The 57337-nt window shown below is 39.1% G+C and carries 65 protein-coding genes and 2 riboswitches (2 of these 67 cut by a window edge); of the genes, 48 read left to right on the top strand and 17 right to left on the bottom strand.

The window, feature by feature from the left end; all coding sequences use genetic code 11:
- Nucleotides 1-424, top strand: partial view of a DUF72 domain-containing protein gene (locus M3196_RS06530; protein ID WP_251321411.1) — the 3' portion only. 419 nt of this gene lie to the left of the window's left edge; only the last 424 of its 843 coding nucleotides appear in the window; its start codon lies beyond the left edge, outside the window; the stop codon is at nt 422-424.
- A 339-nt stretch (nt 425-763) separates the two neighbouring features.
- Here the strand turns inward: M3196_RS06530 and M3196_RS06525 are convergent, their stop codons facing one another.
- Nucleotides 764-1066 (bottom strand): YunC family protein, encoded by a 303-nt coding sequence (locus tag M3196_RS06525; RefSeq protein ID WP_066292272.1) that lies wholly within the window; start codon nt 1064-1066, stop codon nt 764-766.
- A gap of 397 nt (nt 1067-1463) precedes the next feature.
- Between M3196_RS06525 and M3196_RS06520 the strand changes: the two genes are divergently transcribed.
- From M3196_RS06520 to M3196_RS06495, 6 genes are all read left to right on the top strand, one after another.
- Nucleotides 1464-2258 carry a thymidylate synthase gene (locus M3196_RS06520; RefSeq protein WP_251321410.1) on the top strand — a complete coding sequence of 265 codons (795 nt, stop codon included), beginning with the start codon at nt 1464-1466 and terminating at the stop codon, nt 2256-2258.
- On the top strand, nt 2255-2737 hold the full coding sequence (locus M3196_RS06515; RefSeq protein WP_251321409.1) for a dihydrofolate reductase: 483 nt from the start codon (nt 2255-2257) through the stop codon (nt 2735-2737). The genes M3196_RS06520 and M3196_RS06515 overlap by 4 nt, the downstream gene beginning before the upstream one ends.
- Nucleotides 2738-2794: 57 nt before the next feature.
- Nucleotides 2795-3649, top strand: coding sequence for a sporulation protein YunB (gene yunB / locus M3196_RS06510; protein ID WP_251321408.1), 855 nt, complete (start codon nt 2795-2797; stop codon nt 3647-3649).
- Between the two features lie 100 nt (nt 3650-3749).
- Nucleotides 3750-3931: riboswitch (Lysine riboswitch) on the top strand.
- A 141-nt stretch (nt 3932-4072) separates the two neighbouring features.
- Complete coding sequence (locus M3196_RS06505; RefSeq protein ID WP_251321407.1) at nt 4073-5662, top strand: Na+/H+ antiporter NhaC family protein; 1590 nt, start codon at nt 4073-4075, stop codon at nt 5660-5662.
- Between the two features lie 188 nt (nt 5663-5850).
- On the top strand, nt 5851-7353 hold the full coding sequence (locus M3196_RS06500) for a sodium-dependent transporter (protein ID WP_251321406.1): 1503 nt from the start codon (nt 5851-5853) through the stop codon (nt 7351-7353).
- Nucleotide 7354: 1 nt separating this feature from the next.
- On the top strand, nt 7355-7459 hold the full coding sequence (locus M3196_RS06495) for a methionine/alanine import family NSS transporter small subunit (RefSeq protein ID WP_251321405.1): 105 nt from the start codon (nt 7355-7357) through the stop codon (nt 7457-7459).
- 149 nt (nt 7460-7608) lie between these two features.
- Here the strand turns inward: M3196_RS06495 and M3196_RS06490 are convergent, their stop codons facing one another.
- Complete coding sequence (locus tag M3196_RS06490) at nt 7609-8607, bottom strand: M23 family metallopeptidase (protein WP_251321404.1); 999 nt, start codon at nt 8605-8607, stop codon at nt 7609-7611.
- 192 nt (nt 8608-8799) lie between these two features.
- Here M3196_RS06490 and lipA point away from each other — a divergent pair, with 192 nt between their 5' ends.
- Entirely contained in the window at nt 8800-9684 is an 885-nt protein-coding gene (lipA, locus tag M3196_RS06485) for a lipoyl synthase (RefSeq protein WP_251321402.1), read from the top strand.
- Nucleotides 9685-9823: 139 nt separating this feature from the next.
- On the opposite strand, the gene M3196_RS06480 is transcribed toward lipA, so the two are convergent.
- The gene (locus tag M3196_RS06480; protein WP_251321401.1) at nt 9824-10438 is read right to left on the bottom strand and encodes a YhcN/YlaJ family sporulation lipoprotein; all 615 of its coding nucleotides are present in this window, start codon (nt 10436-10438) and stop codon (nt 9824-9826) included.
- A gap of 122 nt (nt 10439-10560) precedes the next feature.
- Between M3196_RS06480 and M3196_RS06475 the strand changes: the two genes are divergently transcribed.
- Entirely contained in the window at nt 10561-10836 is a 276-nt protein-coding gene (locus tag M3196_RS06475) for a YutD family protein (protein WP_077359566.1), read from the top strand.
- Nucleotides 10837-10859: 23 nt separating this feature from the next.
- On the opposite strand, the gene M3196_RS06470 is transcribed toward M3196_RS06475, so the two are convergent.
- Together M3196_RS06470 and M3196_RS06465 are read right to left on the bottom strand one after the other, a co-directional pair.
- Nucleotides 10860-11156 (bottom strand): hypothetical protein, encoded by a 297-nt coding sequence (locus tag M3196_RS06470; RefSeq protein ID WP_251321400.1) that lies wholly within the window; start codon nt 11154-11156, stop codon nt 10860-10862.
- A 394-nt stretch (nt 11157-11550) separates the two neighbouring features.
- On the bottom strand, nt 11551-11820 hold the full coding sequence (locus M3196_RS06465; RefSeq protein WP_251321399.1) for a DUF3055 domain-containing protein: 270 nt from the start codon (nt 11818-11820) through the stop codon (nt 11551-11553).
- 111 nt (nt 11821-11931) lie between these two features.
- On the opposite strand from M3196_RS06465, the gene M3196_RS06460 reads away from it, so the two are divergent.
- The 3 genes from M3196_RS06460 (at nt 11932) to M3196_RS06450 (ending at nt 14062) form a co-directional block, all read left to right on the top strand.
- Complete coding sequence (locus tag M3196_RS06460) at nt 11932-12372, top strand: DUF86 domain-containing protein (protein ID WP_251321398.1); 441 nt, start codon at nt 11932-11934, stop codon at nt 12370-12372.
- An 83-nt stretch (nt 12373-12455) separates the two neighbouring features.
- The gene (locus M3196_RS06455) at nt 12456-13109 is read left to right on the top strand and encodes a helix-turn-helix transcriptional regulator (RefSeq protein WP_251321396.1); all 654 of its coding nucleotides are present in this window, start codon (nt 12456-12458) and stop codon (nt 13107-13109) included.
- A gap of 185 nt (nt 13110-13294) precedes the next feature.
- Complete coding sequence (locus tag M3196_RS06450; RefSeq protein ID WP_251321395.1) at nt 13295-14062, top strand: TIGR01457 family HAD-type hydrolase; 768 nt, start codon at nt 13295-13297, stop codon at nt 14060-14062.
- A gap of 58 nt (nt 14063-14120) precedes the next feature.
- Here the strand turns inward: M3196_RS06450 and M3196_RS06445 are convergent, their stop codons facing one another.
- Nucleotides 14121-14618: a phosphatidylglycerophosphatase A family protein gene (locus M3196_RS06445; RefSeq protein WP_251321394.1), complete on the bottom strand. Its 498-nt coding sequence runs from the start codon at nt 14616-14618 to the stop codon at nt 14121-14123.
- Nucleotides 14619-14683: 65 nt separating this feature from the next.
- Between M3196_RS06445 and M3196_RS21950 the strand changes: the two genes are divergently transcribed.
- The 11 genes from M3196_RS21950 (at nt 14684) to argF (ending at nt 27471) form a co-directional block, all read left to right on the top strand.
- Nucleotides 14684-14809 (top strand): hypothetical protein, encoded by a 126-nt coding sequence (locus M3196_RS21950; protein ID WP_276531250.1) that lies wholly within the window; start codon nt 14684-14686, stop codon nt 14807-14809.
- Nucleotides 14802-15824, top strand: coding sequence for a spore coat putative kinase YutH (yutH, locus tag M3196_RS06440; protein ID WP_251321393.1), 1023 nt, complete (start codon nt 14802-14804; stop codon nt 15822-15824). The genes M3196_RS21950 and yutH overlap by 8 nt, the downstream gene beginning before the upstream one ends.
- Before the next feature lie 81 nt (nt 15825-15905).
- Nucleotides 15906-16871, top strand: a complete 966-nt coding sequence (locus M3196_RS06435; protein ID WP_251321392.1) for a 2-hydroxyacid dehydrogenase — start codon at nt 15906-15908, stop codon at nt 16869-16871.
- A gap of 12 nt (nt 16872-16883) precedes the next feature.
- Nucleotides 16884-17663, top strand: a complete 780-nt coding sequence (locus M3196_RS06430; RefSeq protein ID WP_251321391.1) for an SDR family oxidoreductase — start codon at nt 16884-16886, stop codon at nt 17661-17663.
- A 443-nt stretch (nt 17664-18106) separates the two neighbouring features.
- On the top strand, nt 18107-19141 hold the full coding sequence (gene argC, locus M3196_RS06425; RefSeq protein ID WP_251321390.1) for an N-acetyl-gamma-glutamyl-phosphate reductase: 1035 nt from the start codon (nt 18107-18109) through the stop codon (nt 19139-19141).
- 18 nt (nt 19142-19159) lie between these two features.
- On the top strand, nt 19160-20386 hold the full coding sequence (gene argJ / locus M3196_RS06420) for a bifunctional ornithine acetyltransferase/N-acetylglutamate synthase (protein WP_251321389.1): 1227 nt from the start codon (nt 19160-19162) through the stop codon (nt 20384-20386).
- 15 nt (nt 20387-20401) lie between these two features.
- A complete protein-coding gene (argB, locus tag M3196_RS06415) occupies nt 20402-21145 on the top strand; it encodes an acetylglutamate kinase (protein WP_251321388.1) in 744 nt (247 codons plus the stop codon).
- The gene (locus M3196_RS06410) at nt 21142-22299 is read left to right on the top strand and encodes an acetylornithine transaminase (protein ID WP_276531249.1); all 1158 of its coding nucleotides are present in this window, start codon (nt 21142-21144) and stop codon (nt 22297-22299) included. Before argB ends, M3196_RS06410 begins: the two co-directional genes overlap by 4 nt.
- 87 nt (nt 22300-22386) lie before the next feature.
- Nucleotides 22387-23439: a carbamoyl phosphate synthase small subunit gene (locus tag M3196_RS06405; protein WP_251321387.1), complete on the top strand. Its 1053-nt coding sequence runs from the start codon at nt 22387-22389 to the stop codon at nt 23437-23439.
- On the top strand, nt 23432-26524 hold the full coding sequence (locus tag M3196_RS06400) for a carbamoyl phosphate synthase large subunit (protein WP_251321386.1): 3093 nt from the start codon (nt 23432-23434) through the stop codon (nt 26522-26524). Before M3196_RS06405 ends, M3196_RS06400 begins: the two co-directional genes overlap by 8 nt.
- Entirely contained in the window at nt 26524-27471 is a 948-nt protein-coding gene (gene argF / locus M3196_RS06395) for an ornithine carbamoyltransferase (protein ID WP_251321385.1), read from the top strand. Before M3196_RS06400 ends, argF begins: the two co-directional genes overlap by 1 nt.
- 261 nt (nt 27472-27732) lie before the next feature.
- Here the strand turns inward: argF and M3196_RS06390 are convergent, their stop codons facing one another.
- Entirely contained in the window at nt 27733-27978 is a 246-nt protein-coding gene (locus M3196_RS06390) for a NifU family protein (RefSeq protein ID WP_066238880.1), read from the bottom strand.
- 158 nt (nt 27979-28136) lie between these two features.
- On the opposite strand from M3196_RS06390, the gene M3196_RS06385 reads away from it, so the two are divergent.
- Both M3196_RS06385 and M3196_RS06380 read left to right on the top strand, forming a co-directional pair.
- Complete coding sequence (locus M3196_RS06385) at nt 28137-28460, top strand: YuzD family protein (RefSeq protein ID WP_251321384.1); 324 nt, start codon at nt 28137-28139, stop codon at nt 28458-28460.
- A gap of 88 nt (nt 28461-28548) precedes the next feature.
- Entirely contained in the window at nt 28549-28854 is a 306-nt protein-coding gene (locus tag M3196_RS06380) for an LSM domain-containing protein (RefSeq protein WP_251321383.1), read from the top strand.
- Nucleotides 28855-28893: 39 nt separating this feature from the next.
- Here M3196_RS06380 and M3196_RS06375 read toward each other — a convergent pair whose 3' ends face one another.
- The gene (locus tag M3196_RS06375; RefSeq protein ID WP_251321382.1) at nt 28894-29958 is read right to left on the bottom strand and encodes an NAD(P)/FAD-dependent oxidoreductase; all 1065 of its coding nucleotides are present in this window, start codon (nt 29956-29958) and stop codon (nt 28894-28896) included.
- Between the two features lie 228 nt (nt 29959-30186).
- On the opposite strand from M3196_RS06375, the gene M3196_RS06370 reads away from it, so the two are divergent.
- Nucleotides 30187-30423: a YuzB family protein gene (locus M3196_RS06370; RefSeq protein ID WP_251321381.1), complete on the top strand. Its 237-nt coding sequence runs from the start codon at nt 30187-30189 to the stop codon at nt 30421-30423.
- A gap of 208 nt (nt 30424-30631) precedes the next feature.
- Complete coding sequence (locus M3196_RS06365) at nt 30632-31846, top strand: NupC/NupG family nucleoside CNT transporter (RefSeq protein WP_251321380.1); 1215 nt, start codon at nt 30632-30634, stop codon at nt 31844-31846.
- Between the two features lie 139 nt (nt 31847-31985).
- Here the strand turns inward: M3196_RS06365 and M3196_RS06360 are convergent, their stop codons facing one another.
- A complete protein-coding gene (locus M3196_RS06360) occupies nt 31986-32564 on the bottom strand; it encodes an ECF transporter S component (protein ID WP_251321379.1) in 579 nt (192 codons plus the stop codon).
- Between the two features lie 194 nt (nt 32565-32758).
- Nucleotides 32759-32908: riboswitch (FMN riboswitch) on the bottom strand.
- A 98-nt stretch (nt 32909-33006) separates the two neighbouring features.
- On the opposite strand from M3196_RS06360, the gene M3196_RS06355 reads away from it, so the two are divergent.
- Both M3196_RS06355 and dapF read left to right on the top strand, forming a co-directional pair.
- Nucleotides 33007-33249: a hypothetical protein gene (locus M3196_RS06355; protein ID WP_251321378.1), complete on the top strand. Its 243-nt coding sequence runs from the start codon at nt 33007-33009 to the stop codon at nt 33247-33249.
- 17 nt (nt 33250-33266) lie between these two features.
- On the top strand, nt 33267-34130 hold the full coding sequence (gene dapF, locus M3196_RS06350; RefSeq protein WP_251321376.1) for a diaminopimelate epimerase: 864 nt from the start codon (nt 33267-33269) through the stop codon (nt 34128-34130).
- Between the two features lie 219 nt (nt 34131-34349).
- Here the strand turns inward: dapF and mqnE are convergent, their stop codons facing one another.
- Nucleotides 34350-35447, bottom strand: coding sequence for an aminofutalosine synthase MqnE (gene mqnE, locus M3196_RS06345; RefSeq protein ID WP_251321375.1), 1098 nt, complete (start codon nt 35445-35447; stop codon nt 34350-34352).
- 339 nt (nt 35448-35786) lie between these two features.
- Between mqnE and M3196_RS06340 the strand changes: the two genes are divergently transcribed.
- Entirely contained in the window at nt 35787-35969 is a 183-nt protein-coding gene (locus M3196_RS06340; RefSeq protein WP_251321374.1) for an aspartyl-phosphate phosphatase Spo0E family protein, read from the top strand.
- A gap of 72 nt (nt 35970-36041) precedes the next feature.
- Nucleotides 36042-36398, top strand: coding sequence for a HesB/IscA family protein (locus M3196_RS06335; RefSeq protein ID WP_251321373.1), 357 nt, complete (start codon nt 36042-36044; stop codon nt 36396-36398).
- A 48-nt stretch (nt 36399-36446) separates the two neighbouring features.
- On the opposite strand, the gene M3196_RS06330 is transcribed toward M3196_RS06335, so the two are convergent.
- The 3 genes from M3196_RS06330 to M3196_RS06320 form a co-directional block, all read right to left on the bottom strand.
- The gene (locus tag M3196_RS06330) at nt 36447-36608 is read right to left on the bottom strand and encodes a hypothetical protein (protein ID WP_251321372.1); all 162 of its coding nucleotides are present in this window, start codon (nt 36606-36608) and stop codon (nt 36447-36449) included.
- 139 nt (nt 36609-36747) lie between these two features.
- Entirely contained in the window at nt 36748-36921 is a 174-nt protein-coding gene (locus tag M3196_RS06325) for a hypothetical protein (RefSeq protein WP_251321371.1), read from the bottom strand.
- A 54-nt stretch (nt 36922-36975) separates the two neighbouring features.
- Nucleotides 36976-37956: an NAD(P)/FAD-dependent oxidoreductase gene (locus tag M3196_RS06320; protein ID WP_251321370.1), complete on the bottom strand. Its 981-nt coding sequence runs from the start codon at nt 37954-37956 to the stop codon at nt 36976-36978.
- A 376-nt stretch (nt 37957-38332) separates the two neighbouring features.
- On the opposite strand from M3196_RS06320, the gene M3196_RS06315 reads away from it, so the two are divergent.
- The 5 genes from M3196_RS06315 to M3196_RS06295 all read left to right on the top strand — a co-directional run bounded on the left by M3196_RS06315 (nt 38333) and on the right by M3196_RS06295 (nt 41916).
- The gene (locus M3196_RS06315; RefSeq protein ID WP_251321369.1) at nt 38333-39532 is read left to right on the top strand and encodes an NAD(P)/FAD-dependent oxidoreductase; all 1200 of its coding nucleotides are present in this window, start codon (nt 38333-38335) and stop codon (nt 39530-39532) included.
- Nucleotides 39533-39618: 86 nt separating this feature from the next.
- Nucleotides 39619-40101, top strand: coding sequence for an NUDIX domain-containing protein (locus M3196_RS06310; protein ID WP_251321368.1), 483 nt, complete (start codon nt 39619-39621; stop codon nt 40099-40101).
- Nucleotides 40102-40250: 149 nt separating this feature from the next.
- Complete coding sequence (locus tag M3196_RS06305; RefSeq protein ID WP_251321367.1) at nt 40251-40382, top strand: YuiA family protein; 132 nt, start codon at nt 40251-40253, stop codon at nt 40380-40382.
- Nucleotides 40383-40462: 80 nt separating this feature from the next.
- Nucleotides 40463-40786, top strand: coding sequence for a YuiB family protein (locus M3196_RS06300; protein ID WP_251321366.1), 324 nt, complete (start codon nt 40463-40465; stop codon nt 40784-40786).
- Nucleotides 40787-41232: 446 nt separating this feature from the next.
- The gene (locus tag M3196_RS06295) at nt 41233-41916 is read left to right on the top strand and encodes a 3D domain-containing protein (RefSeq protein WP_276531248.1); all 684 of its coding nucleotides are present in this window, start codon (nt 41233-41235) and stop codon (nt 41914-41916) included.
- A 35-nt stretch (nt 41917-41951) separates the two neighbouring features.
- Here M3196_RS06295 and M3196_RS06290 read toward each other — a convergent pair whose 3' ends face one another.
- The gene (locus tag M3196_RS06290; protein WP_251321364.1) at nt 41952-42782 is read right to left on the bottom strand and encodes a cobalamin-binding protein; all 831 of its coding nucleotides are present in this window, start codon (nt 42780-42782) and stop codon (nt 41952-41954) included.
- 12 nt (nt 42783-42794) lie between these two features.
- Nucleotides 42795-43280 carry a divergent PAP2 family protein gene (locus M3196_RS06285; protein ID WP_251321363.1) on the bottom strand — a complete coding sequence of 162 codons (486 nt, stop codon included), beginning with the start codon at nt 43278-43280 and terminating at the stop codon, nt 42795-42797.
- Nucleotides 43281-43394: 114 nt separating this feature from the next.
- Between M3196_RS06285 and M3196_RS06280 the strand changes: the two genes are divergently transcribed.
- The 4 genes from M3196_RS06280 (at nt 43395) to M3196_RS06265 (ending at nt 47027) form a co-directional block, all read left to right on the top strand.
- Nucleotides 43395-43769, top strand: a complete 375-nt coding sequence (locus M3196_RS06280; RefSeq protein WP_251321362.1) for a DUF309 domain-containing protein — start codon at nt 43395-43397, stop codon at nt 43767-43769.
- Between the two features lie 73 nt (nt 43770-43842).
- Nucleotides 43843-45330, top strand: coding sequence for a leucyl aminopeptidase (locus M3196_RS06275; protein WP_251321361.1), 1488 nt, complete (start codon nt 43843-43845; stop codon nt 45328-45330).
- 147 nt (nt 45331-45477) lie between these two features.
- Entirely contained in the window at nt 45478-46797 is a 1320-nt protein-coding gene (locus M3196_RS06270; protein WP_251321360.1) for a Na+/H+ antiporter family protein, read from the top strand.
- A gap of 80 nt (nt 46798-46877) precedes the next feature.
- Nucleotides 46878-47027: a hypothetical protein gene (locus tag M3196_RS06265; RefSeq protein WP_251321359.1), complete on the top strand. Its 150-nt coding sequence runs from the start codon at nt 46878-46880 to the stop codon at nt 47025-47027.
- A 39-nt stretch (nt 47028-47066) separates the two neighbouring features.
- Here the strand turns inward: M3196_RS06265 and M3196_RS06260 are convergent, their stop codons facing one another.
- Complete coding sequence (locus M3196_RS06260) at nt 47067-48230, bottom strand: CapA family protein (protein ID WP_251321358.1); 1164 nt, start codon at nt 48228-48230, stop codon at nt 47067-47069.
- 111 nt (nt 48231-48341) lie between these two features.
- On the opposite strand from M3196_RS06260, the gene kynU reads away from it, so the two are divergent.
- The 4 genes from kynU to M3196_RS06240 all read left to right on the top strand — a co-directional run bounded on the left by kynU (nt 48342) and on the right by M3196_RS06240 (nt 51800).
- Nucleotides 48342-49613 carry a kynureninase gene (gene kynU, locus M3196_RS06255; protein WP_251321357.1) on the top strand — a complete coding sequence of 424 codons (1272 nt, stop codon included), beginning with the start codon at nt 48342-48344 and terminating at the stop codon, nt 49611-49613.
- 12 nt (nt 49614-49625) lie between these two features.
- On the top strand, nt 49626-50249 hold the full coding sequence (gene kynB, locus M3196_RS06250; RefSeq protein ID WP_338082929.1) for an arylformamidase: 624 nt from the start codon (nt 49626-49628) through the stop codon (nt 50247-50249).
- Nucleotides 50250-50358: 109 nt separating this feature from the next.
- Complete coding sequence (locus M3196_RS06245; protein WP_251321356.1) at nt 50359-50664, top strand: hypothetical protein; 306 nt, start codon at nt 50359-50361, stop codon at nt 50662-50664.
- 8 nt (nt 50665-50672) lie between these two features.
- On the top strand, nt 50673-51800 hold the full coding sequence (locus M3196_RS06240) for a conserved virulence factor C family protein (RefSeq protein WP_251321355.1): 1128 nt from the start codon (nt 50673-50675) through the stop codon (nt 51798-51800).
- Nucleotides 51801-51867: 67 nt separating this feature from the next.
- On the opposite strand, the gene M3196_RS06235 is transcribed toward M3196_RS06240, so the two are convergent.
- Nucleotides 51868-52737: an alpha/beta fold hydrolase gene (locus M3196_RS06235; protein WP_251321354.1), complete on the bottom strand. Its 870-nt coding sequence runs from the start codon at nt 52735-52737 to the stop codon at nt 51868-51870.
- A gap of 208 nt (nt 52738-52945) precedes the next feature.
- Here M3196_RS06235 and M3196_RS06230 point away from each other — a divergent pair, with 208 nt between their 5' ends.
- The 4 genes from M3196_RS06230 to yugI form a co-directional block, all read left to right on the top strand.
- The gene (locus M3196_RS06230) at nt 52946-53101 is read left to right on the top strand and encodes a sporulation protein YjcZ (RefSeq protein ID WP_251321353.1); all 156 of its coding nucleotides are present in this window, start codon (nt 52946-52948) and stop codon (nt 53099-53101) included.
- 550 nt (nt 53102-53651) lie between these two features.
- A complete protein-coding gene (locus M3196_RS06225; protein WP_251321352.1) occupies nt 53652-55034 on the top strand; it encodes a class II fumarate hydratase in 1383 nt (460 codons plus the stop codon).
- Nucleotides 55035-55263: 229 nt separating this feature from the next.
- The gene (asnB, locus tag M3196_RS06220) at nt 55264-57186 is read left to right on the top strand and encodes an asparagine synthase (glutamine-hydrolyzing) (protein WP_251321351.1); all 1923 of its coding nucleotides are present in this window, start codon (nt 55264-55266) and stop codon (nt 57184-57186) included.
- Nucleotides 57187-57252: 66 nt separating this feature from the next.
- Nucleotides 57253-57337: the start of a S1 domain-containing post-transcriptional regulator GSP13 gene (gene yugI, locus M3196_RS06215; RefSeq protein ID WP_251321350.1), read on the top strand. It continues 332 nt past the right edge of the window; only the first 85 of its 417 coding nucleotides appear in the window; its start codon is at nt 57253-57255; the stop codon falls past the right edge of the window.

Raw genomic sequence — 57337 nt, 5'->3', positions numbered from 1 at the left:
AGAGTTCCGTAATCAAACATGGTTTAGGGAAGAAATGAGAGAGAAAACGTTGCGTTTCATTGATGAAGAAGGCTGGATTCACACTGTATGCGACGAACCGCAGGCAGGCAATGGATCCATTCCAATCGTCATGTATACAACTGAAGAAAAGACACTCGTACGTATGCATGGCAGAAACGTTTACGGATGGAATAATTCAGGACAGCCCAACTGGAGAGAAGTCCGCTACCTGTATCGTTATAATCAATCAGAACTATTGGAGTGGAAAGAACGGATTCAGATGTTAGCTGCCCAAACACAAAATCTTACAATCTTGTTTAATAACAATTCTGGTGGAGACGCAGCCGATAACGCAAAGCAAATGATTGACCTCTTAGACATTCAGTATGATTTTCTAGCTCCAAGGCAGTTGGACTTGTTTTAATCTTTTCCTAATATTACAAATTAATTTCAAAAAGTGGTAAACGATTCAATTTCCAAAATAGCCTGATATACTAATAAGGTGAATTTAATAACGTGAGCTGATTGGAGAAAGTGGGGGTCACTTTGGATTTTAAAAAGCTAATTCAGATGATGTACTACTTGCAGATTGCCTTTATCGTCAGTGGCGTTTATTTGCTTTTTGTCTACATATTAACGAATAACTCTAAACGAATCCAATTTCTGACGCTTGTGTTATGTATTAATGCTATATCATTAAAAGTCACCAGAGACCGTTTTAAAGCATAAAGAAAACTGCGCTAAGCTGCGCAGTTTTTTATTATTAAAGCATCTTTAAAAGTGCTTTTCTCCCTTGCATACCAACTTCAATACCTTTTTCTCTTGCCTCAAGTGTAATAGATTCCAAAGGTGCATCCAGCAGCTGTTCGATCGTCCTAACACCAACAGCCCGACCTGCAATAATTTTACGGTCCGCTAACTTTTCGTTCAGTAAGGCTACATCTAAAGCTCCACACATGATATATCCATTCTCGTTAAAAACAGCCATAAAATTTGTTTTTGGCAAACGAAGGGTGACAGCGGTAAATGGATGTCCTTCTATCAAAATCGGGTTCATCTCTAACATGCTTCCACTCCTTTCTCCTTACTATTTTTATGTGTAAAAAAGGAAAAAGTGTCAGGTATTGACGCTAATTTTAAGGCGAAATAATGAACAAAAAAGATATTTCATCTGAAGATTGGACAGGACTGCCGTCTGTGATACGATAATAGGAAAAGGCTTTTTCGAAAAGATGCTGCTTCTGACTTGTTTCTAAGAAAATTCTTCGTTTACAAGTTGATTGGAGTGCAAGGTGCGAGACTCCTACGGGATTAGCGGGACAGGTGAGACCCCGCCAGCGCGAAGCGGTAGGGAGGCTCACCGCACGCCCCGCGGATAGCGAGCATCCTGGAGCGGAAATCAACCACTTCCAAAAGCATCAAAGCTTATGAAAACTTCTAAAAAAATAAGGAGGCGATGAAGGATGAAACAATACTTGGAATTTCTTCAGGATATTTTACATAATGGCACAAAAAAAGAGGACAGGACGGGCACAGGTACAGTTTCAGTTTTTGGCCGTCAGATGAGATTTGATTTAGAAGAAGGTTTTCCACTCGTTACGACTAAAAAGCTTCATCTAAAATCTATTATTCACGAGCTCCTATGGTTCTTAAAAGGTGATACAAACATCGCCTATTTAAAAGAAAACAAGGTGCGAATCTGGGATGAATGGGCAGATGAAGAAGGAAATTTAGGACCTGTATACGGCCATCAATGGCGTTCTTGGTCTGCTCCAAATGGAGAAACAATCGATCAGATTTCTAACGTGATTGAAGATATAAAGAATAATCCTGATTCAAGAAGATTAATTGTGTCGGCATGGAACCCGGCAGATGTACCGAATATGGCATTGCCTCCTTGCCACTTATTGTTTCAATTTTACGTAGCAGAAGGAAAACTCTCGTGTCAGCTTTATCAGCGCTCTGCTGACAGCTTCCTTGGGGTTCCGTTTAACATTGCTTCATATGCGTTATTAACAATGATGGTGGCTCAGGTAACTGGTCTTAAGCCTGGAGAATTTGTTCATACGGTCGGTGATGCTCATATCTACACGAACCACATTGAGCAAGTAGAGCTTCAGCTGACGCGTGACCCTAAACCCCTTCCAAAGATGAAGTTAAATACAAACATAACAAACATCTTTGATTTTACTTATGAAGATTTTGAATTAGAAAACTATGAATCACATCCTCATATTAAAGGTGAGGTGAGTGTATGATTTCATTTGTTGTTGCAATGGATGAAAATCGGGCCATCGGAAAGGATAATGACCTCCCTTGGTATCTTCCTAATGATTTAAAGCATTTTAAGAAAACAACGATGGGAAAACCAATCGTTATGGGAAGAAAAACGTACGAGTCGATCGGAAAACCGCTTCCAGGAAGAGAGAATATCGTCGTTACTAGAGACCAAAACTATCATGCTGAGGGAACGATCACTGTTCATTCTGTAGATGAAGTGCTGAAATGGGAAGCTGAAGAAATCTGTGTGATCGGAGGAACAGAGATTTTTAAATTATTTCTTCCAGTAGCAGACCGATTATATATTACCGAGATTCACCATACGTTTGATGCAGATACTTATTTTCCTGAACTTAGTGATGAAGATTGGGAAGAGGTATCCCGGACAGCAGGTATCGTGGATGAAAAAAATAAATATCCCCACGAATTTGTGGTATACGAAAAAATAAACATGTAAAACTCGAATGAGCCCCCCTCTTGTCTGCATACATTGTAGGTAAAGGGGGGTTACCTTTTGTTAAAACGAAAAAAAATGAGACTGCGAAAAGGGCCGCTTCCGTTTAGATATGTAATTCTAATCTCTTTTACACTCTTTGTTTTTATTACTCTTCAAGGCTTATGGCTTGTTGATAGGGGAATAGAACCTACGCTGATGCATGTAGCCCAAAGAAAAACGGAAGAGATAGCTTCGCTTGCGATCAATGAAGCGATTATCAATAAATTATTTGATTCGATTGATATGAAGGATATTTTAATCTCTAAAGAAGATAAGGATGGGAATATCGTTTATGCCGGTGTAAACCAGCAAATAGTGAATAAAGTGCAAAATCAGTCAGCGATCGTGGTACAAGAGTTTTTAAAAGAAATTGAAGAAGGCCGTATTCCCAAAAGTATTGAGTCGGATGAGATAGGATTAACAAAAAATCATTCTAATGATCCTGGAGTAATTATGTCAATCCCATTAGGGCAAGCTACAGAAAACTCTTTACTGGCTAACCTAGGTCCTAAGATTCCTATTAAATTTACAATCGTTGGGGATGTAAATACAGATATCGAAGAAAAAATTGAAACAGTTGGTATCAACAACACATGGATTTCAATAAATATCATTGTAACTGTTAAAGCAAAGGTAGTTATTCCATTTGCTACTGAAACGGCTACCGTTACGAGACCGATTCAGATCATGGGACAATTTATCCCAGGAGAGGTACCGATTTACTATAATCAATCGGGAGATCCTATTCAGCCAGCTATTCCTATTGATCCCAATATAAAAGATAAAAAAGATGCAAAAAAGAAAAATGAAGCTGATGCTGAAGGAATAGAAGAAAGTGCTGGAGAAGAGGCTATAGATGAATCTGGAGAATAACGAATCCTTAATTTAACAGTGTGTATAGGGTTGACCAATCAGTTATCTTTGTTATAATGAAAAGTAGATTTTAAATTTTATATGTCTTTAAGCCTATCACCGATGGGGTAGAGGAGCGGATTTTAAGAGTACTTTTTCAGAGAGTGACGTCTGTGAAGAAAAAGGAAAGGAACTTCCGCCGAAGCAAAAAGCAACCGTCTGTTCTTTTTTGCTGGGTTTACACTAAATAAGTGTAAAACTGTCACTGCGAGGGTAACTACGCAGTGGAGGACTACTGATCGATGAGGAAAACCATAAATTACTTAAGTGATTGATAGCGGGTTATTTCCTTGTCTATTAGTCGCTTTTTATTTTGTCTTTTTTTCCTCAACGTCCTGTAAAACTCCTCAACATGGATGGCTAAATAGAAGAAGGAGGAACATTATGGAATTTGAGAATTCAATTTATTCATTGATACCGCCAGTTTTAGCCATTTTAATGGTTATCTTAACAAGACAAGTTTTAATTTCACTTGGGGCGGGGATTATCGCAGGAGCACTGCTGCTTCATGACTTTAACATTGGAGCAACATTAAAAGAGATTGGAACGATTGTTAAAGGGCATTTTATTTCAGATGGTGCTCTAAATGAGTGGAACGTCTATATTCTGTTATTTTTATTAATTTTAGGGATGATGACTAGCATTATTTCAATGGCAGGTGGAAGCCGTGCTTTCGGGGAATGGGCAATCTCCCGGGTAAAGACTAGACGAGGTGCACAAATCCTGACAGTGGTGTTTGGGCTAGTTATTTTTATTGATGACTACTTCAACTCATTAGCTGTCGGAAATGTAAGCAGACCAATTACAGACCGTCACAGAATTTCACGTGCTAAGCTTGCTTATTACTTAGATTCAACGGCTGCACCTGTTTGTGTGATCTCTCCTGTATCAAGCTGGGGTGCTTATATTATCGGGATTATAGGAACGATTTTAGCTACTCATGAGATCACAAACATTTCAGCTTTCAGTGCTTTTATTCAAATGATTCCTATGAATTTTTATGCAGTTTTTGCACTTATCCTTGTTTTTGCAGTAGCTTATTTTCAATTGGATTTCGGTCCGATGAAACAGCATGAACAACGTGCTCTAGCCACTGGTGAAGTTGTTGATCCAGAGAAAAAAGGAGCAATTGGCGAAGGCATAAAACTTGAAGAAAGTGATAAAGGAAAAGTTGGTGACCTTGTTTGGCCAATCGTCCTTTTGATAGTTGCAACAGTTGGTTTCATGATCTATACAGGAATTGAAAATGTAAAGGGCTTAGAAGAACCTACAGCTGTTACTCTTTTATCTATTTTTGAAAATACCGACGTGCCAAAATCCCTCCTTTATGGAGGATTAGTAGGATTAGCGGCAGCCATTCTTTTCTTCTTGCCTAAAAAGATGGGTGCATCCGCATTAGGAAGAGGATTAGGAAGAGGCGTTCAATCAATGCTTGGGGCTGTAACAATCCTGCTGTTTGCCTGGACAATTATCTCCATCATCGACAGTCTTGAAACTGGTAAGTATTTAGCTGGATTGGTCGATCAGCATATGAACCTTGCTTATCTGCCACTTGTACTTTTTGTACTTTCAGGTCTTATGGCCTTTGCTACCGGTACATCTTGGGGAACATTTGGCGTAATGCTTCCAATCGCTGCAGAAATAGCTGCTTCAACGAATGTTGAGTTTATGCTTCCTGTTTTAGCGGCAGTACTTGCTGGATCAGTGTTTGGGGACCATTGTTCACCTATTTCTGATACTACGATTCTCTCTTCAACAGGAGCAGGAAGCCATCATATCGATCACGTATTGACACAGCTTCCTTATAGCTTGATCGCAGCTGGAATTTCAGCCTTGGGCTATCTTGCTCTTGGATTTACGGAGAGCGTCTGGATGGGACTATTAGTTTCTGCAGCGGCATTTGCTGTTACCTTACTCCTCATAAAGAAATGGTCTGGAAACCATATTGTAAAAGAAAATACAAGAAGAGCTTAATCTGGGAGTGTCCGGTTTTAAACCGGGCACTTTTTCTCATATTTATACGACTTCCTTCGCTATATTACGACAAAATTACTAAAAATCTTTTGACAGCTCTCATTCATTTGTAATATACTAAACCCAGAATAGTCAGAAAACAGTAATAATTGTAAAATTTTTGACTTTATCAAAAGGGGGAAACATCTATGGAAGATCGGCAACAATGGGGAAGCCGCTACGGATTTATTTTAGCTGCGGTTGGTTCTGCTATCGGGTTGGGCAATATCTGGAGATTTCCAGCAGTTGCTTATGAAAATGGTGGAGGAGCATTCTTTATCCCTTACCTCGTAGCATTATTAACGGCAGGTATTCCCTTATTGATCCTGGAATTTACGCTAGGGCATAAGTACCGTGGATCTGCTCCGTTAACTTATTTCCGTCTTCACAAAAATGCGGAATGGCTTGGATGGTGGCAAGTATTTGTAGCGTTTGTCATCTCAACTTACTATGCAGTAATCATTGCATGGGCACTTAAATATTCGATTTATTCTTTAAATCTTACATGGGGAGACAAGCCTTCTGATTTCTTTTACGGTGAAGTGCTTCAATTAAGTGCTAAGCCAGGTGAAGTTGGTGGTATTGTTCCAGGAGTTGTTATTGCGCTCTTGATCGTGTGGGTAGTAACGTTATTAGTATTATTCAAAGGTGTATCAAAAGGTATTGAAAGATTTAATAAAATCTTTATCCCGGCTTTAGTTATTATGTTTTTATTAATTGTAATCCGTGCAGTGACTCTTGAAGGTGCGGGACAAGGATTAAATTCGTTCTTCACACCAGACTGGAGCATGATCAACAACGGTAAGGTATGGGTAGCAGCTTACGGTCAAATTTTCTTCTCATTATCTATTGCTTTTGCAATCATGGTGACTTATTCAAGCTATCTGCCAAAGAAATCAGATATTAATAACAACGCATTTATCACGGGGTTTGCAAACTCAGGTTTTGAACTTCTTGCTGGTATCGGAGTTTTTGCAGCGTTAGGTTTCATGGCCATGCAGCAAGGGCTGCCTGTTGCTGAAGTTGTTAAAGGCGGAATTGGACTGGCTTTTGAAGTTTTCCCAGCAATCATTAATGAGTTCCCTGGAGGCAATGCCTTCTTTGGAACAATGTTCTTCTTAACACTTGTATTTGCCGGTATGACATCATTAATCTCAATCGTTGAAACATATGTTGCAGCATTACAAGACAAGTTCGGTATCTCTAGAACAAAAGCAGTTCTTATGGGTGGAGGAGTGGCTTCTGTAATCTCTTTACTTTTCGCAACAAAAGGCGGATTGTACATGCTTGATATTACAGACTACTTCATTAACAACTTCGGAATTACATTAGCAGGTTTAGTGGAGGTAGTACTTGTAGCTTGGTTCTTTAAGCAGCTTAAGGGACTTCAAGATCATGCGAATGCTATTTCGGATTTAAGAACAGGACTATGGTGGAAAGTATGTCTTGGTGTTATTACACCGATCCTACTTGGCTACATGATGTTCGATAACATTAAGCAAAATATTGCTGAGAATTATGGAGGATACCCGACTGGATTAGTGGTTACGTACGGCTTAGCCGTTGCAGTTGGTGTTATCGTTCTTGGATTCTTACTAAGCTTAGTGAAATGGAAATCAAACGCGGTTCAAGAAAAAAGGGAGGTCAGCTGATATGACAGGCAGTGCTATAGCAATGATGGTTATCGGCATGGTTATCCTTTGGGGTGGCTTGCTGGCAAGTATTGCGAATGTAGTTCGGGTTTCAAAGAAAAATTAAAAGATAAAAGCTGATCTTCGATTGAAGATCAGCTTTTTCTTTTATTAGATCATAAATGAGCGCACTGCCCGAGATTTATGATCGTCATCCGAGATTTATGATCGCCATCCAGGACTTATCCCGACTAAAAAGAAGCGATTTGCTTCTTTTTATCTTTTTTTGCTATTGATTCTTTCCTGGCGTTCCCATGCTTTTAAATAGGGATATGGATCGAAAGCCCATTCTGTAATGCCATTGTCACGGTACATTCCAAAATGAAGATGGGGCGGAAACTTTCCAGACGTTCCAGGAGGACCATAACCCGTACTTCCGACATAGCCCAGCACTGTACCCGGTTCTACAATCGAACCTTTTTCAATGCTTTTATTAAAACTGCCTAAATGAGCGTAATAATGATACACGTTATTAATGTCACGGACCCCGATTCTCCATCCTCCAAAACGGTTCCATCCTTTAACTTCTACGATGCCATAAGATACAGCTTTTACTGGCACACCATAGTCAGCAAAAATATCTGTTCCTTCATGGATACGAAGTCCGCCAAACCCGCGGCGGTCCCCCCATGTGCTTCGATAGCTATAATTTGATCTTAACGGCACAATAAAGCTATGTTTATCTAAAGAAACAGTACCATATGTCTCATAGATCTTTGCGTTTTCCATGATAATGTCAACGGCTTTGTCTCTTTGATAATAGCTCCATAATCCAATCCGAAAGTTCTCGATATCGTGACCATGTTTTTGAATGATATCTGCAAAGGTAAATAAGATATCTTCGTCATTGTTTCGATCTGCAACTCCATCATTATTCCCATCTTTTCCAATTCCACCAAACATGGCAATCCGCTCAGGGTTTGTATCATCCATTTTAGGATTTATAGGTCCTGACCATTGAATAGGGGAAAAGTATATACCCACTAACCCTTTTCTTGCCGGCAAGTCTCTCCGGGCTTTTCTTACACTTCTTTCATACTGGTCAACACCGGCAAAATAATGCCATGGAATAAGTGTTACGGACTCCATCTTTTTATAGAGGCTTAGCCTGTCAACATCTTCTTTCGTAAATCGCTCGGCGGCCTCGCTGCTTTCCGGAAGAAAGGTTATTAGAAGGGCTGCCAGAGTGAGGAACAGGACTGTGAATTTCCTCATCGTCCCAAACCACTCCTTTCTTTCATTTACCATTAGTTTGTTGAACTTAGTAAAAAACATGAAGGAAAAATGTTGGAAAAAACTCATGTTTGGAGTTTTGGCTGTCATATGGTAGAGTATTGATGGGTGAATAACGTTTTAAACCAAAACAAAATGTAACTTTTCAGACCAAGAAAATTTGGGGTGATGATGATGGCAAAGAAAGAAGAATATGTACGTAAGCCGGAATGGTTGAAAATAAAATTAAACACGAACGAAAACTATAAAGAACTAAAGAAAATGATGCGTGAAAAGAAGCTACATACAGTTTGTGAAGAAGCGAAATGTCCTAACATTCATGAATGCTGGGCTGTTCGTAAAACCGCTACTTTTATGATTCTCGGAGACATCTGTACGCGTGCCTGCCGTTTTTGTGCTGTAAAAACAGGTTTACCTACTGAACTCGATCTTCAAGAACCAGAACGCGTTGCTGAATCTGTTGAACAAATGGGATTAAAACACGTTGTTATTACAGCTGTTGCCCGTGACGATCTAAAAGACGGAGGAGCACACGTTTTTGCAGAAACAGTACGAGCTGTCCGTGCCCGCAATCCTTTCTGTTCAATCGAAGTCTTGCCATCTGATATGCTTGGTGACTTTGATGCATTAAAAACATTGATGGATGCTAAACCGGATATTATGAACCATAATATCGAAACGGTAAAAAGACTTTCTCCAAGAGTCCGTGCACGTGCTACGTACGAAAGAACATTGGAATTCTTGCGCCGTGCAAAAGAAATGAATTCAAATATCCCGACAAAATCCAGTCTTATGATCGGTCTAGGAGAAACATGGGAAGAAATTATCGAAACGATGGATGATCTTCGTACCAACAATGTGGATATTATGACAATCGGACAATATCTGCAGCCTACGAAGAAACATCTAAAGGTTCAGAAGTATTATACTCCTGATGAGTTTAAAGAACTGCGCGATATTGCGTTTAGCAAAGGCTTTAAACATTGTGAATCAGGCCCGCTTGTTCGTTCTTCTTATCATGCCGATGAGCAAGTAAATGCTGCAGCCCAAAATATTTAATATAAAGAAAACTTGGCTGACGTAAAGCCAGCCTTAGTTGCACTTAATTCCTAAACTTGTTTGACTTTCGTCGTTTATCGAACACCATACAAGTTATACTTTAGTACAAAAAGACCAGAAGCAGAGCTGCTTCTGGTTTTTATTTTCCTTCTGTTTCACCGCGCATTGGGTTTGTTTCGCCATTCATTTCGCCGTTTTCATTTTCTCCATAGTTCCATTTCTTTCCCTGCGGAGATTTTTTCATTTCTTCAATCAAACGATCAATAATTCCTTCAATATCTTCTGTATCATTATTTAGTGCTTGATACTGTTCAATTTTATCAATCATGCCTTTTTCATCGCTTACATAAACGTGATAATAACGCGGTACAACTGAGAATGCAGTCATTTTTACTTGGTCTGCAGCTGCGTTTCTGTCTTTGTTTGTTGTTTTATATCCAATCAATACTTCTTCATCTGTAACGAGCGTACCGACATCTTTAATATCTGGTAATTGAAGGACCATATCTGAAATCATATCTGCTAGCTTTTGTCGATTTAAGTAAGGTACAGCATTTCCTGATTTAACTTTATCCCCGGACATATGGCGCATATATCCAAAATCCCCATAATTCTGGTTGTTGCCAATCCGATTTTCATCCTTAACATTGGTTCTTGAAAATTTATATTCCTGACCCATCTTTTTTTGATCATCACCGCCGCAACCTGAAAGTACGATTACGAATACTACTGCTAACATTCCTATTTTTTTCACAGGTGTTTTCACCTCCTTATTCTTTAGAATGACCTGAAAAGTAAATACATTACGAAGAAATTGTTGGCTGTTAAAGGCGAAAACATGGTAAAATAAGTATCAGGAAATGAGGTGAAGCATTTTTGATTACAGTTGGTAATTATTCCTATGAAGTGATTGAAGATGTACGTGAAGCCTTTAATGAGGAGCAATTTAAAGCGCGCTACAGTGAAATTTTACATAAATACGATTATATTGTTGGCGACCTCGGTTACGAACAGCTTCGTTTACGTGGCTTTTTTGAAGATAATCATGAAAAGGCTACCTTTGATACGAAAATCAGTACTTTACCGGAATACATTTATGAATATTGCAATTTCGGATGTCCATATTTTGTGTTAAAAAAAGTAAACCCCTGAGAATTCAGGGGTTTTTTCTTACTTTATGAGCCTCGAGAATCATCGTACGGCTGTTCGGTATAAAGTTCAGGGTCATCATGTGTCGGATGAGCACCTGGATCATGTCTTTCTAGCCCTTCGTGCAAGTTTTTATTTTCGTAGTTAAAGGCACTGTAGTATCGCTGACTTTCTTTCCAAGGCGTTGATTTGCCTAATGCCCGCTTAATAGGCGAACCGTATGGACCTTCAGGCAGATCTTCTGGAAGCACATAGTTGCGACCGGTCTCTACATTCGAAAAATCAGTATACTGCCTTTTTTCCTTTTCGAACAAAAAAACCATCCTCTCAGGGGCCATATTAGGATAAAAAATATCTATCCTTAAATAAAGTGTCTCCCTTTGAAGATGATTCTTTCTTGGTACATTTTGATTGTTGTTTTATTGAAGTGTTTTTATGAATTCCCATCATTGACAAGTTGATTGGAGCGCAAGGTGCGAGACTCCTGCGGGATCAGTGTGCCAGCCACCTGAGAATACTTCTCGCAAGGCATGCGACGAGGAAGTTCACTTCGGTAGGATTTCTTGCGGACGCAGGAGCACACATGCTTCCTTGAATGAGACTCCTAAAGGCGCAAAGCGCGAGGAGGCTCACCGCACGCCCCGCGGAAAGCGAGCATCCTGGAGCGGAAATCAACCATTCTAATTCCAACAAAGATTTCGAAAGCAGCCTTGTTTTTTAAACCACTTCTGCTAAAAATTCACGCAGCTCCATGGCGTCTTCTTCTGTTAAGTTAAAAGCGTGCTCCAAATAGCCTTCTTCGTCTAAATCATCCTGTCCAATTATGGCAAAATGGCTTCCAAGCATATTAAGTACAAGTGATTTTCCATAATGGCGGCTTGTCTTAACGATAGCTAGATCGAACCGTGTATTTTTCCCCATAAAGCTTACAAAGCGTGTTTCCGTTTTCTCCGTATCGTCATATAAGAAAAATCTTTCATCTGACATGTATAATGCCCTCCTTAAATTCCAAAACAATAAATTTTCATACGCTGGGATAAATGAAATCTCTTCTTTTATGTTACACTTTACTTGAGAAACTTACAAAAGGTGATGACTATGTATTTTGTTGACCGTAAAAAAATCAACGAGCATTTAGTGTATATGAATGATTTATTAAGAACTTTTGAAACAATATCTTTCCCGGAAAACCGAATTGAGGTTCTTGCGGCAGAACGTATAGGTCATATGCTGATTGAATCCATGATGGACGTCGGAAATATGATTATTGACGGTTTTATCATGCGTGATCCCGGGAGCTTTGAAGATATTCTTGATATTCTTATTGATGAAAAAGTCATTCCGGAAGAGGAAGCGTTAGCGTTAAAAAACGTAGTAAATTTACGTAAATCTTTAGTTCAAGAATATCCACATTCAGATATTCAAAAAACATACGATACCATACAACAACATTTGCCGGAACTCTCAGGTTTTCCTGTTCACGTTAAACGATATCTTGAAGATGAACTAGGCCCGGTTTCTGCTTTTTTACCTGAATAAATTAAATGTATAGTTTTTAAACATTTTTATTTAAAAATGTACGTTTTCTATAATTTACGGTAAAATGGTAAAAAAGGATGGTGATGACTGTGAAGAATCACACCTCAACACGTGATGAGATCATCTATCTTTTAAAAAGAAACAAACGGATGACCGTTACGGAAATGGCTAAATCTCTTGGCATTACAGAAATGGCAGTAAGACGCCACCTTAATACTTTAGAGCGGGACCACGTGATTGAAACAACACTTGTACGTCAAGCCATGGGAAGACCCATTCATTTTTATCATTTAAGTGCAAGCGGTGATGAACAGTTTCCGCGGAACTATTCAGGTTTGACTGTTGAATTCTTAAAAGATATTGAAGAGCTCAGTGGAACAGAAACGGTAGAAGGGTTGTTTAAACGACGGGAAAATCGTCTGCAGGATAAATATAAAGACCGGATGAACAAGCTTACTCATTTTGAGCAAAAAGTGAACGAACTGGCGAGCATTCAGAATGAAGCGGGATATATGGTTGACTGGCAAAAGGGTGAAGATCCGGGGACCTATGTTTTAACCGAATACAATTGTCCGATCGCTATGGTAGCCAATGAATATCAGCAAGCTTGTTCGTGTGAGCTTTCGTTATTTAAAAGAATGCTCGGCACAGATGAGATTGACCGGAAAACATGTATGGCTAAAGGTGGAGATTACTGCTGTTATGTCATTAAAGAAAGAGCTGCATCTGAAGTATAATCTGCTTCAGGTGTGTTTTTTTTTCACTTTTGGAAAGTGTAACTAGTTAATTGAAAGATAAAACATCGGAGTAAACAAGTTTAGGAATAAAGCAGAAGTGCAAAAGGCTGACGAATAAAGAATGCGTCAGCCAAGTTTTCTTTAGCGATGGGCAGAATGATAAGGTACATAAAGGAGAGAAACATATGAGAGCATATAAAGGGTTTTTGATCGACTTAGATGGAACGATGTATCGAGGAACAGAACGAATACATGAAGCTGTTGAATTTGTTAAAAAGCTGAACGAGAATGATTTGCCTTATTTATTTGTAACGAACAATTCTTCAAAAACAAAGGAACAAGTTGCAGAAGTTTTAAAAGGATTTGATATACCTGCCACATCCGAGCACGTTTTCACAACAAGCATGGCAACAGCAAGATATATTTCCAATCTTAAAGAGGATGCAACTGTTTACTGTATCGGAGAGGACGGACTAAGAGAAGCACTTACGGAAAAGGGCTTAAAGTTTGTGGATGAAAACCCTGACTACGTCGTGATTGGAATCGACCGGTCGATCACTTATGAAAAACTTGCAAAAGCCTGTCTTTCAGTGAGAAACGGTGCCACATTCATCTCTACAAATGGAGATATTGCCCTTCCTACTGAAAGAGGACTTCTGCCTGGAAACGGTTCTTTAACTTCTGTTATAACAGTTTCAACCCAAACAGAGCCTATTTTTATCGGAAAGCCTGAGGCGATTATTATGGAGATGGCACTTGAAACGCTGGGTACAAAAAAGGAAGAAACGCTGATGATCGGGGATAATTACCAGACAGATATTTTAGCGGGAATTCGAACAGGTCTTGATACTCTTCTAGTTCATACAGGGGTAACAACGAAAAAACATTTAGAACATATCGACATTCACCCAACGTATACAGTTGATGGATTAGACGAATGGGAAATTAAATAATGAACGAAGGAAGGCTTAAGTAAAAAGAGATTTGATCTCTTGGTCTTAAGCCTTCCTTTTATTCTTCGTTAGCTGCACGATGTGCTAATCTGCTCGAGGCTGCAGCCGCTATTGCACCTACAATATCGTCTAAAAACGTGTGAACTTTACCAGTGGATTTATCATTTAATTTCTCTAAGATTCCAGGTTTTTGTTTATCAATAAATCCATAGTTCGTAAAACCAATAGAACCATATATATTTACAATAGAAAGTGCTATAACCTCATCGATGCCATACAAACTTTCATCTCTTTCTAATATTTCTTGTAGCGGCTGTTCTAATTTCTTTTCTTCAGCTAATACATCAAGACCAATGCCTGTTAAAATAGCATTTTGAACTTCCCGCTTTGCAATAACTCTTTCAACATTTTCTCTGCACACGTCCATTTTTAGGTCAGGATGATAGGGGACTTGGAGAAAATAAACGAGTTCAGCTATATCGTTTACTGTAACGCCCCGTTCGTTCAGTAGTTTGCGTGCTGTTTCTTCGACATTTTCCACTTTTTTGTTTGGCATCCTTGTACTCCTTTTCTCTGATAGTCTCCTTAGCTTTGTATAGTATATGTTTTCATGATAAAGTTATGAATTTATCAAAAAAAGCTAACACTTCGCCTATTTGGGCATACAATGGTGTATCCATAAATGCGGATGTTAATGATCTTGCAGCCGCAGGAAAGCTGACAGGTGGGGGGATCGCCATTGTTTGAAAGAGATATTTTTCATCATTATCAACTTGTGTGTGAAGACCGGAGATCGGAATCGGGTTACCGTACATTTACCTGCAAGGGAGACCAGTATATTGTTATTCCACAGCAGCAAATGACATATGAAAAATTGCAGGAAATGATATTTATCAGTGACTTTCTGCAACAGCGGGGGGAGAAAAGTCTGCCAGTGCTGCAGCCGACCGTTACGAATATGCCAAGTGCATATGTTGATGGTGAATCCGTTATTATCTTTAAGAAAGCTCATACGAAAGAGGAGCAGAGGAATGTATCTTTAGGGATTGAGCTGGCAGAATTTCATAAAAGGGGTAAAGGCCTGGAACAATTCTATCCGGTCCAGCAGATAGCCTATGGCCAATGGCCTCTTTTATGGATGAATCGTGTGGATGAAATGCATAACACGTATTCTGAAGTTTCAGCCAGAAAACAGAAAAATGACTTTGATCATCTTTTTTTAACAACTTTTCCTTACTACGAGGGACTTGCGGAAAACGCAATTCAGTACATCACGGATTATCAGATGGAAAGAGGACCAAAGGGGATTGGATCGGCAGCAATCTGTTATGACCGGTTCAGTGAACGTTCTTGGATCAGGTCTTCGAATGGTTTTATTAAACTGCCTGTAGGCTGGGTAATCGACAGTCCAATGAGGGATGTTGCAGAAGGCATCCGTGAAAAAATTTATCAGCCGCAGTTCAGAAATGACGAAGTATTAAATTTAATCGATGATTATGAAAAAGTAAAACCGTTATCAAAAGGGGCATGGAGATTATTATACGGCAGACTTCTTTTCCCTTCACAATACTTTGATACTGTTGAAGGCCATTATAAAAACGAAAGAGATATAGGCAAAGAATTGTATGTACGCCGCTTTACTGACTTAATCTCGTATGAAAAACAGAATGAATATTTCCTGAAAAGTTTCTTCAGATCCATTGGTTTGCCTGTGCGTGAATTGAATATTCCGATTGTTGACTGGCTCGTTCCAATGATCTGACGAAAAAGGGCTCTCCCAAAAGAGCTCTTTTTTGTTTTTTCTATACACACATGAGAAAATACATACAAGGAGTGAAAGCGGATGCAAAAACCATATGTTTTTATTACAAGAAAACTACCGGAAGAAACGCTCGTTTCATTAAAAGAAATAGCGGATGTTGGGATGTGGCCGTCCGAAGAAGAAGCGGTTCCTCGTAAGGTTCTTCTTAAAGAAGCCCAAAAAGCTGAAGGGTTATTAACCATGCTTTCAGATAATATTGACAAAGAGCTTTTTGATAACGCCCCATCATTAAAAGTTGTAGCCAATTTAGCTGTGGGATATGACAATATTGATATAGAAGCAGCCAAAATGAAAAATGTAAGGGTATGTAATACACCGGACATATTAACAGATTCAACAGCTGATCTTACTTTTTCATTAATTTTGGCTACAGCCAGACGTATTGTCGAATCTGCAAGCTATGTAAAAGAGGGTAAGTGGAACAGTTGGGGTCCTTTATTGCTTGCTGGTGCTGATGTACATCATAAAACAATTGGAATCGTAGGTATGGGGAGAATTGGTGAAGCAGTAGCAAGACGGGCTAAGGGATTTGATATGAACATCTTGTATCATAACAGGAGCAGGAAGCCTGAAGCAGAGAAGAAATTAGGTGCTGTATATAGGGACTTTTACGATCTTCTTAAAGAGTCCGATTTTGTTGTTTGCCTTGCCCCCTTAACAACTGAAACGAAAGGCATGTTTAACAGGGAAGCATTTCAAGCGATGAAACAAAGTGCAATTTTTATCAATGCCGGCAGAGGAGCATCTGTTGATGAAGAGGCACTGGTAGATGCACTTAAGAACAGTGTGATCGCAGGTGCTGGGTTGGATGTTTATGTAATAGAACCCATTGCTGCTGACCATCCACTATTAACAATGAAACAAGTAGTGGCATTGCCGCACATTGGAAGTGCAAGTGTGGAAACAAGAAAGAAGATGTCTGAGCTTGCTTGCCGGAATATTGCAAAAGTCATAGATGGGAAAAAGGCGGAAACTCCTGTCGTTTAAGGAGGAAAGTATATGATAAATCGTCCTTTAGAAGGGAAAACAGCGATTGTAACTGGAGCTAGCCGCATAAATGGCATTGGTGCAGCAGTCTGTTTGAAGCTTGCTGAAAAAGGTGCCAACATATTTTTTACCACTTGGGGTACATATGACAAAGCGATGCATAAGGGGAATCATCAAAATGATGCGGATTTACTAGTTGGTAAACTGGAGCATTGCGGCATAAGTGCTTCTTATGAAGAAGTTGATCTATCTGATTCTGCTCAAATCACAAATCTTTTGGATCTGGTTGAGGCGCGAATCGGGAAACCGAGTATTCTTGTCAACAACGCATGCTTTTCTCAAAATCATTCGTGGGAGGATACGACGGGTAAATTGCTTGATCAGCATTATGCCATAAATCTTCGTGCAACAACTCTTTTAAGCATCGAATTTGCAAAACGCTTTACTGGGCACAAGGGAAGCATCATTCATTTGACATCAGGGCAGTCAAAGGGTCCGATGACAGGCGAACTGGCATATGCCGCCACAAAAGGTGCTATCGAAGCATTAACGATAACCATGGCTGCCGAATTGGGTTCCAAAGGAATTACAGTCAATGCTGTTAATCCTGGACCCACAGACACAGGCTGGATGACAGAAGACTTGCAAAAAGTACTATTGCCAAAATTTCCGTTAGGCAGAATCGGAAAACCAGAAGATGCCGCAAGATTAATTACGTTTTTGGCTTCTCCGGAATCCGAATGGATCACAGGTCAGATCATCCACTCAGAAGGCGGATTTTTAAGACAATAATATATCCTGCCAAACGCTTACTTGTTAGATGGTTGAATAAACTAGCAAAACAAGTAAGCTTTTTTAATAAAAGGGCATGGGGTAGCAGAGTAGTAAAATTTGTCGAGATGTGTCGATTCGTGGTTATTTTATAAATAACGTGGGATTATTTTAATTAACGTGAGAAAAAATGTACGAACGTGGGATTAATTTGATTTACAACAGGAATTCCTGCTCTAATACCTGGTGTGGTATTAAAAAAGGTCAGTTTCGATTTAATCTGTCACTAGATTCAGCAAAAATAAAAGGATGAGCCCGCAATGGTTGGGTGGCATCCTTTTTTATTTTTCGGGGATAAAAAATGATTGAATTTTAAAAGAAATAAAAAATTAATAAATATACTCTTGAATTAATTTTTATACATCTCTATAATGAACCTTAACTTATTAAAGGAGTGATGTTGTTTGAGAGCTGGAATTATTGGAGTTACCGGATATGGCGGATTAGAATTGTTCCGGCTGTTAACGGCACATCCAGAAATTAATGAAGTGTTACTCTATTCCTCCTCTAGAGAAGGACAATTACTTTCAGAAGAAGCGCCCCATCTATACGGGATTAACATGGATCAACTGCGTTCTTTCGATCAGTTAAACACAGATGAATTAGATGTTTTGTTCTGTTCGGCTCCAAGCGGTGCTTCAACAGAGCTTTTGCCGTCATTTATAGGACGAAAGGCAAAAGTGATCGATTTGGCAGGAGATTATCGATTAAAGGATCCGGATATATACCGAGAGTGGTATGGGAAAGAGCCTCCTGATACTTCAATCGTAAATAAAGCAGTTTATGGTTTATCTGAATGGAACCAGAACGAAATTTCAAAAGCAGGATTGATTGCAAATCCAGGATGTTATCCTACAGCAGTGCTGCTTGGAATGCTGCCATTATTAAAAACGGGATTGATAAACCCTGAAACAATCATTATTGATGCAAAAAGCGGAATTTCAGGAGCTGGTGCTTCACCGCAAAAAGCATCTCATTTCACGAAAGCAAACGATAGTCTGAGTGTTTACAAGATAAACAAACATCAGCATATCCCAGAGATTGAACAAGCGATGAAAACAGTAACGGGTACAGATACAAATATCACCTTTACTACGCATCTTGTTCCTATGACTAGAGGAATAATGGCCACAATGTATGCAGAGTTAGCAGAAGAGATTCAATTTCATTCCGTAACAGAGGTTTTTCAAGAATTTTATCAAGCTAAACCATTTGTCCGGGTTTTTAAAGAAAATACAGAACTATTCACAAAACAGGTGTATGGCTCAAACTATTGTGACTTAACATTTGCTATTGATGAACGGACAAATCGAATCACTGTCATATCAGTTATAGATAACCTGATTAAAGGTGCTGCTGGGCAGGCCGTGCAAAATATGAATATCATGTTTGGTTTGAACGAATTAGAGGGACTGAAACAGTCGCCATTGTTCCCTTAAATAAAGGAGGCAGGATAGATGCAGGCTACAAGACCATCCATACACAAGGTAACAGGAATTAATATCGCAACACCAAAAGGCTTTTATGCAAGCGGGCTGCATTGCGGAGTAAAACATAAGAAGCTGGATTTAGGGCTGCTATACAGTCTGACACCAGCAAACGCAGCCGGGGTTTACACGACAAACCAAGTACAGGCTGCTCCGCTAAAGGTGACGCAGGAGAGCATCAAACAAGAAGGGAAGCTTCAGGCAGTAATTGTTAACTCCGGAAACGCCAATGCATGTACCGGTAAAAAAGGACTCGAGGATGCAAAAAAAATGCAGCTGCAGATTGCGAATAAGCTTGGAATTCCTCCACACCTTGTAGGAGTAGCATCTACCGGGGTAATCGGAGAACACCTGCCGATGGATAAAATAACATCCGGGATTCAAAATCTTGAGCTTGATTCTAATTTAAAGGGATCGATTGATTTTTCGCAAGCGATTTTAACTACCGATACGGTATCTAAAAATACGGCGTACTCTCTAAAAATCAATGACAAAGAAATTACTATAGCAGGAACTGCTAAAGGATCAGGGATGATTCATCCAAATATGGCGACAATGCTTGGTTTTCTTACAACAGATGCAAACATTCATCAAGATGATCTTCACGAGGCGCTGTCATATGCAGTAGAAAGAACTTTCAACTGCATTACGGTTGATGGTGATACGTCAACGAACGATATGGTTCTCATGCTTGCGAACGGTATGGCCGAAAATGAGGAACTGAACAAAAATCATCCCGAGTGGGAGTTATTCTTAGATGCACTTGTTCTAGTTTGTGAAGATTTAGGCAAACTTATCGCAAAAGATGGTGAAGGAGCCAGTAAACTTATCGAAGTGAATGTCCAGGGAGCCAGAACAGAAAAGGAAGCTAGAGTGATAGCGAAAACTGTTGTCGGGTCACCTCTTGTGAAAACGGCTGTCTTTGGATGTGACGCTAACTGGGGAAGGATTCTCGCAGCTGCCGGTTATAGCGGAGTATCTTTTAATCCTGATCAAATAAATATATTGATTGGAGATCATGAAGTGGTGGCAGACGGAGAGCCGGTAGTTTTCTCAGAAGAAGAGATTCGAAACTACTTAAAAGGCCAGGAGATTCATATTACGGTGATTCTATCTGAAGGCATCGGATACGGGCGAGCATGGGGATGCGATCTAACCTATGATTATGTTCAGATTAATGCTAGTTATAGAACGTAGAAGGATGTGAGAAGCTTGTTCTCTATAATAAAAATCGGAGGCAGTACATTAGAGAATTTACAGCCTGCCTTTTTTAAAACCCTGAAAAATAAAATACAAAATGGCGAAAAAGTAGTGATTGTTCATGGAGGCGGACCTGAAATAAACAAAAAATTAAAAGAAGCTGGACTGCCGATTCAGATAAAAGACGGTATCCGTATCACATCAAAGAATGCACTTTCTTGTGTAAAGAAAGCATTAAAAGATATAGCCAATTCCAATCTAGTAGAAAGATTGAACCAGGAAGGCATTAAAGCAGTTGGGCTTTGCGGATCAGAACATATGTTGATTCAATGTGATTATTTAAACGAAGAAAAGTATGGCTATGTCGGCAAAGTAAAAAACGTAAACACGGCCATTTTGGAAAAATTATTGGAATCTGGAAAAGTACCTGTTATCGCTTCTTTAGGCATCACTGATAAAGGAGAAGAAGTTAACATTAATGCAGACACTGCTGCTGGAGAAACGGCATCAGCACTTTTGGCAACCTCTGTTTGTTTTGTTACCGATACTTCAGGTATTCAGATCGAAGGACAGGAAATGGATCATTTAAGCGTGACAGAGTTAAAACAAAGCATTCATGACGGCCATATTTATGGAGGGATGATACCAAAGGTAGAAGCAGTCATAAAATGCCTGGAGCTAAATATTGAGGAAGTGCTGATCACAGATCAATCGTTGTCAGGTACCCGCTGCTATAAAGAGGTGCTGGCATTATGAGTGCTTTATTTCCGACTTATAAAAGAAAAGAATTTCAGCTTCAAAAAGGAAGCGGAACATATGTGTATGATGAAAACAACAAGAGATATTTGGACTTCACCAGCGGAATCGCAGTTACCAGCCTTGGACATTGTCATCCTGAAGTCGTTTCCGCTTTAAAAGAACAAAGTGAGAAAATATGGCATACATCCAATTTGTTTAAAATTGAACAGCAGGAAATCCTTGCTGAGACCCTTGTGAAAGAAACGCCATTAGATTTAGTTTTTTTCTGCAACAGCGGTGCTGAAGCTAATGAAGCTGCTATAAAACTCGCAAAAAAGTATACAGGAAAGAATAAAATCATAACGTTTAAGGATTCTTTTCACGGACGTACATTCGGTTCGATGTCAGCTACAGGCCAGCAAAAGATTAAAGATGGTTACGGCCCGCTCGTTCCAGAATTCGTACACTCTCCATGGAATGAATCAGAACAGCTGAAAAAGAATATGGACGATCAGACGGCTGCTGTTATGCTGGAAATCTTTCAAGGTGAAGGCGGAGTCAGAATGGGTGATGATTCATTCTATAACGAAATTCAAAAGCTCTGCGATGAACATGAAATTCTCTTAATCATTGATGAAGTGCAAACAGGAATCGGAAGAACAGGTAAAAGATATGCATATGAACATTTCGGTTTACATCCAGATATTATTACTCTTGCAAAAGGGCTGGGCAATGGGTTCCCGATTGGCGCAATGCTTGGAAAAGAAAAGCTGAGAGATGCATTTGGACCAGGAAGCCATGGAACAACATTTGGGGGAAGTCCGCTTGCATGTGCTGTAAGCCAGTCGGTCCTTAATGTGATTTTTCAGGAAAATTTCTTAAAAGATGTTGAAAGAAAAGGGAACGACTTTAAAGATATGCTGATTGAATCGTTACAAAGCTGCTCACTCGTGAAAGAAATCAGAGGTAAAGGGCTACTAATCGGGATTGAGTGTGAGAGACCAGTCGGAAGTTTGATAGAAAAGCTTGAAGAACAAGGTCTTCTAACTGTCCCTGCTGGAGAGAACGTGATCCGGCTGCTTCCGCCATTAACCGTTTCTAGTGAAGAATTAAATGCTGCTGCAGGTATCGTGAAACAATTATTTATTCAATTTCAAACAGTATCAAAATAAAAAGGATGAAAAATCCTTATTTTTTATACGCATAAATGAATAAAAATACGAATACTTATATGTTTTATACAAGGAGAGGGTTAACCTATGAAAGGCAGTATTACTTTAGTGAACGGGATTTCGTTTGCCGGGGAATGGCTCGGTGACACTCAATACTGTTCCGGAGAAGTTGTATTTTATACAGGCATGACTGGTTATGAACAAGTGTTGACAGATCCATCTTACCAAGGACAAATTGTTGTATTCTCTTATCCTTTTATCGGAAATTACGGTTTTCATCCCGAAAGTATGGAATCCGCTGAAATTCAGGTGGCCGGTGTCATTATGGCAGAATACTATTCTTTTCCTGTAGATGAAAGCCGTCAATCATTAGCAAATTATCTAAACAGTCACAAAATACCTGCCTTAACCAATGTCGATACAAGGGCACTTATTCAGCAAATTCGGGAAAGAGGCTCAGTTCCAGCTGTTATGCATTCAGGCAGTATACCTTCACACTCCTTTCATATAGAAGTGTGCTGGCCGAAGACAGCTGTTAAGAAGGCAGGAACAGGGGAAACTCATATCGTTCTTATCGATTTTGGATATAAAAAATCTATTGCAGATTCAATAATAAGCCAAGGATGCTCAGTTACGGTTGTTCCATATGACTATGATATTGCTGAAATAGAGAAGTTGAATCCAGATGGATTCGTATTCTCAAATGGTGCTGGAGATCCTATGAGATTTTCAAAGTACTTTCATCGCTATAAAAACCTCGCTGTCCGTTACCCGGTTTTTGGAATTTGTCTTGGCCATCAAATTCTGGCATTGGCGTTTGGCGGAGAGACGATGAAACTAAAATTTGGGCACCGCGGTGCTAATCATCCAGTCATGAACGTGAGAACTGGAAAGGTATCGATGAGTTCACAAAATCATAGTTATGTTGTGAAAAAAGAGAGCCTGGCGTCAACCGGTTTTAACATCTGGTTTGAGAACGTGAACGACAAGAGTGTTGAAGGACTTTGGCACAGCAAGTATAACGTTTCAAGTGTTCAGTTTCACCCTGAAGCTGCACCTGGTCCGCAGGAACATGCAGAAATCTTTCAAGATTTCATCCAGAATGTAAAGCATAAAGAGAAGGTGAGAAGTTATGCCTAAACGATCCGACATCAAGAAAGTTCTAGTGATTGGCTCAGGACCTATAGTTATAGGTCAGGCAGCAGAATTTGATTATTCAGGGACGCAAGCGTGCAAAGCCCTAAAGGAAGAAGGCATTCAAGTCGTTTTGATCAACAATAATCCTGCGACAATTATGACGGATAAAACCTTTGCCGATGAAATTTACTTTGAGCCATTAACGTCTGAGTATGCAGAACAAATTATCCAAAAGGAAAAGCCTGACGGACTTTTAGCAACGGTTGGTGGTCAAACAGGCTTAAACTTGGCAATGGAGCTCAATGAAAAAGGCATCCTTCAAAAATATGGCGTTAAGCTTTTAGGCACTGATATACATTCAATAAAAAAAGCAGAGGACCGTGACGCATTCCGTTCCTTGATGCGGGAGCTTGGTGAGCCTGTGCCAGAAAGTGAGATCGTGTTCTCTGTCGAAGAAGCAATCGGATTTGCAGGGAGAACAGGTTATCCCGTTATTGTACGTCCAGCGTACACTTTAGGCGGTTTTGGAGGAGGAATTGCTAGTTCAAAACAAGACCTGTCAACGCTTGTTAAACAAGGTCTCTCGGCAAGCCCTATCAATCAATGTTTAATTGAAACAAGCATCGCAGGCTTTAAAGAGATTGAGTATGAAGTAATGCGTGATGAGAATGGAACATGTATCACAGTTTGTAATATGGAGAACGTTGATCCAGTTGGCGTACACACTGGTGATTCTGTAGTTGTTGCACCGAGCCAGACGCTGACTGATGATGAGTACCAGTCGTTAAGAAAAGCCTCTCTTACAATCATTAACGCGTTAGAGATCGTAGGCGGATGCAACATTCAATTTGCCCTTGATCCTCATACATCTGAATATTATTTGATCGAGGTGAATCCGCGCGTGAGCCGTTCTTCTGCACTTGCTTCAAAGGCTACAGGCTACCCGATTGCCAAAATCGCAGCCAAACTTGCTCTCGGCTACAATCTTCATGAACTGAAGAATCCTGTAACGGGAACTACATTCGCAAGCTTTGAACCTGCTCTGGATTATGTTGCAGTTAAAATGCCTCGATGGCCCTTTGATAAATTTCATGATGCAGACCGGAAGCTAGGGACACAGATGAAGGCAACAGGAGAAGTAATGGCGCTAGAGAGAAACATGGCAGCTGCCTTTCAAAAGGCAATCCGATCACTGGAGTTAAAAACGGAGGGCATGTTTTTAAAGGAACTGATTTCTATTGAAAAAGAGACACTGTACGATTTAGCAGCCAACGCGGACGACCGGCGCTTTTTTGCAGTTCTTGAACTGCTGCGCCGTGATGTTTCAGCAGATGAAATTCAAAGCATAACAAAGATATCGCCTTACTTTTTATCCGTTTTCAGCCAGATGGTTCACATCGATAAGACACTAAAAGAGGTAAGCTTGGACAAAATTGGTGAATCACACATGCAGACCGCAAAAAAGTTAGGCTTTTCGGATCAATATCTTTCAGCTATTTGGTCTGTATCTGAATTTGACGTACGGAGCAAACGGGAAGAATGGAACATCATTCCTTCCTACAAAATGGTTGATACTTGTGCGGCAGAATTCGAAGCGAAAACCACCTATTTTTATTCTAGCTGGAGTGGAGTAAGTGATAAACAGCCAGAACAGAAGAAGAAAGTTGCGGTTATTGGTTCAGGCCCGATACGAATCGGGCAAGGAGTGGAGTTTGATTATTGCTGTGTCCATAGTGCATTAGCTCTTAACAAACTGGGATATGAGGCTATTCTGATTAATAACAATCCTGAAACAGTCAGTACGGATTATGAAGTATCAGATTCTTTATACTTCGAACCGTTAACGTTTGAGGACATCTATAACGTATTGCAGTTTGAAGGAATTACTGATGTTATTTTACAGTTCGGCGGGCAGACGTCCATAAACTTAGCTGAAAAATTAGAGAAGGCTGGGGTTCACGTTTTAGGTACTCCAGCAGATACGGTAGATCAGATGGAAGACAGAGAACGCTTCTATCAATTTTTAGAGAATATCAGTATCCCTAAATTAGATGGATTCACTGCTCATAATGAAGAAGAAACGAAAAAATTTGCAGAAATACTTGGTTTTCCAGTTCTTGTTCGTCCTTCTTATGTAATCGGGGGAAGCGGAATGAAGGTGTTTTATTCGGCCCTGGAACTAAGTGAATTTTTGTTGAAAGCAGATGTTAGCTACCCGATCTTAATCGATACTTTCCTAATAGGAAAAGAAGCTGAGGTGGATGTGTTAACAGATGGAGCTGACATTTACATTCCGGGGATTTTTGAACATATTGAAGGCACAGGTGTTCATTCTGGTGACAGCTTAACCGTTACCCCGCCTCAGACACTTTCAGATACTGTCCAAGAACGTTTGATTTCTTATTCAAAGAAAATTGCAGAAAGTATGAACTACAAAGGGTTATTCAACATTCAGTTCGCAATTAAAAATGAAGACGTGTATGTGATTGAAGTAAATCCAAGAGCTTCAAGAACTGTACCGATTATGAGTAAGATTACGGATATTAATTTAGTTCAAAAAGCAACAGAGCTGATGCTCGGATCTGCAATAAGCCAATTGAATCTTGAGAAAGAGCATAACGGCCAGCCCTTTGTTACAGTAAAAGCTCCAGTTTTTTCAACGATCAAGCTTTCAGGAGTTTCACCTGTTCTATGTCCAATGATGACATCAACCGGGGAAGTGATCGGTACAGACAAAGATTATCTATCGGCTTTGCTTAAAGCATTGAAAGGTTCGAGCCTCCAATTAAGTGACGTCTGGAGCTTTGAAGGCAGTATGTTTGCAGAAGGAGATTCAGCTAAAACAGAATCTGAAAAATGGAAAGAACTGGGCTTCCAAGTCATAACAGAAGAAGATATGCCTTTTGAAGAGTGGCTTAAAACAGATAAAAAAGCGGCTTATATAAATTTCACAGATGAGACAAATCATTCTTCCGCCAAAAAGGCTGTACTGGAAAGAATACATGTTTTCAGCCGAAAAGAAACAGCACGAGCATATCTGCAAGCGGCAGCTTTATTAATGAATACAAGAAAGGAAGTGCTGATCTGATGTCTATCGTTCATCCTTTACGCACGACGAGAACTAAAAAAGATTTCCTTACATTACTCGACTATTCCACAAATGAAATTATTGATCTCTTAAATCTGGCAAAAGACTTAAAAAAGCAGGGAGCTTCTCCACCACCTTTATTGAAAGGTAAAATTCTCGGGATGATTTTTGAAAAATCATCCACGCGTACCCGTGTTTCATTCGAAGCGGCGATGCTTAAGCTTGGTGGTCACGCTATCCACTTAAGTACTCGCGATATACAAATGGGCAGAGGCGAATCCGTTTCAGATACGGCGAAGGTTCTTTCAGGATACTTGGACGGTTTGATGATACGTACCTTCCACCAGTCGACGGTGGAAGAGTTAGCTCAAAACAGTACCATTCCAGTAATCAATGGTCTGACAGATGATTTTCACCCATGCCAGGCACTCGCTGATCTGCTGACTATTTTGGAGTACAAAGGGTCATTTAAAGGAAAAAAACTAGCCTATATCGGGGATGGCAATAATGTTGCTCATTCTCTTCTGATAGGTGCAGCTAAAGTTGGTATGAATTGCACAATTATTACTCCAAAAAATTATGAACCAAAAAAAGAGATTGTTTCATATGCAAAAGAGATCGCTAATCAGACAGGATCTACTGTGGAAGTTACTAATAATCCAGTAAAAGGCGTTAATAACAGTGATGTCATTTATACGGATGTATGGGCAAGCATGGGGCAGGAAAGTGAAGCCGAAGAGAGAATAGCTCATTTTGAACCTTATCAAGTAAACGAACAGCTTGTGTCACATGCAAAAAAAGATTATATATTCATGCACTGTCTGCCAGCACATCGCGGAGAGGAAGTTACAGCTGATATAATTGATGGACATCATTCTGTTGTTTTTCATGAAGCTGAAAACCGTCTTCACGCACAAAAAGCATTGCTTGTTCATTTAATGTCATAAACTTTGTTGCTTTAGAAGTGGTTGATATTTCGCTCCAGGATGCTCGCTTTCCGCGAGAGGTAAGGTGAGCTCCGTGAAAGATATATGAAGTGCTGCTCCTGCGTCTACAAGAAAATCTGCTGAAGAGAGCTTACACTCCAATCAACATGTCGCTGGAGGCGTATCACAAAAATCCCCCAGAAACAATCTTTTAGAAAAGAGCCTCTAGAAAAGAATAAAAAAAAAGCCGCTCTAATTTCAGAGCGGCTTAATCATTTTAAATTAGAATACTTGTTCTAATTCAACAACGCCAGGAACTTCTTCTAACAGTGCACGTTCAATTCCAGCTTTTAGTGTGATTGTTGAACTTGGGCAGCTTCCGCAAGCACCCATAAGGCGTACTTTAACTACACCCTCTTCAATATCCACTAATTCAACGTCTCCTCCGTCACGAAGAAGGAAAGGGCGTAATTTATCAAGAACTTCTTCTACTTGTTCACGCATCTCTAAGTTTTGAGTTTCAGCCATAACTATCAAGGCTCCTTTCTTAAAAAGAACTTACCTTTAGTATACGGGAAATGGTATAAAAAATCCATGAGCAAGCATCATGATATTTGCTCCTTTTTCTTTCCTCCAAAATACGGTATGATGGAAGCAAATAAGCGCATACATTGAGGTGATTCTTCATGAAAAATTCTTTGCTAATAAAAGTATATGGTGCCGAACAAAAATGTGCGAGCTGCGTACATCTTCCTTCAGCAAAAGAGACAGCTGAATGGCTGGAGGCTGCAATCTCCAGAAAATATCCAAACACCGTATTTCAAGTGCTTTATATAGATATGGAAAAACCGGAAAATGAAACGGATCGCTTATTTTCCGAAAGAATAATAGAAGAAGATTTGTTTTATCCAGTAGTTGTGATCGATAGTGAGGTTGTTGCAGAAGGGAATCCCAACCTTAAAACGATCTATAGCATTATTGAACAGAATGGTTATGGCGCTGTAAGTTAAGCGCCTATTTTTTATGAATTGGGTCTGTACACATACTTTGTCTCTTTTTCCGAATATGATGTTATGGAAAAAAAGGAGGCAAAGCGAATTGTTGAACCCTTTAAGAGGTAAAAAGTATAAAGATGAATCTTCAAACGCTGGCCATTATCACCATCACTATCATGATCTTTGTCGGAAATATATGGGACAGAATGTTACCATCGAACTGAATGATGGCAATGTATATTATGGCAAATTGCATAGTTATGACCAGGATAATATGTATTTGATCATGGCGGGTGAAAGTGAACAGCGTGACAGCCGAATCATTTTTGTAGGACCATTTATTCCAGGCTTTGGATTATTTGGTTTTCCGTTTTTCCGAGTTCGCCGTTTCCGTCCTTATTGGTGGTAATTATTATTGAAAAAACCCTTGCAGAAGCAAGGGCTTTTTTTATACTTGATATTTATATAGCCATAAGATACCTGATTTTAATAACCGAGGTACACGTCCGATTAAAGCGGTACTTCCCATTGTGCCGAATCCGCTCTTTTTGCCGAGAGATCCCATAACACCTTTTAATTTGATCTCGTTCATTTCCGGGAGCGGCTGATTATTCCAGCGAGCTAATAATACCTGCGAAATCTGTTCAGCTTGTTCCTCGGCCAGCTGTGCGCTCGGTGCATAAGGTAGACTTGCACAGTCACCAACTACATATACATGCTCTTCAGAAGGAAGGTGGTGATGTTCGGTTAGTACGACACGACCTTGACTGTCTTTTTTAACATCAAGCTCTCTTACAATATGGCTAGGCTGAATACCCGCTGTCCATACGATTGCGTCACATTCAACCTTTTCATCATGGTTATAAAGCGCGCCTTCTTCTACTTTAGTAACATTAGAGTTATTGATCACTTCTACACCATGCTCTAGAAACCAGTTTTGAACATAGTTGCTTAGTCTTTTTTTGTATCCTGAAAGAATGATATCTCCGCGGTCAAATAACTTAATGGTTAAATCTGGACGGCTCTCACGAAGTTCCGAAGCCAGCTCAACCCCTGAAAGACCGGCTCCGACCACACCAACAACTGCGTTAGCATGCAAGTTGTTAAGTACTTGATATGTGTGACGGGATTTATCGATGGTTTGGATACTTAGTGTGAATTGATCTGCACCTGGCACATTATGATACTTATCTTCACATCCTAGTCCGATAATAAGATCATCATAGGAAACTGCGTCCTGATCTTTTAGAAGTACTTTTTTCTCTTTAATGTCGATTCCTGTTACTTCACCATATTTAATGTTTAGGCGAGGGTGATCAGGAAACGTTACACGTACATGGTGATCGGAAATTGTTCCGGCAGCCAATGCATAATATTCGGTTTTTAAACAATGATATGGTACACGGTCAATGAGTGTAAGCTGAATGTTTTCAGGGAGGTCTGAGGAATTAAGAAGCCTCTTTAACACACGCATATTTCCATATCCTCCGCCAAGTAAAACGAGGTGCTTCATTTGTCATTTCCCCTTTTCTTTCAAGACAATTCTTATCTATGATTATAATAGTGTATAGTATCAATTAACCTTAAATGGCTGAAAGTAAACGATTTCACGTTTTTGACATGTTTAAGTATAGCACTTTGCTATAAATTCACAACTATTTTTGCGGAAAAATCGAAGTGTTTACATTGACTAGCCTTAAATAAACCGTTAGGATGGATTCATTAAGAGGTGAAACGAAAGATGAGACCGATTATTGAGTTTTGTGTAAGCAACTTAGCAAGTGGAGCTCAAAGAGCACTTGAGGAACTTGAAAAGGATTATGATCTGGATGTGATAGAGTACGGCTGTCTTGGTTATTGCGGACAGTGTGCTAAGTCGCTTTTTGCCCTTGTAAATGGAGATATCGTCCATGGGGAAACACCAGAAGAACTCGTAAAAAATATTTACAATCATATAGATGAAAACGGTATGTTTTAAACGGCAGCTTCTCAAATTTTACTGAGGAGCTGTTTTTTTATTGGATACGGTTTAGTATATTGGGAAAAATATCTAAGATTAATTTATGAAAAAGGGATTGCATTTTTGTCGAAATTTGTTACATTATTAAAGGGTCAGTCATTCGATGTCTGACAACTAGCACATTAAAAGAAAGCGTTTTCTTCTAACTAATAAAAGGGGTGTAAATATGGAAATTTTATGGGGAATAGGTGGAATGCTGTTTATTCTTGTAATCGCATTCTTGCTGTCTAAAAATAAGAAAGCGATTAACTGGCGAACAGTACTGGGTGCTCTTGCTATTCAGGTTTCCTTTGCTTTAATCGTTCTAAAGTGGGAAGCGGGTAAAAAAGCATTACAGGGAGTATCCCAAAAAGTTTCAAACGTAGTTGCTTATGCAAATGAAGGGGTAGATTTCTTATTTGGAAGTATGATTCCTGAAGAAGGAAAAGGCTTCATCTTTGCGTTTCAAGTATTAACAGTAATTATTTTCTTCTCATCATTGATCTCAGTTTTATATTATCTTGGAATTATGCAGTGGGTTGTTCGAATTCTAGGTGGAGCTTTATCGAAATTATTAGGAACAAGTAAAGCAGAATCCATGAGTGCTACAGCAAATATTTTCTTAGGACAAACTGAAGCACCTCTTGTAATCCGTCCATATATGAATCGTTTAACACAATCTGAGCTTTTTGCTGTAATGGTTGGGGGACTCGCATCTGTAGCTGGTTCTGTACTGATTGGTTACTACTTGCTAGGTGTACCTCTAGAGTACTTAATCGCAGCGAGCTTTATGTGTGCTCCTGCAGGACTTGCAGTTGCGAAAATTGTTGTTCCTGAAACAGATGAGCCTGAAACAATGGGTGAAATTAAACTTGAGCGTGACAAAGATACAGTAAACGTGATCGATGCAGCGGCAAAAGGGGCTGGTGACGGTCTTCAAATCGCACTAAACGTTGGAGCTATGCTATTAGCGTTCATCGCATTAATTGCTCTAGTAAACGGGATCCTTGGCGGTATCGGCGGATGGTTCGGCTATGATATTACACTTCAGCAAATCCTAGGTTATTTATTTGCACCAATCGCATTTATAATCGGTGTTCCTTGGGAAGAGGCAGTAAAAGCCGGTACTTTTATCGGACAAAAAATTGTATTGAATGAGTTCGTTGCTTATTCTTCATTTGCACCTCAAATTCCTGATCTTATGCCTAAAACGGTTGCGGTTGTCAGCTTTGCACTTTGTGGTTTTGCAAACCTTTCATCTATCGCGATCCTTCTAGGTGGTCTTGGAGCGATGGCGCCAAACCGTCGTTCAGACATCGCAAGACTTGGAATGCGTGCAGTAATCGCTGCAACACTTGCTAACTTACTAAGCGGTGCAATCGCTGGTATGTTTATTCTATAAAATAGGTATAAAAAGATGCTCAAGCGCTTGCTTGGGCATTTTTTGTGGTTCAAATAAAGCAAAACACCGTTTGGATCCCGACAGCCTGCAAATCAGAAAACCGCTGCGTACCTAAATACGCAGCGGTTTTTTCATCTATTTAAGCCTGCTGGCTGATCTGTCTCATCACCCAAGGCTTCATTCTGTTATATATTGCTAAGAATAATAGGGTAATAATCGTACCCTTTATGAGGTTAAAAGGAGTAATCCCTTTTAGGATTAAATCCATCATCACCTGGCTGGACATTGGCTCAGCTCCAAGGAACCAAGTGTATGCCGGCAGAATGATAACATAATTAAGGAATCCCATCATTAATGTCATTAGTGCAGTACCAAGAATTAAACCGAGAGAAAGACGTTTAAATGTGTGCTTTGTTCGGAATAGATAAGATACTGGCAGTATAAAAATTATTCCTGCTATAAAATTGGCTAATTGTCCAACTGGAACACCTGTGAAACTTCCAACAATCCCATAGTGAAGTACGTTTTTTATGGCTTCAACCATAATACCTGCTGCAGGTCCAAAAATAATAGCCGCTAGCAGGGCAGGAACCTCACTGAAATCAATTTTTAGAAATGGTGGAAGTCCTGGGAACGGAAAGTCGAGCATCATGAGCACATACGCGATCGTGCTGAGCATCGATACCACTACCATTTGTTTGATTTTTCCCTTTTGCATTGAAATCTCTCCTCTTTTGTCTTGCGCCATCTAATGATTTCAAATGCAGCACAGCCTGTTTGTCACAAAAAAACCTTAGCCAAAAAACGCTGGGCTAAGGAGATTGAATGAAGAACAGCATGAGAAAGAAGCATTTTATTAAAAAAAATGCGTACTTAAACAAAGGGTTCAATTAAATGATTGAACCGCTGTACCAACATCTTCTCCCATCCAGACTATACTGTCGGCTCTGGAGTTACACCAGATCAGCTGATAAAATGAAAATTTTATCGGCTCACGGGCTGATGAAGAGGGAATCTTCAATTACCGCCGGTCGGGAATTTCACCCTGCCCCGAAGATGGATCGCTATTGTATTTTATTACATCACCCATTATACTTTAAAAAATGTTAGTTGTGAATGAAAATGCAATTAACATACCTTTCAAATAGAGGATGAAACACATGAAATTAACCTTTGAATATACATGGCCGTTTGAAAGAATGATGAATGACATTTATATCGCTGAATGTCCTTTTTGCAACAGTGACAACGTGCTTACAAGTTTTAAAGAAGAGCAGATGGAGCTGGCAAAGGAAGGGGTAAAGCAAAGATTAATCATGCCATGCTGTCATGGGAAACTTACAATTCTTCATGCGGATGATGATTACTTTTATACAGATGAAAAATTACGAGGCAAACGATAAGGAGTTTTAACCAAAACATGAAGACATTGAAATTCACAAAGATGCATGGACTTGGAAACAACTATATCTACGTTAACATGTTTGAGGAAAATATCGCCGAAGCTGATATGCCCAAGCTTGCCGTTAATGTTTCTAACCCGTATACAGGGATTGGGTCTGACGGAATGATCTTAATCTGCCCAAGTGATAAAGCACCGGTAAAAATGAGAATTTTTAACAATGATGGCTCAGAAGCAAAAAACTGCGGGAATGGACTGCGATGTGTAGCAAAATATGCTTTTGAGAATGGTATCGTAAATGAAAAAGAATTCGATATTGAGACACTTGGCGGTCTTGTAACTGCAAAGCTGACAACAGATCAAGAAAATAAAGTCAGATTGGTAACAGTAAATATGGGGAACCCCATGCTTACTCCAGATCAAGTTCCTGTAAAAGGGTTCTCTAATAAAGAAACCATTGTAAATGAGCCTGTTACTTTTAAAGACACTGAACTCAATATGACAGCTGTCTCGATGGGAAATCCGCATGCGGTATTTTTTGTTGAAAACATTGAGGAAGCACCATTGTATACGCTTGGACCCATCATTGAAAAAGATCCTATGTTTCCTGATTGGGTTAATGCAGAATTTGTTGAGATGGTTTCTGAAAGCGAAATGCATTTCCGTGTATGGGAAAGAGGTTCAGGAATTACTCAAGCATGTGGCACAGGGGCTTGTGCAGCTGCCGTTGCAGCAATTCTAAATGGTAAATCTGAAAGAAACACGGATATAACTGTTCATTTAGCAGGCGGGGATCTTATTATTAACTGGCAGAACAATGGAAATGTATTAATGACAGGTCCGGCAGAATTAATTTGTACAGGTGAATACTTTTTAAAATAGGATAATGACAGTCTGAGCGAAAATAAACCTTGTTTGAGCGCAGGATGGATATTTTGAGCGATAATCGGCATCATTTGAGCGAAGATCGTATATTCTGAGCGAAAACCGGCCAAGATTGAGCAAACGTGTAATAAATAAAAGAACACGTACCGTAAATGACAGCTAATGCTAAATAATAAGCCCGACTACATATAAATGTAGTCGGGCTTTCTTCATTAATTAGTATTTTTGAATGATGTTATAGAAGGTATCACGTTCAACAGGCACTTTGTTAGCTGTTTTAATTAAGTGAACGAGTTCTTTACGAGTTATCCCAGCAGATGTTAAAGCACCTACAGCATGGGAGATTCGTTCCTCAATTAGAGTTCCATGAATATCATCTGATCCGAAAGTAAGAGCCATTTGAGTCAGCTGTACGCCGATATTGATCCAATAAGCTTTAATATGATCAAAGTTATCCAGCATTAGACGGCTGATTGCTATGGTTCTCATATCGTCAAATGCAGAAGTTCTTCTCATTAAGCCCATCGACTGTGAACGTGGCTGCATAGCAAGAGGGATGAACACCATAAAGCCATTCGTTACGTCTTGAAGCTGGCGCAGGCGATCCATATGAATGAGTCGTTCTTCTTTTGTCTCAATAGAACCGTAAAGCATTGTAGCATGTGTTTTCAATCCTAAACCATGTGCGATCTCATGGGCTTCAAGCCATTGATCAGTTGATGCTTTGTCAGGACTCATCTTTAAACGATATCTTTCAGTCAGGATTTCAGCGCCTCCGCCTGGCATTGTATCAAGACCTGCTTTGATCAGCTCCTGCAATGCTTCTTTCATTGAGATCCCAGCAATTCTTGAGAAGAACTCAATCTCAGCTCCTGTATAAGCTTTCACTGTTACTTGCGGATATTGTTTTTTTAAAGTACGGATGGTATCTAAATAATAATCAAATGGTACCTCGTTGTTGTGTCCGCCTACGATATGAAACTCCCGGATATTATCGTTCCAGCGCTTTTGAACATACTCTAAGAGCTGTTCATCATTCATCGTATAAGCGCCTTCTTCCCCAGGCTTACGTTTAAATCCGCAGAAACTGCAAGTTGCTTCGCAAACATTTGTTGGATTAATATATAGGTTTTCAATGAAATAAACATGATCCCCGTTTTTTTGACGGTTCACTTCATTTGCGAGAGTCGCAACAGATAATAAATCGTCTGTTTCATATAAATATAATCCGTCTTCGATCGTAAGACGCTCACCATGTTTCACTTTCTCTGCAATTGCTTCCATTCGAGTATCGAATGTTAATATATTTGCCATTTTTTTATCCCCCTAATGTTCTAGCGAAATGTTCGGATGATGTTCACATTTTTGTGAATTTGAATGAGAGACTATGCTCTGCTTTAACCAATATTAAACGAATACTATGTAAAATAAGAAATTAAAAGATAATCCAGACAACAAGTCTTTTAAAGCATTGAGATACTTTTATCATTATAAGCCTAATCCTACATTAGGACAAGGAAGTCACTTTTATAAAAAACTTTCCAATATTTAAAAATGCCCTTATTTTTTATAGGGTTTTATTGTCTATTAATTGAAATAACTGTAAAATAGAAATACATTACTTGTCTTAAAATTAAGAGTGGAGTGACGAAAATGAAGGCCACAACAGCATCTAGACTTGAAAAAATTGAACAATTAGAGAGTTTGCGAAATAAAATGATACAAACCGCAAACACATTTGGAATTCACCATCCTATGGTATTAAAATATAGTAGAAAAATTGATGAGACACATAATAAAATTATGAAATTGCAGCAAAATGAAAAACAAAGGTAAAGCTGAAATGTTGAGCATAAACATCAGAGGAGATATACTAAAGCTATAATCCTTATTAAAGGAGTGATTACAATGATCGTTGAAATTACAGAGAGTGCAGCAAGCAAAATTAAGGAAATGCTGGCTGATGAAGAAGATAAAAATCAATTTCTTCGCGTAGCTGTTAAAGGTGGAGGATGTACAGGTCTTTCGTATGGAATGGGCTTTGACAGTGATTTTAATGAAAAAGATACAGAAGAAATGATTGATGGTATCCGTGTAGTAGTTGATGAAGAAAGTGCAAAAGTATTAAAAGGCACGGTTATTGATTTTAAACAAAACATGATGGGTGGAGGATTTACAATAACAAATCCAAATGCCATCGCTTCCTGCGGCTGCGGATCGTCATTCCGTACAGCAACAAACGCCGGATCGCCGGAAGAATGCTAAGAAACTAATATACCTCCTGAGGCAACGCTCAGGAGGTTTCATTTATGTCTAAATTATGTTAAAAATCAAAAGAACACCCATTATATCTGAAAAAACAGATGCTCCTATAAGTAAAATTTTATTTTGTTTGCTCGTCTGTTTTAAGCCAAGAGGCATTAAGATCGTTCCCATAATAAAGAACAGAATACCCAACATCAAATTCATTTCCATGTTTGTCTTCTCCTCATCTAAAAAAGGGTATAAGAAAACCCGGCGCGCCAACACCGGGTTAAAATACTTTGGTTTCAGCGGCACTTGTCCGCCTCACAAATAATGATAACAAAGATTACACCCATTATCCAGAAGGAATTTATTCCATAGTATACTTTTCCAATTCAATAAGAAGCTCCTTTAAACGGGATAATTGTGACTTCGTATCTTCTAAGAAAGTTTCATCTGTAATATGAAGCTGGCTGATTATTCTTTGCATCTCCTGTAAACAATCAGCAGCATGCATTTCTTCTTCAGTAAATTGCCTGTTCAAAGTGAACACCTCCTGCTCATAACGAACGAAAGTCCGGCACCTTTTTCATCGATATTAAAATAGGCTCGTGCTATGCATGGGCTGAGTCTTTGCATTTGGATCAATATACGTTTTAGCGTTATTAACAGCTGTAGGAGCTTCTCCAAATCCTGAAGCAATCAGCTTAACTTTGCCCTCATACGTACATACATCACCTGCTGCATAGATTCCTTTAATATTCGTTTCCATCTTGGAGTTAACCACGATAGAGTTCTTTTGAATATCAAGACCCCAAGTCTTAATTGGACCAAGTGAAGAAATAAAGCCGTAGTTAACGATTACAGCGTCCACTTCAATGGTTTCTTTAAGGTCTCCGTTTTCTAATACAACTGCCGAGATATTTTCCCCGTCACCAATCAATTCCGTGATTTGATAGGGAGTTTTTACAACGACCTTCGAGTTCATTAATTGTTCGACACTATGCTCATGAGCACGGAACTTATCACGTCTATGAGTCAGTGTAACTTCTGGCGAGATTGGCTCCAGCATTAAAGACCAGTCAAGCGCTGAGTCTCCGCCCCCGCAAACTAAAACTTTTTTGTCTGCAAAAGCTTGAAGGTCATTTACGAAATAGTGCAGGTTTTTCCCTTCATATTGTGAAGCGGAAGCTAACTCCAATCGGCGGGGCTGGAATGCACCAACACCTGCTGTAATCAATACAGCTTTACTATAATGAACGGTCTTATCGGTTGTTAATTCAAAAATCTCTTCATCATTTTTTTCCACGTTCTTTACCGACTCTTCTAAAACAACGGAAGGATTAAACTGCATCGCTTGTTCTTTTAAGTTGTTTACAAGGTCCTGTGCAAGAACTTTAGGAAAACCGGCAACATCATATATGTATTTTTCAGGATATAAAGCAGAAAGCTGACCACCAAGATGTGGCATGCTTTCGATAATTTTTACTTTCATTTGTCGCATGCCGCCGTAGAATGCAGCAAATAAACCTGAAGGACCTCCACCAATAATCGTAATATCGTAAATTTCTTTTGCCATCACTTTCACCTCTTCTGTTTTCTATGACTGATGAACACGCAATATGTTCTGACCAGAACTTCTTTGCTAACTCTCATAAACATTCTTTATGAAGGCAAAAAGTCCTCTTTTTTCGTTTGTATAATTTGGCATAGAGTGACAAATAAATATCAGCAATCCTTATAAGAATTGAATTTATATCATAACGAAAAAAGGGTTGAAAAAACAAGGGAAAAGGAATAAGATGAGTTTGTATGAATAAAAAATGTCGATATTTCGAACATTTTTGCACTTATTTATGTCTTATTACGTGAAATATATCACAATCTATTCCTTTTCTTATATTAATTGAATGAAAAGGTCAAACTAAAAAAAATTAGAACTGGAAGTGAATTCGATGAGTAAGCCAAAAATACTTATTCTAGGCGGCGGTTATGGCGGTATCATGTCAGCTGTTCGTTTACAAAAAGAATTAGGATCTGATGAAGCAGAAGTAACATTAGTAAACAAACATAACTATCATTACCAAACAACATGGCTTCACGAAAATGCAGCTGGTACATTACACCACGATAAAACACGCATCATGATCGACAGCATCATTGATATGAACAAAATCAACTTTGTTCAAGATACAGTTGTTGAACTTAAAAAAGACGAAAAACGTGTTATTCTTGAAAACCAAGAATTGACGTACGACTATTTAGTTATTGCATTAGGATCTGATCCAGAGACTTTTGGTATTCAAGGTCTTAAAGAAAATGCATTCAGTATCCGCAGCATTAACTCTGTTCGTAAAATCCGTGAACATATCGACTATTCTTTCGCACGTTATAACAACGAAGGACAAAAAGATGAGCTTATTACAATCGTAGTGGGTGGAGCTGGTTTCACTGGTATTGAGTTCGTTGGTGAACTAGCTGACCGTGTTCCTGAGCTTTGCCGCGAGTACGATATTCCTCGTGAAAAAGTTCGTATCGTTAATATTGAAGCCGCTCCAACAGTACTTCCTGGATTCGATGAAGAGCTTGTTGAGTATGCAATCAATAATTTAGAACGCCGCGGAATTGAGTTCCTTGTAAACACGCCAATTAAAGAATGTAATACTGATGGTGTAGTGCTTGCTAATGGTGAAGAAATCAAAGCAAACACGATTGTTTGGACAGGTGGAGTCCGCGGTAACCATTTAGTAGAAGAAGCAGGATTCGAAACGATGCGCGGACGCGTTAAAGTTGATAAGGATCTTCGTATGCCAGGTTACGATTATATCTTCGTTGCAGGGGATTGTGCGCTTATTATTGATGAAGAAGCAAACCGTCCATACCCTCCAACTGCACAAATCGCAATTCAGCAAGCTTACACAATCGGCCGCAACATCAAAGCGTTGATGAATGGCGGAAAGCTTGAAGAGTTCAAACCTGACATTAAAGGTACTGTTGCATCACTTGGTAAAGGTGAAGCAATCGGTAAAGTAGGAAACAAGAAATTGTTCGGTGCTACTGCATCAGCAATGAAAAAAGTAATCGACAACCGCTACCTGTTCTTACTTGGCGGCGTACCAATGGTTATTAAAAAAGGTAAATTAAAACTTTTCTAAATCTTATCGTGTAAACTAAGAACAGGAGCTAAAGCTTCTGTTCTTTTTTTACTTTTGAAAAAATGCTGAAAGGGCGGATTAGGCTGATGACTAAAAAAGACAGAGGAAAGATTTGGCTTGCAGCTGCTGGTCTTTTAATAGATGATGATGGAAAATGGCTCGTCGTTAAGAAGAGATACGGAGGGTTAAAAGGGAAATGGTCCATCCCTGCAGGTTTCGTAGATGCGGGAGAAACTGTAGATGAAGCCGCCGTTAGAGAAGTTTTTGAAGAGACAGGTATATTGGGAGAAGTTGTTACGATATTAGGAATACGCTCAGGGGTTATTAAAGAGACGATCAGTGATAATATGATAGTTTTTTTGCTGAAGAAGAGGAAAGGTGCATTAATGTCTGCATCAAGTGAAATTGAATGTGCAGCATTTTTGACTCCAGAAGAACTTCAATCAGATCCTGATACTTCATTAATGGTTCATTATTTTATGAATGAAAAAAATAAAATAGTTGAAGATAAGATTAATCCAGGAGATGTATTTGGGTATACTTCATATAAAATATTTGATTGCAGATAAAAATGTACGAAATATTCTGATAATTTAAGAATGTGCTTAATGTTTACGCTTACATCAGGTTATTTAGCCTTAAAATCGGTTTTCCAATACCCTGAATCCTTGTTATTATTATCTGAAAATTTAAACTAAAAACAAGGGAGTGTTACAACATGAGAAAACATGCGATTCAGAAAAAACATGATCAATGTCCATATTGTGAAGGTAAGGGATATTTCCAGCTGTTGCTTGGAGGTTCTGAAACGTGTGTAGAATGCAGCGGAAGCGGAAAGAAAAGAACTTAACCAGGTAACGCTCTCAATGTAATTGACGTAAATCCCCCTGTTTAGTAAACTAACGTCAGATATATGGGGGTGTCATCATCATGGATTTGCTATTGCCGCAAGTTATTATTTCTATGCTTCTTTTCATGGTTCTCTTTTTTGGAATCGGATTTTTGTTCAATATGCTTCTTCGCGCTACATGGTTTATGGTAATTCTTTATCCATTCGTCGTTATTATGATCGTCGATGATATTAGATTTTTTGAGTACTTTACTAAGCCGGAGTCAAGTTTTCAAAAACTCGGAACGGACTTAGTAAACTTGTCTCCTTCCGATATTACAATATTAACATGTGGACTTATCGGTGCTATTTTAGCAGGTGTTGCAATTAAAATGCTTCGTGTCCGCGGGTATCAGATGTTCTAAAAGGACTCCCTATCAGGGGGTCTTTTTTTGGGTATAGGGTTATCAGGGTGGCGAAAATTGTCAATGCGTGTCGACTCGTGGTTATTTTTTAATTAACGTGGGATTATTTCAAATAACGTGGGATTAATACGATTTACTCTGGGAATTCTTGTTTTAATACCTAGAGGGGTATTGCAAAAAGATTAGTATTGGTCGCCGAACCATACACAAATAAAAGGTTGACCACGTAAATGTTGAGTGGTTAGCCTTATTTTTATTTATTCCTCTATTTATTGCGTTACTTTTCAAGGTTTGTTCTCCACTTGCAATCACTTGGTGCAGCTCTAAGTCTATCTCCCCAAGGTTGCTCCTCGTTACCTCAATCCTTCTCTTCCCCTTCTTACTAAAAAAACGTATACATTTTTTCGAGTATGGGAAGGAATAGAGAGGAGAGGAGTGGACAATTTTTGCTTAAACTAAGAAAAATTGCAAAAAGAACAGCGCTTACTATTCTTTTCGTTGGCGCTATTTTCACCACATTCCGTTCTGTTTCTGGGGTTCAGGCAAACGATCTCGCAAGCTGGATAGATCAAAAAACGTCTAGCAATATTCCAATAGTGGATGCTGCATTAAAAACATTATCACAAACTTTAAAATCAATGCCATCTTTTTATGCGCCAAATATGCTGCTGTCATCAGCAGAAGTAAAAGGTCCGCAAACGATTGAGGATACAATAGATTTTACGAAGTATCCAGCCGTTAGTGTAACCGCTACAGGTTATACGGCAGGGAAAGAAAGTACAGGAAAATCAAAAAATCACCCAGCTTACGGGATTACTAAATCCGGTTTAAAAGTCAAGAGGGATCTCTATTCAACGATTGCTGCAGATACAAAAGTCTTTCCGATCGGCACTGTTCTATGGATACCCGGCTACGGCTACGGTGTTGTCGCGGATACTGGTTCAGCAATTAAAGGGAATAGAATTGATCTTTATTTTAATACAGTGGAAGAAGTATATGATAAGTGGGGCAAGAAAACCATTGATGTATATGTGGTACAACGCGGCGATGGTGAAATTTCCGAAACAGAGCTTAAAGCATGGAACGAAGATAAATCGATGCAAGTGTTCAGACAACAGCTTTTATATTAATAAGAGCTACATAAAAAAAAGGAGCTTCAAGATCATCATGTGATAATCTGAAGCTCTTTTATATAGCCTTCCTCCTGCTGAGGAACAAAGGAAGGGTAATGGTCAGGGTGAAGGGATGCTGCGAGTCGTTTAAGCCCAAATATTAATCGCGGGGAAGGACGGCAGAAAAGTGCTTCCTCCAGCTTTAAAATCTCCGTATGATTAGATTCTAATGCTTTCCAGCCTTCTCTTTTCTTAATATGAGAAGAATGCATCTTATCCGTTCTAACCCCAACCCATACCATTCCGATCATATCCGGTTTGCGCTTTACAACATCTTCCCATGTTGTTTGTACACTGGCGAGGTTTACATCTTCAAAAAGGTTTTGACCACCTGCCAAATAGGCGATTTCCGTCAGCCAGTTTACCTTTCCAGGGGTAAAGACTGGTTTTGGCCACCATTCAAAATAGACGCTTTTGCGTCTTTCAATCGAATGACTAATTTTCTTGTATTCTTTTATTTCTTCCCTCATCCAATTCACGATGTATTCGGCTTCTTTATGTTTATCGATCCTTTGTCCTAAATCGAGAAGATCATTTTGTATGTCATTCAAGGATTGAGGATTATAAATAACGTGAGGAATGTTACGCTTTCTAAGTTCCTCTACATTTTTCTCCATACCAGGCACACTTAAACTTGCTAATACCAGTTCCGGCTCTAAGGATTCTAATTTGTTCATATCTATTGATAAATCCGGTCCTAGACGCGTTAAATCCTGTACCTCCGATGGCCAGTCTGAAAAATCATCAATACCGATCAAATCTGAAGCGGCCCCTAAAAAAAAGAGAAGTTCTGTGTTGCTTGGACAAATTGAGATTAATTTCAAGGAATGTACCCCCTATGCTAAAAAAAGCCACGAAAGAATTAATGTTTGTGTGATACCCAGCAGTCCGCCGAATAATACTTCTTTAGGACTGTGCCCTAGAAGCTCTTTTAATTCTTTTCTTTGCTCTTCCACATTCTTCTGTTCGAATTCTTTGTTTGTCTTCTTAACGTGGTCTCTGAACTCTTCTACTAAATCATTCAATACAGCAGCCTGTTCTCCTGCATGCCAACGGATACCTTTTGCGTCATACATAACAATAATAGCGAACATAGCTGCGACAGCAAAAAGTGAAGAACCGAGTCCATGAAGTGCTCCGACTGCAGTAGCAAGAGAAGTAACGGATGCAGAATGGGAACTTGGCATCCCGCCAGTGCTGATAAACAAATCCCATCTGATTTTTTTGGTTTGATAATAGTGGATAGGGATTTTCAAAAATTGTGCGGAAAAAACACCTAATAATGCTGCGATTAATGGAAAGTTAAAAAATAAATCAGGCATGATTGGCTCCCTCTCTTTTGTGATGGTTTATAGTATGGCTGTTTTAGATAGTTGTTACCCGATTTGAAAGAAGTTCAATCTCTGGTAACATGAATGACGGAGAGGTGATAAAAAGTGGAGATTTATCCGCAAGAGTATTATGAATTTTTTGTTGTGTATAATGACGGCGACTATTACACCGGGCATGATTTGTTAGAAGCTATCTGGCTCACAGACCGCAGCAACTTGTTCATTAAAGGACTCTTGCAGATGACCGTCGCATTGTATCATTACGAATATGGAAATGTAAAAGGCGCGCGAGAAATGCTGAAAGCAGCAAAGTATTATCTTACTCCTTACAAACCTCAATACTGGAACTTGGATTTATTGCCTGTATTAAGTTTTATTGATCAGTGTCAGAACTTAATACCCGTATATACCGATAAAGTACCATTTGCAGAATCGCATGTCTTGCCTCTACTTCCAAAACTTTATCTTAATTTAGAATAATATAAGGTGAATTCGAAATATTCTAAAAGAAAGAGTATAATAGATATGAAAATGAATGAGGGGGAACTTTAACGTGTTTACAATAAAACAACAATGGAATGCAAACGAACAAGAAGAAGTCCTACTGGTCGGTTTATTTCAAGAACCGAAACTTTCAGGAGTAATGGCCGATATAGATGAACACCTTCAAGGAAATATAACCGACCTAATTAAAGACGGAGATCTTTCTAATAAATTCAAAAGCATAAATAAATTAAATACTTTAAATCAGATCGGAACGAAACGCATCTATTTTGCAGGTTTAGGAAAAAAAGATGAACTTACGTATGAAAAAGTTAGAAATACATTTGGCAGAGCGGTTCAAGAAATTTCAAAAGAAAGAAGGACACATTTTTCAATCCTTCTGGACACATTTTACAGTGATCAACTCTCAATGGAAAAGCTTGCACACGCATTTAGTGAAGCAGTTGGGACTTCTGCGTACCAATTTGAGAATTATAAAAAGAAATCAAATGAACCCCAAAAAAGATTAGAACAAATTGCTGTTTATACCGAAAATGAAGAGGCTGAAGCTGGATTAACAAGCGGTTATGCATATGCGAAGGGGATCAACCTGGCACGCGATCTTGTTAACACGCCTGCCAATTTGCTTACACCGACAGATCTTGCTGCAGAAGCTATCGACGTAGCATTGGAATATGGCATGGAATATGAGATTTTAGAAAAAGAAGATATGGAAAAACTAGGCATGGGAGCAATTCTTGCCGTGAGCCAAGGATCTGATCAGCCTCCAAAAATGATTACGGTAAAATACCAGGGACGAAAAACTTGGGATTCAGTGGTAGCATTAGTAGGTAAAGGATTAACTTTTGATGCAGGAGGCTATTCAATTAAACCTGCACTTAACATGCATGAAATGAAAAGTGATATGGGCGGAAGTGCAGCCGTGCTTGGTGCAATGGAAGCTATCGGCCGATTAAAGCCGGAGATTAATGTTATGTTTGTTATTCCTTCATCTGAAAACCTTGTAAATGGGGCTGCCATGAAGCCGGGTGACGTTATTACGTCATTAAGCGGAAAAACAATAGAAGTAAGAAATACGGATGCAGAAGGACGACTAATTCTTGCGGATGCGATTACGTATGCAAAAGAACAAGGTGCTGAATATATTGTAGATGTGGCCACATTAACAGGCGGAGTACTGGTAGCACTAGGTGATTGTACAACAGGTGCTTTAACGAACGATGAAAGCTTCTATGAGCATATTAAACAATCAGCTTCAGATGAAGCAGAGCTCCTCTGGTTGCTTCCTAGTTTTCAGCCATTCAAAGACATGCTGAAAACGAGTGATGTAGCAGACCTTAACAACGCAACAGGACGGCTTGGTCATGCCATAACAGGCGGACTATTTGTTGGAGAATTTGCAGAAAAAACACCATGGGTTCATTTGGATATTGCCGGAACAGCATACTCATCCAGAGCATCAGAACTGGGACCAAAAGGTGCAACTGGAGTAATGGTCCGTACATTGACAACGTTCATTAGAAATTTTAAAGCATAATGTCACGTGAACTGAATCTCAAAAGAGGTTCAGTTTTTTTATTTTATATTTGACACAGTTCCCATTACATGTTAATTTGTTAAAGGTTTAACAAATTAGTGATTTAGCGAAATAAAGCGATAAAGGTTTTTTTAAGGAGGAAAATGAATGAATGCTGTAGTATTAGCGGTAGCTGTAATGCTGGTACTAAGCCTTTTACGTATACATGTAGTTGTTGCTTTACTTGTGGGTGCACTTACAGGCGGTTTTGTTGCCGGGATGGGCCTTACTGAAACGATAACGGTATTTACTGAAGGATTAGGATCGAATGCGGTTATTGCATTAAGTTATGCTTTATTAGGAAGTTTTGCAGTAGCGCTGTCACGTACTGGACTACCTGCATTGATGGTTAATAAAGCCATTAAGCTTGTTGAAAAAGAAGGAGAAACAAGAAAAAAATCATTATCAAAAGTTCTTATTCTATTTGTTATTTTAATGATTTCATCTCTCTCTCAAAACGTTATCCCCGTTCATATTGCGATTATTCCCATTTTTATACCGCCGCTTCTGCATATATTAAATGAATTACAGCTTGACAGACGGCTTGTAGCAACAGTAATCACGTTTGGATTAATTACACCTTATATGTGGTTCCCTGTGGGCTTTGGAGGGATCTTTCATGAAATCCTTCAGACTAACATGAAGGACAGCGGGTTAACCGTTAAAATGGACCAAATCCCAACAGCAATGACAATACCTTCATTAGGAATGATTGTGGGACTTTTAATTGCTGTCTTTATTACGTACCGTAAACCGCGCAACTATGATAGTAAAATGCTTGGCACTTCCGATCCAGAAGGAACAGTTTACACGCAAAGATCAATCATAACAGCAGTTCTGGCGATTGCAGCAACTCTTTTTGTACAGCTGAAAACTGATTCTATGATCTTTGGTGCTCTGTCGGGTATCGTTTTGCTATATTTTAGCGGACAATTAAAACTCAAATCATCCGATGCTGTATTAACCGAAGGCATGAAGATGATGTCATACATCGGGTTCGTTATGATTTCTGCTGCAGGTTTTGCAGCGGTTATGCGTGAGACTGGAGAAGTAGAGACATTGGTAAAAGGCAGTGCTGCATTTATTGGGAACTCTACAGCACTTGGCGTTTTGCTGATGCTTGTGATTGGATTGCTCGTTACAATGGGAATTGGTTCATCTTTTTCAACTATTCCAATCATTACAACGATTTTTGTTCCGCTTGCAGGTGAATTAGGTCTTAGTGTTATGGCTACTATCGCTTTAATTGGTACAGCAGCAGCATTAGGTGATGCAGGTTCACCAGCATCAGATAGTACGCTTGGACCGACATCAGGTTTGAATGTTGACAATCAGCATAATCATATTTGGGACACATGTGTTCCAACATTCCTACACTACAATTTGCCGTTGATCGCATTTGGTTTCATTGCTGCGATGGTTTTATAAAATGATTAAGACAGGTTCTTTTGAATCTGTCTTTTAATTTTCGTAAAAATACACATCCTAATGTTAAGGAGGGATGTGCAGTGGCGAAAAGAAAACATGCTTTAGACGCAGCGGCTAAAAATAATCAGACACCGACCGAAAGTATGACAAATGTTGAGTTTTCGGATGAAAAGTTTGCAGATGAAATTCCAAAAAGAGATACACAAAGTCCAAGGTCTAAAGGAAAATAACGAGAAGCTGGTTCAGATGTGAACCAGCTTCTCTTCAGTTTATTCAAAAAAATTCAATTCTGGAACCCATTGCTTCATATGAGCTTTGATCTCGTCATATGATTTTTTCAGTTGAGGAAGATCTTTCATGGGGTGAATGACGAATGAACGATCAACATAAGTTGGCAGGAATTTTGGTTCATGTAAATCTATTTTCGTATCTTCCCCTTTTACGCGCTTTGAAACCGTAAGCTGTATAATTCCTCCAATATCTTTATATTCCCGTCTTTGTCCAGACAAGAAATTTCCTAATGAATAGGCAACAAATGTTTTTGATCCGTCACTTGCTGTTTCCCAATTAACGGGTTGCAGGACGTGCGGATGGTGGCCGATTATAATGTCCCCGCCAGCTTCTGTAACGATTTTAACGATTCCTTTTTGAAAATCATTTGGCGTTCTTTCATATTCATTCCCAAAGTGCAAAGATACAATCGAAACATCTGAAAGACTTTTTGCTCTTTGTATATCATTTTTAATTTTTTCGGCTTCGATTAAGTTTACAAGATGATCTTTACCTGTTGGGACAGGTATTCCGTTTGTACCATATGTATAACTCAGAAACGAAACAGTAATATCATTCTTTTTCATGAGCCTGATCGTTTGCTGATCGTCTGGGGAAGCATATGCCCCTGTATACATAACATCGATTTCGTTCCAGTAATTTAATGCGCTAAGAATGATTTTTTCACCACGGTCAAGTGTATGGTTGTTGGCCAAAGTAACCAGATCTACACCGTTTTCTTTTAAAGCATCACCAACTTCCTGAGGTGAATTAAAAGAAGGATAAGAAGACAGGCCGAATTGTATACCGCCAATCATTGTTTCTTGATTAGCTATTGTGATATCAGGCTGAGTCAAATATGTTTTTACCGGTAAAAAATTCGCGGTGAAATTATAAGCTCCAGACGGTTGTTTCGCTTTATTATAAACAGTGTCATGAATTAAGATATCGCCTACTGCAGCGAGCGTAAGACTTGTCGTTTTTTCGACAGGTTTTTCTACCACTGGTTCAGGTTTTGTTTCCTCAGGCACAGGATTATTTTCTTGTTTAGGCGGCTTTTTGTCTTCTACCGTCTGTAAATCTGCGTTATTATACATATATATAAGTGCTATTGTTAAAAAGAAAACGGAAACTATTCCGGCTAACCACCAAATACGTTTCACTGGCAAGACCCCCTTGGCTCTATCATAATGGAATATGAGGGGAAATGTATATGGCTATTTACCTTATGTTGAAAACGGTTACAAGAACTAGTTGCGGGAGGAATTGACAGGATGAAACAAATAACAGCAGAGACAGTAGAACTTTTAGACCAGAACGATGAACTCGCTTCGTTCAAAAATGAGTTTTATGTAAAAAATGATTCAATATACTTAGATGGGAACTCTTTAGGTCTTTTATCAAAAAGAGCAGAACAATCACTGCTGGATGTTTTAAGTGACTGGAAAGAGCAAGGAATCGATGGCTGGATGGGTGGTAAATACCCTTGGTTCACACTAAGTGAACAATTAGCTGAAAAATTAGCTTTACTTGTAGGTGCTGAAGCTAAGGAAGTGATTGTTACCGGATCTACTACCGTAAACCTTCATCAGCTTGCAGCTACATTTTTTAGTCCGAGCCCGGGAAGAACGAAGATTTTAGCCGATGAACTGACATTCCCTTCAGATATCTATGCACTGCAAAGCCAGTTGAAATTAAAAGGCCTTAATCCGGATACAGAGCTCATACAAGTGAAAAGCAAAAATGGTATGACATTGGAAGAGGAAGATATTATTGAAGCAATGACTGAAGATGTTGCGCTTATCTTATTACCATCTGTTCTTTACAGAAGTGGTCAATTGCTGAATATGGAGCAATTGACAAAAGAAGCACATAAACGGAATATTTTAATTGGATTTGATCTATGCCACTCAATTGGTGCGATTCCTCATGAATTGAGCGAATGGGGTGTCGATTTTGCCTTTTGGTGTAACTACAAATACGTAAATGCTGGACCAGGAGGAGTGGGCGGTATTTACGTAAACAAAAAACACTTTACTAAGACACCAGGTCTCTCCGGGTGGTTTGGAAGTAAGAAAGAATCACAGTTTGATATGGACCATACTTTTGATGCTGAACAATCAGCAGGCGGGTTTCAAATCGGAACACCGCACATGCTGAGTACAGCTCCATTAATCGGATCACTATCTATTTTTGAAGAGGCTCAAATAGAAAGAATCCGAGGCAAATCGCTAAAACTTACAACATTATTAATGGATTTATTAGATCAAGAGCTGGAAGGTGTGTTTCAGATTGTGAATCCAATCGAAGATGCAAGACGAGGCGGGCATGTCGCTTTAATGCACAGCGATGCAGCCAGAATCTGTAAAGCACTTAAAGATAATGGCATCGTACCGGATTTCCGTGCTCCGAATGTTATACGTCTAGCTCCTGTAGCTCTATATAATTCATACCGTGATGTTTATGATGCCGTTCAAATACTGGCTAAAATCATGACCACACGTGAATATGAAAAATATGAAAATAAAAGGGAAGTTATTGCGTAAGGAGAGGTTCGTGTGAAGATTATCGATATTTCTATGCCGTTATATAACGGTGTTCCCGGCTGGCCAGGTGATACACCATATACGTTTGAACTTGCGTGGACGAAGGAACAATCGGGGTCGGTTAATGTGGGCAAGCTCGAGTTGAGCACTCATACAGGCACACATATCGATGCTCCTTATCATTTTGATAATGAAGGAAAGAGAGTGATCGATCTTCCTTTAGAATTGTATAACGGGCCTGTAATGGTCATTGATGTAACAGGTGCTGAGGAAGTCACATCCGAAAGCTTACAAGGGAAATTAAAAGGAAATACGATGCGTGTTCTTTTTAAGACAGGCTGCTGGAAGGACCGTACGAGTTTTCCAGAAAATATTGTACCTGTATCTCCTGAAGTAGTGCCTTTTTTACAGAAGAACGGAGTACGACTGATTGGAGTGGATATGCCTTCAGTGGATCCGTTAGACAGCAAAGAATTACAAGCACATCACTCGCTTCATAAGCATAATATTCATATTTTAGAAGGATTGGTCCTCGATGAAGTACAAGAGGGAGAATATGAACTCACCGCGTTGCCGCTTCCATTAAAAGATGCAGATGGCAGTCCTGTACGTGCCATCCTAAAAGAGATATACTAACTGCTTTAAGACAAACACCGCTCTGTGTTTGTCTTTTTTAAAATGCATCTTTTGAGATTTAGATGGATGTTCCTTATAATAGGAAAGAGATGCTTATTGGAGGAAAAACATGTACAAGTATGGATTTATGAATTACTTTGAAGGAAAACTAAACTTTACGAGCTATGACATTACCCAAGTCGGTCCCTGGATCAATGTGTATATATCCTTTCAGATTGATAATGTTGAAATTTTGCCTGAGGGAATAAATGATCCGAGCGCCCTCGCAGTATTTGATAAGGATGGGGAGCTTCAGGAAATTATTGCACATGATGAAGGTGTGGACTGTGAATATAAGTTTACTGATAAAGAAAAAGAGCAAATTACGAGTTATCTGCAATCAATAAATGAAGAATATTTCATGAAAAAGGAGTGAATGTAACATTGAAGATTACAGGAATCGAACCGACTCCTAGTCCCAACTCCATGAAGATAAACCTGGATGAAACACTTCCGGGAACAGAGCGTTACAATTATACGAAAGACAATGTTGAGAACGCGCCTGAGTTTATAAAGGAAATCCTGAAGGTAGAAGGAGTAAAGAGCATCTATCATGTCGCAGATTTTCTGGCTTTAGATCGTAATCCTCGTGCAAAGTGGGAAGATATTTTAGCAGGAGTAAGAAAAGTATTTGGTCAGGAAGAAGAACAAACGTTAACTGATCAAAACGGTGAAAAGGATGATGAAATTACTGAAATCACCGTTCTTATCCAAATGTTCCGTGGACTGCCGATGCAAATCAAGCTGAAAACGGAAAAAGAAGAGAAACGTGTCGGACTTCCAGACCGTTTTGCCAAAGCAGCTCTAAAAGCGCATGATGCTTCTGATAACCTTGTCATGGAACGTAAATGGGAAGATCAAGGTGTCCGATATGGAACATTTGAGCAAGTAGGAAATGAAGTAGCTGAAGAGCTTTCAGCGGTTTATCCGCAAGAACGCCTTGATCACTTGGTAGAACAGGCATATAAGTCAAATGGGGAACAAACTGAAAAGAAAGAGGATGTTTCAACAACTGAAGTTGCTGAAAAGCTTCGTGACAACGACTGGCAGACACGTTATGCAGCACTCGAAAGAATGAACCCGACACTTGATGATGTCATGGTACTGAAACAAGCTCTAAAGGATGAAAAGCCATCCATTAGAAGGTTAGCTGTTGTCTATCTTGGAATGATTGAAGATGAAGCTGTTCTTCCGTTATTATATCTCGCACTGCAGGATAAAAATGTGTCAGTGAGACGCACGGCTGGTGATGCGTTATCTGATCTTGGAAACCCAACTGCTATTCCCGTCATGTGTGATGCCCTCTCAGATAAAAATAAGCTTGTCCGCTGGCGTGCGGCACGTTTCCTATTTGAAGTAGGAGATGAAACAGCGATTCCGGCATTAAAAGCTGCACAAAATGATCCCGAATTTGAAGTTTCATTGCAGGTTAAAATTGCCTTGGAACGTATTCAGAGCGGGGAAGAAGCAGCCGGAACCGTTTGGCAGCAAATGACAAAAAGCCGTAAATAACGGCTTTTTGTGCTTTATTGCGAAATCCCTGACTCGGTAATCTGTACATGGTATTTTACTTTCACATCTAAATCTTGATACCGGTCACTTTCGGCTGCTCGATAAAACGAATGATTTCTGTTGTGATTTCCTTAGGTTTCTCTTCCATAACAAGATGTCCGCACTTTTCATAGACGATAAGCTCAGCGTTAGGAAGATCCCGTTTAAGCCTGTAGCCAGTTTTTACTGGTATCACTTTGTCTTCCTTGCCCCAAATCATCAATACAGGCTGTGTGATTTCACCTAGCTCTTCTGAACTCATATCACCCTCACGATGCCTTAAAAGCCGAATTAGAGAATGGATGAACGCAGCTTCGCTGATCGGTTTGCTATAACCATCAATCATTTCTTGTGTAACTAGTTTTGAATCATGCATTACTGACAATAAATTTTGCTTAACATCCTTTTTTTGAATCCAGCTTCTCATTCCCCATGTAAATAAAGGCAAATAGGAGCAGGCGATTAAGGAACGATTTGCTCGTTTTACATAGGAACAGCATCCTAGCAAAATCAGTTTCTGTATCCGGTTTGGTGCTTTTTTTGCAGCATGCATGCAAATTTGACCGCCCATTGAATGACCGATTAAGATAACATTTTGTATATTGAGCTTGTCCAAAAAATCAATAATTAATTGTCCGTAATTACAAAGCTTATATATAAAACTTTTAGACTTTTCACTTCGCCCAAACCCCGGAAGGTCAAGTGCGATAACTTTATACTCCTTTGTTAAATCAGGAAGCAGTTGTCTGAAACTGATCGTTGAAGACATAAACCCGTGAATAAGAACAACTACCTTTGCATTAGGGTTTTCATGATCAAAGTATTCATAATAAATTTGCACGTTATTTACATTTATCCGGTATCCCGGAACAAATGTATGATGCTCGTTTAAGGCCATGAAATCTCACACTCCGTCAGCAAAAATCTTATAAGTAGTTTTACCAATGCGGGTAAAAGATAGTAGGAGCAATTATTTCCTTTTGTTTCTGACCCGTCATTTCAGCATTTCTAGCTAAATTGTGCGTTTGTCTCTATTCCTCTTTACCCACTTCGTACATATTTTAATAAGGAGTAAGAACGCATAAAGAAATAAAGGAGGTAGCAGGATGGCATTTCCATATTATCCTTACTATTACCCGTATGCTTATGGAGGTTACGGTTATGGTGGCTATGGTTACGGCTGGATCTGGGCTGTACTAATAATCTTGTTCATTCTCATCTTGATATTCGGTGGCTGGTGGTGGTGGAACCACAGAGATTAACAGATTAAGGCTTGGAGGTAGGGTCTTCAGGCCTTTTTTGCTTAAGTATGAATGAATTGTAATGCGGGGATAATGAAAGTAAAAATGGAGAGATGTTATGCATAGTCGTCAAACAGTCCGCTATATTTGTGAAGAGTATCTTAGCGGTAACTGTTATTATTACAAAAGTGAAATCATTACACATGATAATTGGAAAAATCTTGACTCCCTTTCCTGGTCAAGGCCCCGTCCAATTTCAAAAAAAACGTTTTTAAAACAAAAAAAAGCAGGATATAAAACAGAACATAAGCTGATAAAAAAAGAACCTGCTATCGTTATTGCGCTCCCCCAATCTTAAAAACCGTCTTATTTGAGGCGGTTTTTGTTCATTACAAAAAAAGTGACAGATCAAACAAGTGATCTGTCAAAAAGGGGGGAATATTTAATGCATTTGCTTTAACATTTTGTTCAACTTTATAAGAAATTAAACGATTTTTTAAAAAAGGATTACATATAATTTTTGAAAGGGAATACAAGTCATATGAAAAGCTTTTAAAAAGGAGTGGATACAGTGGATAAATTTCGTATAGCAAAAGATACATTAGGTGAAGTGAAAGTTCCGGAAGAAGTCTATTATGGTGCACAGACGCAGAGGGCAATCCATAATTTTCCGATCAGCGGCCTGAGACTGCCTTTTTCGTTTATAAAGGCTCAGGCTATTATCAAAGCAAGTGCAGCAGCAGCGAATAAAGAATGTGGTACCCTGGACTCCAAAAAAGCAGAAAGTATTATTCAAGCGGCAGATGAAATCATCAGCGGTAAATGGAATGATCAATTTGTCGTGGATGTGTATCAAGCCGGGGCAGGAACCTCACAAAATATGAATGTAAACGAGGTGATCGCTTCTCGAGCCGCGGAATTATTAGGCGGTCAAAAAGGTGATTATACATTAGTGCATCCTAATGATGATGTAAATATGTCACAATCTACAAACGATACCATTCCAACTGCCATACATATATCGATTGCATCCCAGCTGAATGAAACCTTGTATCCTGCTATAAACCTTCTGCTCGAAACTTTAGAAACAAAAGAAAAAGAATTTCATAATGTAGTTAAAGCTGGCAGAACACATCTTCAGGACGCCGTTCCAATAAGGCTAGGGAGTGAATTTCGCGGGTTTCGAGGAGCTGTTATGTCTGTCGAAAAATCTTTAAAAGATGCTGAAAACTCTTTATTTGAACTTGGATTAGGAGGCAATGCAGTAGGAACAGGAATTAATGCTCATGAAAACTACGCGGCAGCTGCTATAAAAGAAATTGCAGACCGTACAGGCCTACCTTTTAAACAAAGTGATAACACATATGCATTTATGCAAAATACAAACGCAGCTATCCGTATTAGTGGTCACTTGAAAGAATTAGCTGTTCATCTAATAAAAATTTCAAGTGATCTTAGGCTTATGAGCAGCGGACCCCGAACAGGCCTTGCAGAATTAACATTGCCTGCCGTTCAGCCTGGTTCATCCATAATGCCAGGCAAGATAAATCCAGTCATTTTAGAGAATTTATATATGATTTGTTCGCAGGTTATTGGGAATGATTCTTGTGTTACAACAGCCGCAATTGGGAGCCAGTTGGAGATTAACCCAATGATGCCGGTAATTGGCTATAATGTTTTGCAATCAATCACTATTATAAGCAATGGTATGAACGTTTTTACAGAGAAATGTCTAAAAGGAATAAGCGCTAATTCTGAAAAAATTAAAGAATGGCTTGATCAAAGTCTTTCATTGGTGACAGCGCTTAATCCGCATATCGGATACGAAAAAGCAGCAGCATTAGCAAAAGAAAGCTTTGAATCAGGCAAAACCTTAAAAGCTCTCTTAGTCGAAAAAGAAATATTCACATCAGATGAAGCTGAACGTATTTTAGATCCCCATTCCATGATTTAAAATAAAATTCTCGTAACTTTTATAATGTTTTTCTCGACAAATATAGTACAGATTCCTTGTTTTTCATTTTTTTAACAAAATTATAGTGAAGAGTTAAATATAGGCGTTATAATAGAGAGGTTAATTCACAAATATAGGAAAGGTATTAATATACTGGAAAATTAAATTAACCTTACTATTTATGAAAAACTGAGATATTTGAACTGCTTTTTCTGGGAGGAACTATAAAATGTGCGGTTTTATTGGATATATGCTTAACACACCTGAAACGGTTGAACAACTGGAAACAGAACAATTAATTGATATGACTAATATTATTACTCACCGGGGTCCGGACGATAGCGGCCACTTTGTAGATCAATACGTGCGGTTCGGCTTTCGGCGGTTAAGTATCATCGATCTAGAGTGCGGGAAACAGCCTTTATCCTATGAAGATGACCGTTATTGGATCATCTTTAATGGAGAAATTTATAATTATGTTGAGATAAGAAAAGATCTTGAAGGGAAAGGCTTTGAATTTAAAACACATTCAGATACGGAAGTCATTCTCGCACTTTTTAGTGAAAGACGTGAAGAGGCGATGAAAGAACTTCGGGGAATGTTTGGGTTTTTAATCTGGGATAAGGAAACGAAAGAGCTTTTTGGTGCCCGTGATCCTTTTGGAATCAAGCCTTTCTTTTACTTAGAAGACGATGATGGGTTGTACTGCGCTTCTGAAAAGAAGAGTATCACCCTTGTAAAAAAGAATCAGCAGGTTGATGCAGAGGCATTGCATCATTATTTAACCTATCAATTTGTTCCTGAACCTATGACTTTAACAAAGAATATAAAAAAACTTGAGCCGGGTCATTACTTTATTAAAAAAGCTGGAAGACCATTGAAAATCAAATCCTTTTGGAAACCAGCTTTTACCCCGAAAGACATGTCGCTTGAAGAAGCGAAAGATGAAATTCGTTCTGTCCTGCGAGATTCAGTAAAAGTTCATATGCGTTCAGATGTTCCTGTAGGCGCTTTCTTATCGGGCGGCATTGATTCCAGTACGATTGTTGCGTTAGCTAGTGAACTTCATCCAGCGTTGAAGACGTTTACGGTTGGGTTTGAAAGAGAAGGATTTAGTGAAATAGATGTAGCAGTACAAACAGCCGCTGCTCTAAATGTAGAAAACATCCATTATCTTGTAAAGCCTGATGAGTTTATGAGAGAGCTTCCAAAAATCATATGGCATATGGATGATCCTGTTGCAGACCCGGCAGCGGTACCATTGTATTTTGTTGCTCGTGAAGCAGCAAAGCATGTTACTGTTGTACTTTCCGGAGAAGGTGCAGATGAGCTTTTCGGAGGCTATAACATTTATCATGAACCGCATTCATTGCGTCATTTATCATCGATGCCAAAAGGGTTAACTAAAGGTTTAGCTGCTATTGCAAATGTACTTCCTGAAGGGATTAAAGGGAAAAGTTTTCTTGAACGCGGAAGCATGACTATTGAGGAGCGCTATATCGGAAATGCCAAAATGTTTTCTGAAACGGAAAAAAGTAAATTATTAACAGATTATCGCTCCGCTTACAATTATAAAAATGTAACCAAACCACTTTACGAGCAAGCTGCCGGGTTCCATGACGTGCACAAGATGCAGTATATCGACCTTCACACATGGATGAGAGGAGATATTCTTGTAAAGGCAGATAAAATGACAATGGCTCATTCTTTGGAACTGCGCGTACCATTTTTAGATAAAGAAGTATTTAAAGTTGCTTCGACCCTGCATCCAGAACTGACCGTTACAAATGGGACAACAAAATTTGCGTTAAGAGAATCGATGAAAGGAATTGTCCCTGAATCTGTCCTCTATCGCAGAAAGCTTGGATTCCCTGTTCCGATTCGCCATTGGCTGAAAAATGAGATGTATGGATGGGCTAAACAGCTTATTTTGGCAAGTGATACAGAGCACTATTTAAACAAAGATGTTGTCCTGAATCTATTGGACAGTCACCGTACAGGAAGAGGAGATTACAGCCGGAAGATTTGGACGGTACTTATGTTCATGCTATGGCATCAAATCAATATTGAGAAAGTATATGATTTCAATGCTGCTGCTACTGCTGTAAATGAAAAAGAATTGACTTTTACAGGTGAATATCACTCTATTTAATATTTTTGCTTGTGCTATATAGTTATGTTATACTTAACAGGTTAAAAAATAGTTAGGAGTGTTTTCATGAATTTTGAAGTAGGTAGCATTGTTGAAGGTAAAGTTACAGGCATTAAGCCTTTTGGTGCGTTTGTTGCATTAAATGATAATG

Origin of the sequence: Fictibacillus nanhaiensis (assembly GCF_023715445.1) — a bacterium.
Lineage (GTDB): Bacteria > Bacillota > Bacilli > Bacillales > Fictibacillaceae > Fictibacillus > Fictibacillus nanhaiensis_D.
The sequence above is the reverse complement of the archived record's forward strand: the minus strand, read 5'-3'. Positions and strand labels throughout refer to the sequence as shown.

What these genes read in the sequence shown, in the direction of transcription:
- M3196_RS06235 (WP_251321354.1), bottom strand. Translation starts at nt 52,737, where the DNA reads ATGGCCTTAAACGAGCATCATACATTTGTTCCGGGATACCGGATAAAT.
- M3196_RS06525 (WP_066292272.1), bottom strand. Translation starts at nt 1,066, where the DNA reads ATGTTAGAGATGAACCCGATTTTGATAGAAGGACATCCATTTACCGCT.
- asnB (WP_251321351.1), top strand. Translation starts at nt 55,264, where the DNA reads ATGTGCGGTTTTATTGGATATATGCTTAACACACCTGAAACGGTTGAA.
- M3196_RS06305 (WP_251321367.1), top strand. Translation starts at nt 40,251, where the DNA reads ATGAGAAAACATGCGATTCAGAAAAAACATGATCAATGTCCATATTGT.
- M3196_RS06360 (WP_251321379.1), bottom strand. Translation starts at nt 32,564, where the DNA reads ATGCAAAAGGGAAAAATCAAACAAATGGTAGTGGTATCGATGCTCAGC.
- M3196_RS06435 (WP_251321392.1), top strand. Translation starts at nt 15,906, where the DNA reads ATGCAAAAACCATATGTTTTTATTACAAGAAAACTACCGGAAGAAACG.
- dapF (WP_251321376.1), top strand. Translation starts at nt 33,267, where the DNA reads ATGAAGACATTGAAATTCACAAAGATGCATGGACTTGGAAACAACTAT.
- M3196_RS06505 (WP_251321407.1), top strand. Translation starts at nt 4,073, where the DNA reads ATGGAATTTGAGAATTCAATTTATTCATTGATACCGCCAGTTTTAGCC.
- M3196_RS21950 (WP_276531250.1), top strand. Translation starts at nt 14,684, where the DNA reads ATGAATTTATCAAAAAAAGCTAACACTTCGCCTATTTGGGCATACAAT.
- M3196_RS06515 (WP_251321409.1), top strand. Translation starts at nt 2,255, where the DNA reads ATGATTTCATTTGTTGTTGCAATGGATGAAAATCGGGCCATCGGAAAG.
- M3196_RS06460 (WP_251321398.1), top strand. Translation starts at nt 11,932, where the DNA reads ATGTATTTTGTTGACCGTAAAAAAATCAACGAGCATTTAGTGTATATG.
- argJ (WP_251321389.1), top strand. Translation starts at nt 19,160, where the DNA reads ATGCAGGCTACAAGACCATCCATACACAAGGTAACAGGAATTAATATC.
- M3196_RS06450 (WP_251321395.1), top strand. Translation starts at nt 13,295, where the DNA reads ATGAGAGCATATAAAGGGTTTTTGATCGACTTAGATGGAACGATGTAT.
- M3196_RS06245 (WP_251321356.1), top strand. Translation starts at nt 50,359, where the DNA reads ATGTACAAGTATGGATTTATGAATTACTTTGAAGGAAAACTAAACTTT.
- M3196_RS06365 (WP_251321380.1), top strand. Translation starts at nt 30,632, where the DNA reads ATGGAAATTTTATGGGGAATAGGTGGAATGCTGTTTATTCTTGTAATC.
- M3196_RS06300 (WP_251321366.1), top strand. Translation starts at nt 40,463, where the DNA reads ATGGATTTGCTATTGCCGCAAGTTATTATTTCTATGCTTCTTTTCATG.
- M3196_RS06520 (WP_251321410.1), top strand. Translation starts at nt 1,464, where the DNA reads ATGAAACAATACTTGGAATTTCTTCAGGATATTTTACATAATGGCACA.
- M3196_RS06340 (WP_251321374.1), top strand. Translation starts at nt 35,787, where the DNA reads ATGAAGGCCACAACAGCATCTAGACTTGAAAAAATTGAACAATTAGAG.
- M3196_RS06410 (WP_276531249.1), top strand. Translation starts at nt 21,142, where the DNA reads ATGAGTGCTTTATTTCCGACTTATAAAAGAAAAGAATTTCAGCTTCAA.
- M3196_RS06405 (WP_251321387.1), top strand. Translation starts at nt 22,387, where the DNA reads ATGAAAGGCAGTATTACTTTAGTGAACGGGATTTCGTTTGCCGGGGAA.
- M3196_RS06310 (WP_251321368.1), top strand. Translation starts at nt 39,619, where the DNA reads ATGACTAAAAAAGACAGAGGAAAGATTTGGCTTGCAGCTGCTGGTCTT.
- M3196_RS06385 (WP_251321384.1), top strand. Translation starts at nt 28,137, where the DNA reads ATGAAAAATTCTTTGCTAATAAAAGTATATGGTGCCGAACAAAAATGT.
- M3196_RS06445 (WP_251321394.1), bottom strand. Translation starts at nt 14,618, where the DNA reads ATGCCAAACAAAAAAGTGGAAAATGTCGAAGAAACAGCACGCAAACTA.
- M3196_RS06400 (WP_251321386.1), top strand. Translation starts at nt 23,432, where the DNA reads ATGCCTAAACGATCCGACATCAAGAAAGTTCTAGTGATTGGCTCAGGA.
- M3196_RS06320 (WP_251321370.1), bottom strand. Translation starts at nt 37,956, where the DNA reads ATGGCAAAAGAAATTTACGATATTACGATTATTGGTGGAGGTCCTTCA.
- M3196_RS06315 (WP_251321369.1), top strand. Translation starts at nt 38,333, where the DNA reads ATGAGTAAGCCAAAAATACTTATTCTAGGCGGCGGTTATGGCGGTATC.
- M3196_RS06465 (WP_251321399.1), bottom strand. Translation starts at nt 11,820, where the DNA reads ATGTCAGATGAAAGATTTTTCTTATATGACGATACGGAGAAAACGGAA.
- argF (WP_251321385.1), top strand. Translation starts at nt 26,524, where the DNA reads ATGTCTATCGTTCATCCTTTACGCACGACGAGAACTAAAAAAGATTTC.
- M3196_RS06335 (WP_251321373.1), top strand. Translation starts at nt 36,042, where the DNA reads ATGATCGTTGAAATTACAGAGAGTGCAGCAAGCAAAATTAAGGAAATG.
- M3196_RS06430 (WP_251321391.1), top strand. Translation starts at nt 16,884, where the DNA reads ATGATAAATCGTCCTTTAGAAGGGAAAACAGCGATTGTAACTGGAGCT.
- lipA (WP_251321402.1), top strand. Translation starts at nt 8,800, where the DNA reads ATGGCAAAGAAAGAAGAATATGTACGTAAGCCGGAATGGTTGAAAATA.
- M3196_RS06390 (WP_066238880.1), bottom strand. Translation starts at nt 27,978, where the DNA reads ATGGCTGAAACTCAAAACTTAGAGATGCGTGAACAAGTAGAAGAAGTT.
- kynU (WP_251321357.1), top strand. Translation starts at nt 48,342, where the DNA reads ATGAAACAAATAACAGCAGAGACAGTAGAACTTTTAGACCAGAACGAT.
- mqnE (WP_251321375.1), bottom strand. Translation starts at nt 35,447, where the DNA reads ATGGCAAATATATTAACATTCGATACTCGAATGGAAGCAATTGCAGAG.
- M3196_RS06285 (WP_251321363.1), bottom strand. Translation starts at nt 43,280, where the DNA reads ATGCCTGATTTATTTTTTAACTTTCCATTAATCGCAGCATTATTAGGT.
- M3196_RS06370 (WP_251321381.1), top strand. Translation starts at nt 30,187, where the DNA reads ATGAGACCGATTATTGAGTTTTGTGTAAGCAACTTAGCAAGTGGAGCT.
- M3196_RS06495 (WP_251321405.1), top strand. Translation starts at nt 7,355, where the DNA reads ATGACAGGCAGTGCTATAGCAATGATGGTTATCGGCATGGTTATCCTT.
- M3196_RS06490 (WP_251321404.1), bottom strand. Translation starts at nt 8,607, where the DNA reads ATGAGGAAATTCACAGTCCTGTTCCTCACTCTGGCAGCCCTTCTAATA.
- M3196_RS06355 (WP_251321378.1), top strand. Translation starts at nt 33,007, where the DNA reads ATGAAATTAACCTTTGAATATACATGGCCGTTTGAAAGAATGATGAAT.
- M3196_RS06330 (WP_251321372.1), bottom strand. Translation starts at nt 36,608, where the DNA reads ATGGAAATGAATTTGATGTTGGGTATTCTGTTCTTTATTATGGGAACG.
- M3196_RS06455 (WP_251321396.1), top strand. Translation starts at nt 12,456, where the DNA reads ATGACTGTGAAGAATCACACCTCAACACGTGATGAGATCATCTATCTT.
- M3196_RS06270 (WP_251321360.1), top strand. Translation starts at nt 45,478, where the DNA reads ATGAATGCTGTAGTATTAGCGGTAGCTGTAATGCTGGTACTAAGCCTT.
- M3196_RS06375 (WP_251321382.1), bottom strand. Translation starts at nt 29,958, where the DNA reads ATGAAGCACCTCGTTTTACTTGGCGGAGGATATGGAAATATGCGTGTG.
- M3196_RS06500 (WP_251321406.1), top strand. Translation starts at nt 5,851, where the DNA reads ATGGAAGATCGGCAACAATGGGGAAGCCGCTACGGATTTATTTTAGCT.
- M3196_RS06470 (WP_251321400.1), bottom strand. Translation starts at nt 11,156, where the DNA reads ATGGTTTTTTTGTTCGAAAAGGAAAAAAGGCAGTATACTGATTTTTCG.
- M3196_RS06230 (WP_251321353.1), top strand. Translation starts at nt 52,946, where the DNA reads ATGGCATTTCCATATTATCCTTACTATTACCCGTATGCTTATGGAGGT.